General features: G+C 72.9%; 45 protein-coding genes (1 of these 45 only partly in view). 16 read left to right on the top strand and 29 right to left on the bottom strand.

The window, feature by feature from the left end; genetic code table 11:
• Positions 1 to 242: 242 nt before the first annotated feature.
• The 8 genes from Q5425_RS34215 to Q5425_RS34180 all read left to right on the top strand — a co-directional run bounded on the left by Q5425_RS34215 (position 243) and on the right by Q5425_RS34180 (position 8,662).
• Positions 243 to 494, top strand: a complete 252-nt coding sequence (locus Q5425_RS34215; protein WP_308676495.1) for an acyl carrier protein — start codon at positions 243 to 245, stop codon at positions 492 to 494.
• Between the two features lie 9 nt (positions 495 to 503).
• The gene (locus Q5425_RS34210) at positions 504 to 1,754 is read left to right on the top strand and encodes a beta-ketoacyl-[acyl-carrier-protein] synthase family protein (protein ID WP_308676494.1); all 1,251 of its coding nucleotides are present in this window, start codon (positions 504 to 506) and stop codon (positions 1,752 to 1,754) included.
• The gene (locus tag Q5425_RS34205; protein ID WP_308676493.1) at positions 1,751 to 2,860 is read left to right on the top strand and encodes a beta-ketoacyl synthase N-terminal-like domain-containing protein; all 1,110 of its coding nucleotides are present in this window, start codon (positions 1,751 to 1,753) and stop codon (positions 2,858 to 2,860) included. Before Q5425_RS34210 ends, Q5425_RS34205 begins: the two co-directional genes overlap by 4 nt.
• Positions 2,857 to 3,597 (top strand): 3-oxoacyl-[acyl-carrier-protein] reductase, encoded by a 741-nt coding sequence (gene fabG, locus Q5425_RS34200; protein ID WP_308676492.1) that lies wholly within the window; start codon positions 2,857 to 2,859, stop codon positions 3,595 to 3,597. The genes Q5425_RS34205 and fabG overlap by 4 nt, the downstream gene beginning before the upstream one ends.
• A 14-nt stretch (positions 3,598 to 3,611) precedes the next feature.
• Positions 3,612 to 4,988 carry an ATP-grasp domain-containing protein gene (locus Q5425_RS34195; protein WP_308676491.1) on the top strand — a complete coding sequence of 459 codons (1,377 nt, stop codon included), beginning with the start codon at positions 3,612 to 3,614 and terminating at the stop codon, positions 4,986 to 4,988.
• A 152-nt stretch (positions 4,989 to 5,140) separates the two neighbouring features.
• Positions 5,141 to 6,178, top strand: coding sequence for a 2,3-diaminopropionate biosynthesis protein SbnB (sbnB, locus tag Q5425_RS34190; protein WP_308676490.1), 1,038 nt, complete (start codon positions 5,141 to 5,143; stop codon positions 6,176 to 6,178).
• Between the two features lie 12 nt (positions 6,179 to 6,190).
• The gene (sbnA, locus tag Q5425_RS34185) at positions 6,191 to 7,180 is read left to right on the top strand and encodes a 2,3-diaminopropionate biosynthesis protein SbnA (RefSeq protein WP_308676489.1); all 990 of its coding nucleotides are present in this window, start codon (positions 6,191 to 6,193) and stop codon (positions 7,178 to 7,180) included.
• A gap of 162 nt (positions 7,181 to 7,342) precedes the next feature.
• Positions 7,343 to 8,662 (top strand): hypothetical protein, encoded by a 1,320-nt coding sequence (locus Q5425_RS34180; RefSeq protein ID WP_308676488.1) that lies wholly within the window; start codon positions 7,343 to 7,345, stop codon positions 8,660 to 8,662.
• Here the strand turns inward: Q5425_RS34180 and Q5425_RS34175 are convergent.
• The 11 genes from Q5425_RS34175 to Q5425_RS34125 form a co-directional block, all read right to left on the bottom strand.
• Positions 8,637 to 9,602 (bottom strand): ATP-binding cassette domain-containing protein, encoded by a 966-nt coding sequence (locus Q5425_RS34175; protein ID WP_308676487.1) that lies wholly within the window; start codon positions 9,600 to 9,602, stop codon positions 8,637 to 8,639. The genes Q5425_RS34180 and Q5425_RS34175 overlap by 26 nt on opposite strands.
• Complete coding sequence (locus tag Q5425_RS34170) at positions 9,602 to 9,805, bottom strand: MbtH family protein (protein WP_308676486.1); 204 nt, start codon at positions 9,803 to 9,805, stop codon at positions 9,602 to 9,604. The genes Q5425_RS34175 and Q5425_RS34170 overlap by 1 nt, the downstream gene beginning before the upstream one ends.
• Positions 9,806 to 9,889: 84 nt before the next feature.
• Positions 9,890 to 10,711 carry an ABC transporter permease gene (locus tag Q5425_RS34165; protein WP_308676485.1) on the bottom strand — a complete coding sequence of 274 codons (822 nt, stop codon included), beginning with the start codon at positions 10,709 to 10,711 and terminating at the stop codon, positions 9,890 to 9,892.
• The gene (locus Q5425_RS34160; protein ID WP_308676484.1) at positions 10,708 to 20,847 is read right to left on the bottom strand and encodes a non-ribosomal peptide synthetase; all 10,140 of its coding nucleotides are present in this window, start codon (positions 20,845 to 20,847) and stop codon (positions 10,708 to 10,710) included. The genes Q5425_RS34165 and Q5425_RS34160 overlap by 4 nt, the downstream gene beginning before the upstream one ends.
• Positions 20,847 to 21,824 carry a pyridoxal-phosphate dependent enzyme gene (locus tag Q5425_RS34155; protein WP_308676483.1) on the bottom strand — a complete coding sequence of 326 codons (978 nt, stop codon included), beginning with the start codon at positions 21,822 to 21,824 and terminating at the stop codon, positions 20,847 to 20,849. The genes Q5425_RS34160 and Q5425_RS34155 overlap by 1 nt, the downstream gene beginning before the upstream one ends.
• On the bottom strand, positions 21,815 to 23,035 hold the full coding sequence (locus Q5425_RS34150) for an acyl-CoA dehydrogenase family protein (RefSeq protein ID WP_308676482.1): 1,221 nt from the start codon (positions 23,033 to 23,035) through the stop codon (positions 21,815 to 21,817). The genes Q5425_RS34155 and Q5425_RS34150 overlap by 10 nt, the downstream gene beginning before the upstream one ends.
• Positions 23,032 to 23,655, bottom strand: coding sequence for a DUF2786 domain-containing protein (locus Q5425_RS34145; protein ID WP_308676481.1), 624 nt, complete (start codon positions 23,653 to 23,655; stop codon positions 23,032 to 23,034). Before Q5425_RS34145 ends, Q5425_RS34150 begins: the two co-directional genes overlap by 4 nt.
• Positions 23,656 to 23,658: 3 nt before the next feature.
• Positions 23,659 to 23,937 carry an acyl carrier protein gene (locus Q5425_RS34140; RefSeq protein WP_308676480.1) on the bottom strand — a complete coding sequence of 93 codons (279 nt, stop codon included), beginning with the start codon at positions 23,935 to 23,937 and terminating at the stop codon, positions 23,659 to 23,661.
• Positions 23,938 to 24,024: 87 nt separating this feature from the next.
• Positions 24,025 to 25,710 (bottom strand): NAD(P)/FAD-dependent oxidoreductase, encoded by a 1,686-nt coding sequence (locus Q5425_RS34135; protein ID WP_308676479.1) that lies wholly within the window; start codon positions 25,708 to 25,710, stop codon positions 24,025 to 24,027.
• A 105-nt stretch (positions 25,711 to 25,815) separates the two neighbouring features.
• A complete protein-coding gene (locus Q5425_RS34130) occupies positions 25,816 to 28,386 on the bottom strand; it encodes an FtsX-like permease family protein (RefSeq protein ID WP_308676478.1) in 2,571 nt (856 codons plus the stop codon).
• Positions 28,386 to 29,180 carry an ABC transporter ATP-binding protein gene (locus tag Q5425_RS34125; protein WP_308676477.1) on the bottom strand — a complete coding sequence of 265 codons (795 nt, stop codon included), beginning with the start codon at positions 29,178 to 29,180 and terminating at the stop codon, positions 28,386 to 28,388. The genes Q5425_RS34130 and Q5425_RS34125 overlap by 1 nt, the downstream gene beginning before the upstream one ends.
• 153 nt (positions 29,181 to 29,333) lie before the next feature.
• Between Q5425_RS34125 and Q5425_RS34120 the strand changes: the two genes are divergently transcribed.
• Complete coding sequence (locus Q5425_RS34120) at positions 29,334 to 30,611, top strand: sensor domain-containing protein (protein WP_308676476.1); 1,278 nt, start codon at positions 29,334 to 29,336, stop codon at positions 30,609 to 30,611.
• 15 nt (positions 30,612 to 30,626) lie between these two features.
• On the opposite strand, the gene Q5425_RS34115 is transcribed toward Q5425_RS34120, so the two are convergent.
• From Q5425_RS34115 to Q5425_RS34090, 6 genes are all read right to left on the bottom strand, one after another.
• Positions 30,627 to 31,271 carry a response regulator transcription factor gene (locus tag Q5425_RS34115; protein WP_308676683.1) on the bottom strand — a complete coding sequence of 215 codons (645 nt, stop codon included), beginning with the start codon at positions 31,269 to 31,271 and terminating at the stop codon, positions 30,627 to 30,629.
• Between the two features lie 51 nt (positions 31,272 to 31,322).
• On the bottom strand, positions 31,323 to 32,144 hold the full coding sequence (locus Q5425_RS34110) for a hypothetical protein (protein ID WP_308676475.1): 822 nt from the start codon (positions 32,142 to 32,144) through the stop codon (positions 31,323 to 31,325).
• Positions 32,145 to 32,147: 3 nt separating this feature from the next.
• The gene (locus Q5425_RS34105; protein ID WP_308676474.1) at positions 32,148 to 33,443 is read right to left on the bottom strand and encodes a type III PLP-dependent enzyme; all 1,296 of its coding nucleotides are present in this window, start codon (positions 33,441 to 33,443) and stop codon (positions 32,148 to 32,150) included.
• A gap of 10 nt (positions 33,444 to 33,453) precedes the next feature.
• Positions 33,454 to 34,380 (bottom strand): 3-oxoacyl-[acyl-carrier-protein] synthase III C-terminal domain-containing protein, encoded by a 927-nt coding sequence (locus tag Q5425_RS34100; protein WP_308676473.1) that lies wholly within the window; start codon positions 34,378 to 34,380, stop codon positions 33,454 to 33,456.
• A 215-nt stretch (positions 34,381 to 34,595) separates the two neighbouring features.
• Positions 34,596 to 37,712, bottom strand: a complete 3,117-nt coding sequence (locus tag Q5425_RS34095) for a BTAD domain-containing putative transcriptional regulator (RefSeq protein ID WP_308676472.1) — start codon at positions 37,710 to 37,712, stop codon at positions 34,596 to 34,598.
• Positions 37,713 to 37,902: 190 nt separating this feature from the next.
• Entirely contained in the window at positions 37,903 to 38,352 is a 450-nt protein-coding gene (locus Q5425_RS34090; RefSeq protein ID WP_308676471.1) for a MarR family transcriptional regulator, read from the bottom strand.
• A 64-nt stretch (positions 38,353 to 38,416) separates the two neighbouring features.
• Here Q5425_RS34090 and Q5425_RS34085 point away from each other — a divergent pair, with 64 nt between their 5' ends.
• On the top strand, positions 38,417 to 39,157 hold the full coding sequence (locus Q5425_RS34085) for an SDR family NAD(P)-dependent oxidoreductase (RefSeq protein ID WP_308676470.1): 741 nt from the start codon (positions 38,417 to 38,419) through the stop codon (positions 39,155 to 39,157).
• On the opposite strand, the gene Q5425_RS34080 is transcribed toward Q5425_RS34085, so the two are convergent.
• The 3 genes from Q5425_RS34080 to Q5425_RS34070 all read right to left on the bottom strand — a co-directional run bounded on the left by Q5425_RS34080 (position 39,126) and on the right by Q5425_RS34070 (position 41,009).
• Positions 39,126 to 39,287: a hypothetical protein gene (locus Q5425_RS34080; protein ID WP_308676469.1), complete on the bottom strand. Its 162-nt coding sequence runs from the start codon at positions 39,285 to 39,287 to the stop codon at positions 39,126 to 39,128. The genes Q5425_RS34085 and Q5425_RS34080 overlap by 32 nt on opposite strands.
• A gap of 123 nt (positions 39,288 to 39,410) precedes the next feature.
• Positions 39,411 to 40,205, bottom strand: coding sequence for an SDR family oxidoreductase (locus Q5425_RS34075; RefSeq protein WP_308676468.1), 795 nt, complete (start codon positions 40,203 to 40,205; stop codon positions 39,411 to 39,413).
• A 3-nt stretch (positions 40,206 to 40,208) separates the two neighbouring features.
• Entirely contained in the window at positions 40,209 to 41,009 is an 801-nt protein-coding gene (locus Q5425_RS34070) for an alpha/beta fold hydrolase (RefSeq protein WP_308676467.1), read from the bottom strand.
• A 142-nt stretch (positions 41,010 to 41,151) separates the two neighbouring features.
• Here Q5425_RS34070 and Q5425_RS34065 point away from each other — a divergent pair, with 142 nt between their 5' ends.
• Positions 41,152 to 42,180, top strand: coding sequence for a LysR family transcriptional regulator (locus Q5425_RS34065; RefSeq protein ID WP_308676466.1), 1,029 nt, complete (start codon positions 41,152 to 41,154; stop codon positions 42,178 to 42,180).
• On the opposite strand, the gene Q5425_RS34060 is transcribed toward Q5425_RS34065, so the two are convergent.
• Positions 42,164 to 44,896 carry a BTAD domain-containing putative transcriptional regulator gene (locus Q5425_RS34060; RefSeq protein ID WP_308676465.1) on the bottom strand — a complete coding sequence of 911 codons (2,733 nt, stop codon included), beginning with the start codon at positions 44,894 to 44,896 and terminating at the stop codon, positions 42,164 to 42,166. The genes Q5425_RS34065 and Q5425_RS34060 overlap by 17 nt on opposite strands.
• Positions 44,897 to 45,306: 410 nt before the next feature.
• Here Q5425_RS34060 and Q5425_RS34055 point away from each other — a divergent pair, with 410 nt between their 5' ends.
• Together Q5425_RS34055 and Q5425_RS34050 are read left to right on the top strand one after the other, a co-directional pair.
• On the top strand, positions 45,307 to 45,627 hold the full coding sequence (locus Q5425_RS34055; RefSeq protein WP_308676464.1) for a hypothetical protein: 321 nt from the start codon (positions 45,307 to 45,309) through the stop codon (positions 45,625 to 45,627).
• Positions 45,628 to 45,643: 16 nt separating this feature from the next.
• Complete coding sequence (locus Q5425_RS34050) at positions 45,644 to 46,018, top strand: peptidase inhibitor family I36 protein (protein WP_308676463.1); 375 nt, start codon at positions 45,644 to 45,646, stop codon at positions 46,016 to 46,018.
• A 52-nt stretch (positions 46,019 to 46,070) separates the two neighbouring features.
• Here the strand turns inward: Q5425_RS34050 and Q5425_RS34045 are convergent, their stop codons facing one another.
• The 5 genes from Q5425_RS34045 to Q5425_RS34025 are packed head-to-tail and all read right to left on the bottom strand — an operon-like array spanning position 46,071 to position 51,526.
• On the bottom strand, positions 46,071 to 46,991 hold the full coding sequence (locus Q5425_RS34045; RefSeq protein WP_308676462.1) for an NAD(P)-dependent oxidoreductase: 921 nt from the start codon (positions 46,989 to 46,991) through the stop codon (positions 46,071 to 46,073).
• Positions 46,988 to 48,529 (bottom strand): class I adenylate-forming enzyme family protein, encoded by a 1,542-nt coding sequence (locus tag Q5425_RS34040; RefSeq protein WP_308676461.1) that lies wholly within the window; start codon positions 48,527 to 48,529, stop codon positions 46,988 to 46,990. Before Q5425_RS34040 ends, Q5425_RS34045 begins: the two co-directional genes overlap by 4 nt.
• Positions 48,526 to 49,707 (bottom strand): cytochrome P450, encoded by a 1,182-nt coding sequence (locus Q5425_RS34035; protein WP_308676460.1) that lies wholly within the window; start codon positions 49,705 to 49,707, stop codon positions 48,526 to 48,528. Before Q5425_RS34035 ends, Q5425_RS34040 begins: the two co-directional genes overlap by 4 nt.
• Positions 49,704 to 50,456: a glycosyltransferase family 2 protein gene (locus Q5425_RS34030; RefSeq protein ID WP_308676459.1), complete on the bottom strand. Its 753-nt coding sequence runs from the start codon at positions 50,454 to 50,456 to the stop codon at positions 49,704 to 49,706. Before Q5425_RS34030 ends, Q5425_RS34035 begins: the two co-directional genes overlap by 4 nt.
• A gap of 59 nt (positions 50,457 to 50,515) precedes the next feature.
• Complete coding sequence (locus tag Q5425_RS34025; RefSeq protein ID WP_308676458.1) at positions 50,516 to 51,526, bottom strand: ketoacyl-ACP synthase III; 1,011 nt, start codon at positions 51,524 to 51,526, stop codon at positions 50,516 to 50,518.
• Positions 51,527 to 51,751: 225 nt separating this feature from the next.
• Between Q5425_RS34025 and Q5425_RS34020 the strand changes: the two genes are divergently transcribed.
• On the top strand, positions 51,752 to 52,954 hold the full coding sequence (locus Q5425_RS34020) for an IS110 family transposase (protein ID WP_308676457.1): 1,203 nt from the start codon (positions 51,752 to 51,754) through the stop codon (positions 52,952 to 52,954).
• 28 nt (positions 52,955 to 52,982) lie between these two features.
• Here Q5425_RS34020 and Q5425_RS34015 read toward each other — a convergent pair whose 3' ends face one another.
• The gene (locus Q5425_RS34015; RefSeq protein WP_308676456.1) at positions 52,983 to 54,230 is read right to left on the bottom strand and encodes a beta-ketoacyl-[acyl-carrier-protein] synthase family protein; all 1,248 of its coding nucleotides are present in this window, start codon (positions 54,228 to 54,230) and stop codon (positions 52,983 to 52,985) included.
• Positions 54,227 to 54,484, bottom strand: coding sequence for a phosphopantetheine-binding protein (locus Q5425_RS34010; RefSeq protein ID WP_308676455.1), 258 nt, complete (start codon positions 54,482 to 54,484; stop codon positions 54,227 to 54,229). Before Q5425_RS34010 ends, Q5425_RS34015 begins: the two co-directional genes overlap by 4 nt.
• Before the next feature lie 168 nt (positions 54,485 to 54,652).
• On the opposite strand from Q5425_RS34010, the gene Q5425_RS34005 reads away from it, so the two are divergent.
• A complete protein-coding gene (locus Q5425_RS34005) occupies positions 54,653 to 55,846 on the top strand; it encodes a helix-turn-helix domain-containing protein (protein WP_308676454.1) in 1,194 nt (397 codons plus the stop codon).
• 50 nt (positions 55,847 to 55,896) lie between these two features.
• Here the strand turns inward: Q5425_RS34005 and Q5425_RS34000 are convergent, their stop codons facing one another.
• Positions 55,897 to 57,279 carry an endo-1,4-beta-xylanase gene (locus Q5425_RS34000; RefSeq protein WP_308676453.1) on the bottom strand — a complete coding sequence of 461 codons (1,383 nt, stop codon included), beginning with the start codon at positions 57,277 to 57,279 and terminating at the stop codon, positions 55,897 to 55,899.
• A gap of 188 nt (positions 57,280 to 57,467) precedes the next feature.
• On the opposite strand from Q5425_RS34000, the gene Q5425_RS33995 reads away from it, so the two are divergent.
• Positions 57,468 to 57,671: the 5' end (the start) of a phospholipid carrier-dependent glycosyltransferase gene (locus Q5425_RS33995; RefSeq protein ID WP_308676452.1), read on the top strand. It continues 1,431 nt past the right edge of the window; 204 of the gene's 1,635 nt are visible here — the first part of the coding sequence; the start codon lies at positions 57,468 to 57,470; the stop codon falls past the right edge of the window.

Below are 57,671 nucleotides of genomic sequence, written 5' to 3'. Positions count from 1 at the left end.
ACGGCGCGACCACCGGCCGTCCCTGCGGTGCGTCTGCCGCCCTCTCCGCAATGGACACCCTCCGGGCTCATCCGCTCTCCTTCCGTGACCGCCGGGCATGATCTTGGCGCACCGGGATGACCAACGGCTGACGGTTCACCGACGCCCCGCCTTCGTCAGCGGTCGGTCAGAGTGCGGTCATCTCCGCTGGCTAGTTTCCGGGCCAGGCCGAAGTTCGTCCGAAAACCGGTACAGGAGTGGTCATGACAGCGGCAGTGTCCGAGCGCAGGGAACAGATCCGCGCGATCGTCCGCGAGCACCTCGAACTCGAAGACGGCGAGCTCACCGAGACGAGCAACTTCATCGAGGACCACGAAGCCGACTCGCTCACGCTGATGGACGTCCTCGCGGCGCTGGAGAAGGAGTTCGGCATCACGATCGACCAAGCGCAGTTCCGCCGGATGACCGACCTGGACAGCGCCTACGAGGTCGTCGCGGAATCCGCAGGCTGGTAAGGGAATCCGATGAGCGAACAGTCCACCGCACCCGGCAGACGGGTGGTGATCACCGGCTGCGGGGTGGTGTCCAGCCTCGGCACGGGCATCGACGAGTTCACGGCCGCGCTCCGCGCCGGGCGCAGCAACGTCCGGCCCATCAGCGTCTTCGACACGACCGGTTTCGAGCACAACAACGGCTGCGAGGTCATCGGGTTCGAGCCGGAACGCTGGATCCACAACGTCGACATCGACTCGCTCGGGCGCGCCAGCCGGTTCTCGACCGCCGCCGCCCGGCTCGCGGTGGCCGACTCCGGCATCGACCTCGACGCGCTGCGGGACGCGCGCTGCCTGCTGTCGGTCGGCACGACCGACGGCGAGTCGCACGAGCTCGACAGCATGGTCTCGCGGGAGATCGCGGGTGGACCGGAAGCGATGAGCCCGCGGCTGGCCCGGCGGACCTCGGCCGGCAGGCTCGCCACGTCCATCGCCCACGAACTGCGGCTGTCCAATGTGGAGGTCGGCAGCATCGCGACCGCCTGCTCGGCGGGCAACTACGCGATCGGCCACTCGTTCGACGCCATCCGGCTGGGGGAAGCGGACTTCGCGTTGTGCGGTGGCGCGGACGCCGTCTGCCGCAAGACGTTCACCTCCTTCTACCGGCTGCGCAGCATCGCCCCGGACTACTGCCGCCCGTTCGACAAGAACCGGCTGGGCATCCTGACCGGCGAGGGTGCCGGCATCCTGATGCTGGAGAGCCTCGAGTCGGCGACGGCCCGCGGCGCCCGGATCTACGGCGAAGTGCTCGGTTACGGCCTGTCCTGCGACGCCCACCACCCGGTGGCCCCGCACCAGGGCGGCATCGCCCGGTGCATGGAGCTGGCACTGGCGAACGCCGGCGTCAAGCCCGCCGAGGTCGACCTGATCTCCGCGCACGGCACCGGCACCCACGCCAACGACAAGACCGAAGCCGCGGCGATCCGCGAGCTCTTCGGCGACGACACGCCCCGCGTGGTGTCGATGAAGTCCATGCTCGGCCACTCGATGGGCGCGGCGAGCGCACTGGCCGCCATCGGCTGCTCGGTCGCCATCACCGAGGGGTTCATCCCGCCGACGATCAACCACGTCGAGACCGACCCCGAGTGCGCGGTCGACTGCGTGCCCAACGTGGCGGTCGAGGCGGACCTGCGGATCGTGCAGAACAACGGCTGGGCCTTCGGCGGCAACAACTCGGTCGTGCTGATCGGCCGCTACGACGGCCCCAGGGAGGCGGTGGCATGAGCACCGGCACGCTGAACCCGCCGGTCATCTCGGCCTGGACGGCGATCTCGCCGTTCGGCCACGACCGGGCGTCCTTCGCCGACGGCGTCCGCACCCGGACGTCACCGGTGTCCACCTTGGACCCGCAGCGCTGGTCGCGCGGCCCGGGCGAGACGGCCTGCACCGTGCCCGGCTTCGAGCCGCGGGAGTTCCTCGGCCCGAAGGGCACCCGGGCGATGAACCGGGTCAGCGGGCTCGCCGTCGCGGCGGCGAAGCACCTGCTCGCCGACATCGGCGCCGAGCCGGGTGCCGAGCGCGACGACCTCGGGTTCGTGCTGGGCACCACGACCGGCAGCGTGCAGAGCATGATGGACCTGACCCGCGCTTCGCTCACCGGCGACAAACCCGACCACGTCGAACCGGCCGCGGTCCCCGGCTGCGTGATGAACTGCGCCGCCGGGCAGGCCGCGATCTGGCACGGGCTCAAGGGTCCGAACGCGACGATCGCCGCGGGCCGGACCACCGGCCCGCACGCCTTCAACTACGCCCGCCGGCTGCTGCGGACCGGCCGGGCCACCCGGGTGCTCTGCGGCGCCGCCGAGGAGTACTCCCCCGCCAGGGCGTGGGTCGAGCACCACCGCCGCGGCGGTGGCGACCCGGTCGTCCTCGGCGAAGGCTGCGCGATGTTCCTCCTCGAACCCGCGGACCTGCGGCCGCCCGGCCGCCGGGTGCTCGGCACCCTGGAGGGGTTCGAATCCCGGGTCTGCCTGGACGACGACCTCGCCGGCACGGTCTCCGTCGCGGTGCGCGCGCTGCTGTCGGCCGCCGGCGTCGCTCCCGAGCAGGTCTGGGCCGCGACCGGCAGCGGGTTCACCGATCACCGCGGCGAACCGGTCGAGGCGGTGGCGCTGCGGGAGCTGTTCGGCGACGCGGCCGTCGACCGGGTGCCGTCGGCGGACCTCCTCGGTGACACGGCTTCGGCGAGCGCGATGTTCCAGCTCGCCGCCGTCCTCAGCGTCGCCGAATCCGCCGAACGGGCCGGCGCCGACCACACGGTCGTCACCACCTGCGACGACGACGGTTCGGTGGCGTGCACGCTGCTGCGGCTCGGCGAGCCCGTCGCATGAGTGCCCCGAAAGTCGCGCTGGTCAGCGGCGGGTCCCGGGGCATCGGCCGCGCGGTGGTGCTGAGCCTCGCCGAAAGCGGCCACGACGTCGCCTTCTGCTACCGCGCGGACGAGCAGTCCGCCGACGTGCTCGCCAAGGAGGTGCACGACCTCGGCCGGCGGGCGGTCGCGACCAAGGTCGACGTCACCGACCGCGAAGCGGCCGGTGAGTGGGTGGCCCGGACGGCCGCCGACCTCGGCGTCCCGGACGCCGTGGTGACGTCGGCGGGCATCACCCGCGACGGCGCGTTCGTGACGATGACCGAGGACCGCTGGACGGACGTGCTGCGGACCAACCTCGACGGCGTCTACAACGTCTGCCAGCCGGCGGTGTTCCTCATGCTCAAGCAGCGCCGCGGCAGCGTGGTCGCGCTGTCGTCGGTGTCCGGGGTGCACGGGAACCCGACCCAGGTCAACTACTCGGCGTCCAAGAGCGGGGTCATCGGCTTCACCAAGGCACTCGCCAAGGAAGTCGGCCGGTTCGGCATCCGGGTCAACTCGGTCGCGCCGGGCCTGATCGAAACCGACATGACCGCCCAGATGACGGACAAGGCCCGCGAGAAGCTGCGCGCGGCCGTCCCGCTGGGCCGGTTCGGCACGGCCGAGGAGGTTGCCGACCTGGTGTCCTACCTGGTCTCCGACCGGGCCGCCTACATCACCGGAAGCGTATTCGAGATCGACGGCGGCCTGGTCGTCTGAGGGGAAGGTCCGCCATGGACACCGATAGCCCGAATTTCATCGCGCGGCTCAAGACGGCGGCGCTCGGCTCGGCCGAGCACCCGCTGGTCTTCCTCGGCAACTTCGAGGTCGAGGAGCTGTGGGCCGCCGACGAGCTCGGCCTGCCGCGGGTGTCGGCCGCGGGCAGCACCGCGGTGGTCAACAGCATGGACGAGTTCGCACTGCTGCTGGGCGGCAAGGGCGACCACGTCGTGCTGAAGCACGCACCCGACCCGGGCTACCACCGCTACCTGCTCGACCTCGGCTTCGAACTGCCGGAAGTGCACGTCGTGGCGGACCCGGACCCGGCGCGCAACGTCAGCCAGGACGCGCTCGCCGATCCGGCGCTCGTCGCGGCGCTCGCCGAGCTGGCGACCGACGGCGCGCACCTGCTGCCGCACGGCGCGTCGGCCGTCGAAGAAGAACTGTCGGCCCGCACCGGCGTTCCGCTGGCCACCCCGCCCGCCGCGCTCTGCAAGTCCGTCAACAGCAAGGTCTACAGCAGGCGCCTGGCCGACGAGCTCGGGCTGCGGCAGCCGCCCGGCTGGATCTGCGACACGCCCGCCCAGCTGGCCGAGGCGGTGCCGGAGGCGGCCAAGGTGCTGGCCGACGGCGGCACGGTGGTGGTGAAGGAAGCGTTCGGCGTGTCGGGCAAGGGCATCGCCGTCGTCACCAGCGAGCAGCGGCTGCTGCGCCTGCAGCGGATGATCGAGCGCTCCGCCCAGCGGGCCGGCCGCGACCGGATCGCGCTGGTCACCGAGACGTGGGTCGACAAGCACGCCGACCTGAACTACCAGTTCACCGTGGCCCGGGACGGTTCGGTGCGGTTCGACTTCGTCAAGGAGGCCATCACCGACAACGGTGTCCACAAGGGACACCGGATGCCCGCCCGGCTCGACGAGGCCCAGCACGCGGTGATCCGGCACGCGGCGGACGCGCTGGGCGCCCGGCTGGCCGGGGACGGCTACTACGGCGTGGTCGGCGTCGACGCGCTGGTCGAACCGGACGGCGGGATCTTCCCGGTGCTGGAGATCAACGCCCGCAACAACATGTCGACCTACCAGGTGCCGCTGCAGGAACGGTTCGTGCCCGAGGGCGCCGTCGCGATGGCGCGGCACTACCCGGTGCGCCTCACCGCTCCCCTGCCGTTCGCGCGGCTGCGGGAGACGCTCGGCGACCTGCTGTTCGCCGGCTCCGGGAGCGGGCTGCTGGTCAACAACTTCGCCACGGTCAACGCCGGCGCCGGGCTCGCGGCCGCGGGCGAGGCGTTCGCCGGCCGGCTCTACGGCGTGCTCATCGGCCCGTCGGCGGAGCTGCTCGACGAACTGGACCGCAAGATCTCCGAGCGCCTCGCCACCCTCACCGCGGACTGACCCGCCGGGGCAGCCCTCACTGCCCCGGGCCAAGCGCCCCAATGTGGCGTTCGGTGCGTCCAACGCACCGAACGCCACATTGGGTGCGCTGGACGCAACCAACGCCACATTGGGGCGCTTTCGCCCACCCATCGCCTCAGGAGGCTTCCCGCATGAGCAGCAGCACGTCCGGCCCGGAGTTCGCCGTGATCTCCGGGGCGCAGGTCCACGACGTCCTCGACGGGCAAGAGAAGCTCGTCATCGATCTCATCGAGTCGGCCTACCGCCTGCACGGCGAGGGTGACACGGTGAACCCGCCGTCCTACTTCCTGCGCTTCCCCGACCGGCCGTCCTCGCGGATCATCGCCCTGCCGGCGTCGGTCGGCGGGGACATCGCGGTCGACGGCCTCAAGTGGATCTCGAGCTTCCCGGAGAACGTCGCGAGCGGGCTGCCGCGGGCTTCGGCGATCCTCGTCCTCAACGACCCGCGGACCGGGTATCCGCTGGCCTGCCTGGAAAGCTCCATCATCAGCGCCACCCGCACCGCCGCGTCGGCCGCGCTCGCCGCCGACCGGCTGACGCGGGACCGGCCCCGGCCCGCCCGCCTCGGCATCGTCGGCACCGGCCTGATCGCCCGGTACGTCCACGCGTACCTGGCCGCCGCCGGCTGGAGCTTCGACGACGTCGGCGTGTTCGACCTGAACCCGGCGCACGCCGAGGGGTTCAGCGGCTACCTGAGCGCGTCGGGACAGCCGTCGGTCACCGTCCACGAGTCCGCGGAAGACCTGATCCGCGGCAGCGACCTGGTCGTGTTCGCGACGGTCGCCGGCGAGCCGCACGTCCACGACCCGGCGTGGTTCGAGCACAACCCGCTGGTCCTGCACGTCTCGCTGCGCGACCTGGCGCCGGAGGTGATCCTGTCGGCGACCAACGTCGTCGACGACGTCGAGCACTGCCTGAAGGCGAACACGTCGGTGCACCTGGCCGAGCAGCAGACCGGTGACCGCGACTTCCTGTCCGGGACCCTGCACGACGTGATGACCGGCAAGGTCGTCCTGCCGAAGGACCGGCCGCTGGTCTTCTCGCCGTTCGGGCTCGGGGTGCTCGACCTCGCCGTCGGCAAGCACATCTACGACCAGCTGCGTGCTTCCGGCGACCTGCGGACCGTGGACGGGTTCTTCTTCGAACTCGACCGGTACGGCAAGCGGTAACGGGAGGACTTCGTGCCGATCATCACCGCCCCGCAGGACTTCAACACCGACGACCTGTTCGTCGACCTCCGCCGGTTCGCCGGCCGCCCGCTCTTCCTCAAGTGCGAGGGCTTCAACTTCGCCGGGTCGATCAAGATCAAGGCCGCCCGCTCGATGGTCGCCGCGGCCGAGCGCCGCGGCGACCTGCGGCCCGGCTCGACGCTCGTGGAGAGCTCCTCCGGCAACCTCGGGGTGGCGCTGAGCCTCGTCGCCGCCAGCTCCGGGTACCGGTTCGTCTGCGTGACCGACTCGCGGTGCACGCTCGGGGCCCGGCAGCTGATGGAGACGCTCGGGGCGGAGGTCCGCATCGTCACCGAGCCGCACCCGGAGCACGGCTTGCTGGGTGCGCGCATCGAGCTCGTCAAGCGGCTGTGCGCCGAGCACGGCCACGTGTGGCTCAACCAGTACGAAAACCCCGGGAACTGGCGCGCCCACTACGAAACGACCGGTCCGCAGATCGCCGAGGGGTTTCCCGACGCCGGCGTCGTCTTCATCGGCGCGGGCACCACCGGGACGCTCATGGGGTGTGCCCGCTACCTGCGGGAGCACCGGCCCGGCACCCGGGTGGTCGCGATCGACACGGTCGGCTCGGTCACCTTCGGCACACCGCCGGCGCGCCGGATGATCCCCGGGCTGGGCACCGGGATCCGGCCGCCGCTGCTCGATCTGTCCTATGTGGACGACGTCGTGCACGTGGCCGAAGCGGACACCGTGCGCGCCTGCCGGGCCCTCACCGGGGAGGGGTTCTGCTTCGGCGGGTCGACCGGCACCGTCGTGAGCGGCGCCCTGACGTGGCTGGCCGAGCACGACCACGAAGCACTCGGCCCGGCCGTGGCGATCGCGCCCGACCTCGGCGACCGGTACCTCGACACCGTCTACCACGACCAGTGGGTGGCCGACCTCTACGGCGAAGAGCTGCTCGAAGACGACGCCGCGAGCCGGCTCGCCGGGCCCGTCCGATGACCGGGCCCGGCGCTGTGATCCACCACACACGGCCTAGCACCACCGCGGATCCGGGTCTCACACCCCGTGAACGCGCCGTCACGGTCCAGTAGACTCGACGACATGCGCGGATAGGAACGCACCGCCAACGCCGCCTCGCCATCGGGTCGAACGGGGACTTTCGTGAAGCCTTCGCTCGCCGTTCGCACCTCCTGCTGGTCCGCCGGCCACCCCAGCGCGGTCATCGTGCTGTGGCTGGCCTTCGTCGCCGTGGTCGAGCTGCCCGCGCTCACCGGCGGGCACCGGCTCGGCGACGGCTCCCTCTCCGACCCGGACGTGGCGGCCAACTGGTGGCCGCTGGTCGCCGCGCCGATCGCGGTGCTCGTGAGCGCCCCGTTCTCCCGGTTGCTGCTGCTGGTCTCCGCACTGTTCCTCAGCGTGGTCACGGCCGCGGCGGCGGCGATACTGGACACGGTTTCCGAGACCGTCCCGATGTCGCCGCTCGCCGGCACCGCGGCGCTGCTGGTCGTCATCACGGTGGCGGTCCAGCACATGCTGTTCGCCCTCTGCCGGAGCCGGGAAGCGGTGGCGAGCGGCAACGACGCGACGCGGACCGCCCAGATCGTCGCGAGCACGGCCGGCAACGCCGCGCTGATCTCCGGCGGCAGCCTCGCCGTCTCGCTGGCCGCGGTCGCGGTCGTCGGCGCGGCCGCGGCGGCGCCGCTGGCCACCGCCGCGCTCGTGGTGGTGCTGGTGGTGACGGTCGCCGCGCTCAGCCTGCTGCCCGCGCTCACCGATCGTGTGCTGGCCTCGGCGAGGCCGCTGCCACCGCCGTCCTCGGCGCTCAAGATCAGCGACCTCCCCCGGTTCGTGCGGCCGGCCGCCATCGCGGTCGGCGTGCTCACGCTCGGCGTCGCCGCGGTCTACGGGTCGCTGCGGGTGTTCTTCCCCGCCTGCGCGGGCTGCCGGCCCCTCGCCGAAGACCTGGACGGCTGCGGGGTGACAACGCTGCTGGTGGTCCTGGGCGCGGCCACGCTCGTCGCCTACCGGCGCCCGGTGGTGGCGCTGGCGACGTTCCTGCTGAACGGCCTCGCCGGGCTCGCCGGGCTCGGGATGCTGGCGGTCCTGGTCGATCCGATGCCGCGGTGGGCACCCATGGTCCTGGTGATCGCCCTGCTCGTGCCGGCGAACCACCTGCAGGTCTACCTGCTGCACCGGCTGCGGAGCGAGACCCTCGCCGGGATGTCCCGGCGGAACACCGTCGCACACGCGTGCCGCCGGGCCTGGTCGGCTTCCGGCGGCGCGCTGGTGGTGACGGTGGTGATGTGGCTGGTCTGGGGACTGACCGAAGGCGGGGACGTCCGCGAGTTCGCGCTGGCGACCGCGGTGATCCTCGTCGTCGACACGACGATCGTCCGGTTCCTGCTGCTGCCCCGGCTGGCCGTCCTCGGGGGACGGACCAGCTGGTGGCGGCCGGTCAGGTGGCCGAAGGACGTCCGGTGAGGTCGAGGAACACCTCGTCGAGCGTCGGACGGCGCAACGCGAAGTCGGTGTACTCGACGCCGGCGTCACGCAGGGCGGCGGCCGCGGCCGCGATGCCCCCGGCGGTTTCGGGCAGCTCGACCGCGATGCTCCGCTTGCGTTCGTCGACGGTCACCGACGAGCCCGAAACGCCGGACAGCGCCGACACCGCGGGCTCGAGCCACTTGGGGTCGGCGACGGCGACCTCGAGCCGCTCCGCGCCGATCTTGCGCTTCAGCTCGTCGGCGGTGCCCTCGGCGATCACCCGGCCGTGGTCGATCACGACGATGTGGTCGGCGAGGTAGTCCGCCTCCTCGAGGTACTGCGTGGTGAGCAAGACCGTCACGCCCTCGTCGACCAGGCCCCGCACGATCCCCCACAGCGTGCTGCGGCTGGCCGGGTCGAGGCCGGTCGTCGGCTCGTCGAGGAACAGCACCGACGGGTGGCCGATCAGGCAGGTCGCCAGGTCGAGCCGCCGCCGCATGCCGCCCGAGTACGTGCCGACCGCCCGGTCGGCGGCCGCGGTCAGGTCGAAGCGCTCGAGCAGCTCGGTGGCCCGCTCCCGAGCCCCGCGCCGCCCGAGGTGCAGCAGCGTGCCGAGCAGCTGGAGGTTCTGCCGCCCGGTGAGCAGTTCGTCGACCGCGGCGTACTGGCCGACGAGGCCGATCCGCCGCTGCACCTGTTTCGCCTGCGTGGCCACGTCGAACCCGGCGACCCGCGCGGTGCCGCCGTCGGGACGCAGCAGCGTCGCCAGGACCCGGACCGTCGTGGTCTTGCCCGCGCCGTTGGGGCCGAGCAGGCCCAGCACCGACCCCGCGGGCACCCGCAGGTCGATGCCGGCCAGGGCCTGGTGGTCACCGAATCCCTTGCGCAGCCCGGAAACCTCGATGGCCGCTTCGCGGTCGAGCGCGTCGCTCGCCATCAGCCGGCGTCCCGCAGGCTCTTCGGGCGCAGGTCGGTCCAGGTGGCCTCGACGTGGGCGAGCGCGTCCGCGCGGGAACTCTCCCCCAGCGTGACCTGCCACCCCGGCGGCACCGCGGCGAACACCGGCCAGATGCTGCGCTCTTCCTCGTCGTTGACCAGGACGAGGAACCGGCCGTTCTCATCGTCGAAAGGACTCGTCACTTCACATCTCCGTCTGTCGGGCCTGGTGGCTTGCTGTCATGGTGTTCGGACCGGCTGACGGCACGCTGACCGCCACCTGACCCGCTACTTGATGGTGCGGTACTTGCGGAAGCTCAAGGTGCCCGCGACGACCAGGGTGACGATCAGGGTGATCGCCACGACCACGCCCGGGTGCTGGGTCGGGAACCCGCCGGTCTCCTCGACCGGGGTGCCCCACATCCGGCGCACCGCGGTGGTCACCGAGCTGACCGGGTTCCACTCCGCGACCGGCCGCAGCCACGCCGGCAGGCGGTCGATCGACATGAAGGCGTTGGACAGGAAGGAAAGCCCGAGCGAGGCCACCGCGCCGATACCGTCGATCGCCTCCGGGTTCCGCAGCGACAGCCCCAGCAGGATGCCGACCCAGATCATCGCGTAGAGGAACACGACGAGCAGGGCGAAACCCCCGAGCAGCGGCAGCACGCCGCCGTGCACGCGGCCCCCGACGAGCAGGCCGGACGCCACGGTGATCACGAGCGCGATCAGGCCGACCACGAGGTCACCGAGGGAGTGCCCGATCAGCACGGCGGGCCGGGTGATCGGCAGCGAGCGGAACCGGTCGGTCAGGCCGCCGTTGAGGTCGGTGGCCACGGCGATGGCGGTGGGCGCGATGCCGGCCAGGCCGACCTGCATCAGCGCCGCGGGGAACAGGAACTCCGGATAGCTGCCGCCACCCGGCACGATCACCGCGTCCTTGAACACGTAACCGATCGCCAGCATGGTGATCAGCGGGTTCAGGGTGATCGCCAGCAGGCGGCCGGGCACGTTGCGCAGGTGGGTGAGGCGGCGCCCGGCGAGCGCCAGCACTTCGACCACGGTGTCGCCCACCGCGGACCGACGGCTCCCGGCCGCGGAAATCACACTCATTCGTCCTCCTTGGAAGAGCCGTCCAGTTCGGCGGCGACGATCCGGCCGATTTCGGCCTGGGCTTGCGCGTGCATCATGAATTCGTGCCCGCAGTCGATGCGGTGTGTTTCGATCGCCCCGTCGACGTGCGGCGCCCACCGCGCGGGCCGCTCGGCGAGGTCGTCCTCGGTGAGGCCGTCGGCCGCCAGGAACAGCAGCAGCCGTCCCGAGAACCGGGTGGGTTCGAACCGGACCGCGAGTTCGCCGTTGTTGCTCATCACGTCGAGCACGCGGGACATGCGCTCCTCCCCGATCCCGGCGAGGCGTGACCCGCCGTGGCGCAGGACGTCGATGACGTCCGCCGCGGACAGGTCCGCACCGGCGAACTCGCCGGCGTCGTGGCCGAGGTGCTCCAGGAAACTGACGAGCAGCTCGCGGCGGGTCGGCGGGGCCTGGCCCGCCGCCTCGACCGGGAAGCTGTCCAGCACGCACAGGGTCTCGACCCGCTCCCCCGCTTCCTGCAGCTGCACGGCGATCTCGTGGGCCAGCAGCCCGCCGAACGACCAGCCGAGCAGGTGGTACGGGCCCGAGGGCTGGATCGCGCGGATCCGGGCGGCGTACTCCTCGGCGACGTCCTCGACGCTGACCGGCAGCTCGCCGTCCCCGCCGATGTTGGGCGACTGCAGCCCGTACATCGGGCGGCCCGGGTCGAGGTGCTGGACGAGCCCCAGGTACGGCAGGCTCAGCCCGAGTCCCGCGTGCACGCAGAACAGCGGTTCGCGGTCGCCGGTCGGCCGGATCGGCAGCACCGGCGCGAACGGGTCGAGCACGTCGCCGCCGTCGCCGCCGTCACCGTCACCCACGCCGGCCAGCGCGGCCAGGCGCTCGACGGTCCCGTGCGTCATGACGTCCGCCACGGTGAACCGCAGACCCGCGTTGCGGGCCAGCGCGACCAGCCGCACCGAGAGCAGGCTGTTGCCGCCCGAGGCGAAGAAGTCCGCGTCCACGTCGACCGTGGCCAGGCCGAGCGTCTCGGCGAACGCCAGCCGCAGGACCTCTTCGGCCGGCGTCTGCCCTTCCGCGCGAGTTTTCGCCTTCGGGGCGGGCAGCTTCGCGTGGTCGAGCTCGCCCGCCGCGGTGAGGGGCACGGCGTCGAGCTCGACGATCGCCGACGGCACCGCGAAGTCCGGCAGCTCCCGCGCCAGGTGCTCGCGCAGGTCCGGTACGTCCCCGCGGGCGACGACGTAGGCGACGATCCGGTCGTCGCGGACCACGACTTCCGCCGCCGCGACCCCGGCACCCCGCAGCAGGGCGGTCTCGACCTCGACCGGCCGGACGGCGAACCCGCGCGCCCGCACGGTTCCGGCCACCAGTTCCAGGCCGCCGTCGAGCCGGCGGCGGACCAGGTCGCCGGTGGGGTACATCCGCGACCCCGGCCGGAAGGGGTCCGCGACGAACCGGGCCGCGGTGCGGCCGGGCTCCCCCGCGTAACCGCGGGCGAGCGCGGGGCCGGCGAACCAGAGCTCGCCGTGCGCCCCCGGCGGGACCGGCTGGAGCGTCTCGTCGAGCACGTACGCGCTCATCGCGCGAGCCGGGCCGGGCAGCTGGGCCGCCCCGCCGGGCTCCGTCCGGCCGAGCAGGCTGCCGTAGTGCGTGTGCACCTCCGCTCCGGCGCGGTAGAGCCGGTCCGTGAGCGGAGCGGCGAGCGGCGCACCGGTGACGATCAGCCGGAGCCCGGCGAGGGCGTGCTCGTGCCGGGCCGCCAGCGCGACGACCATGTCCCGCGTGGCGACGAGCACCGCGGGCAGTTCGCCTTCGAGCAGTTCCGCGAGCGCGGCGGCATCCCCGGTCTCGGCCTCGACGAGGTGGACGGAACCACCGCCGGCCAGCGCCGCGAGCACGGCGGGAACGGCATCGGGCCGAGCGGGGACGACGACCCGCCGCCCGGCCGGAATCGACTCCCGCAGTGCGGCGACCGACTCCGCCAGCGCGCGGCGGGAGAGGATCGTGCCGTCCGGCAGGTGGGCAGCGGCGTTTCCGGGGGCTACCGGCGCAGTGCCGGGGTGGCTGGGGGCTCGCCCGGAAGTCACCGGCTCACCGCCCGGGCGACCGGCCTCGCGCCGGGAAACCACCGGCTCGCCCTCCGAACGACCGGCCTCGGCCCCGGAGGCCGCCAGGCCGGCCGAGCGACCGTCCTCGATCGTCACACCGGACTGTGGGTCAACCAAGCGGTACGCGGCTCCGGCCTGCAAAGCGGCGAGGACGTGGACCACCCGGTCCACCGCCGAAGCCGTCCCGATCGACACCGTCCGCTCCGGGCCCGCCCCGCCGGCAACCAGCTCGCGGGCCGCTTCGGTCACGCGGCGGCGCAGCTGGGCGTGGCTGAGGTGACCGCCTTGCCAGACCAGCGCCGGTCCGCGGCTGCCCCGCAGCGCCGGCAGCTCCGCCGGAACCCCAGCGTCCGCCGGGCCGGACACACCCTGCTCGGCCGGGGCCGACAGCTCGATCCGGCTCAGCGGGCGGTCCGGGTCGGCCGCGACCGCGGACAGCAGCCGGTTCAGCCGCTCGGCCAGCAGGCCCGCCGTCTCCGGGGTGAACAGGTCGGCGCAGTACTCGATGCTGCCCTCCATCCCGGCCTCGCCGGGGCGCTCGCCGAGCTGGAACGTCAGGTCGAACTTGAACTTCGCGCCGGTCGCGGGCAACACCTCCGGCCGCACCTGCAGGCCGCCGATCTCGAACCGCGGATCCGGGACCTCGTAGAACGACAACATCACCTGGAACAGCGGCTGCCGCGACAGCGACCGCGCGGGCCGGGCCATCTCGAGCAGCAGCTCGAAGGGCAGGTCCTGGTGCGCGTACGCCTCGAGGTCCGTGTCGCGCACCCGGGCGACGAGCTCGGCGAACGTCGGGTTGCGGCCGGTGTCGGTGCGCAGGACCAGGGTGTTCACGAAGAACCCGACGAGGTCGTTCGTGACCTCCTCCGACCGGCCCGCGACGAGGCTGCCCAGCGGGATGTCCGTGCCGGCGCCGTGCTTGGTCAGCAGCGCGGCCACCGCCGCCTGCACCACCATGAAGACGCTGGCCCCGGACCGGCGGGCCACCGCGGTCAGTGCTTGGTGAACGGCCGGCGGCACCTCGAAGCCGACCGAGCCGCCGCGGAAGGCGGTGGCGGCCCGGCGCGGCAGGTCCGCGGGCAGCAGCAGCTCGTCGGGCACGCCGTCGAGCGCGTCGCGCCAGTACTGCCACTGCCGGTCGGCCGTGCTGCCTGCGGCCTGCCGGTCGTCGAGCAGCTCACGCTGCCAGACCGCGTAATCGGCGTACTGGGCGGGCAGTTCCGCCCAGCCGGGCGCGGCTCCCCGCACCCTCGCGTCGTAGGCGGTGGCCAGGTCGCGGGCCAGCACGTCCACGGACCAGCCGTCGCCGGCGATGTGGTGCAGGACCAGCAGCAGCACGTGCTCGGCCGTGTCCTCGACGCGGTACAGGGCCGCACGCAGCGGACGGTCGGCGGCGAGGTCGAAGGCGCGGCTCGCCGCGGCCTCCAGCGTCGCGGTCAGCTCGGCCTCGGCGACCGTCGCCGTCGCGAGCGGCTCGCCCGGAGCGTGCGGGAGCACCCGCTGGAACGGCACCCCGTCGACGTCGGGGAAGACCGTGCGCAGGATCTCGTGCCGCTCGACGACGTCGCCGAGCGCGGCCGCCAGCGCCGCCGGATCGAGCTCCCCGCCGAGCCGGACGGCCAGGGGGATGTTGTACCCGGCGCTTTCGAGCCGGTTCAGGAACCACATCCGGGTCTGGGCGTGGGACAGCGGAATGCGCTCCGGCCGCTCGAGCTTCCGGAAGCCGGCACCCGCCTGGCCCGCGGAGACGAGCCGGCCGGCGAGCCTGCTGACGGTCCGCGCTTCGAAGAGGTCGCGGATCGACAGCTCGGCGGCCAACGCGGACCGGACCCGGCTCACGACGGAGTTCGCCAGCAGGGAATGGCCGCCGATGACGAAGAAGTCGTCGTCGATGCCGACCTCCGGCACGCCGAGCACGTCGGCCCAGATCTCGCACAGCGCGGCCTCGACCGGGGTGCGCGGGCCGCGGACGCCGGCGCCGGTGTGCTGTTCCGGGGCGGGCAGCGCCTTGCGGTCGATCTTGCCGTGCGCGGTGAGCGGGAAGCGGTCGAGGACGAGGTAGGCACCCGGGACCATGTACGCCGGCAGCTGCGCGGTCACGTGCTCGCGCAGCTCCTCGGCGGTGACGGCACCGGAGACGTACGCGACGAGCCGCCGGTCGTTGCCCGTGCCGTGGACCGTGACGACCGCTTCCCCGACACCCGCGTGCGCGGCGAGGCAGGCTTCGATTTCGCCGAGCTCGATGCGGTGCCCGCGGATCTTCACCTGGAAGTCGCGGCGCTCCACGAACTCCAGCTGACCGTCCGGGCGCACCCGGACCCGGTCGCCGGTGCGGTACATCCGCATACCCGGACCACCGAAGGGATCCGCGACGAACACCGCCGCCGTGCGGGCGGGATCACCGACGTAACCCCGGCCCACCACCAGGCCGCCGACGAACAGCTCGCCCACCGTGCCGGCCGGCACCGGACGCAGCTCGTCGCTCAGCACGTACAAGCGGGAATTGCGCACCGCGCGGCCGATCGGGACCCGGCCGCCCGGCACCTCGGCCGCCGACCGGATGACCGCGTGCGTCACGTCGTCCGAACACTCCGTCGGGCCGTAGGCGTTCACCAGCGGCACGCCGGGGAAGCGCTCGAACCACCGCACGCACAGGTCCGCCGGCAGCGCCTCCCCGGTCACCACCAGCCAGCGCAGCCCCGTGACGTCGACGTCCGCCTGCTCGGCCAGGTCCCAGGAATCCAGCGTCGCCCGCAGCAACGACGGCACGACCTCCAGCACCGAAACGCCCTCGGCCCGGATCAACCCGAACAGCGCGTCCGGATCGGCGGCCACCACCCGCGAGACCACGCGGACCCGGCCGCCGACCAGCAACGGCGCCAGCATCTGCCACACCGAGACGTCGAAGGTGACCGGGGCGTTCTGCACCACCACATCCGACGGCTCCAAGCCCAGGTCCTCGACCTTCGCCAGCAGGTGGTTGACCATCCCGCGGCGGTGCACCATCGCCCCCTTCGGACGGCCCGTCGAACCGGACGTGAAAATCACGTAACCCAGGTCCAGACCCGCATCACCACGGGAAACCGGCGCCCACTCCCGGTCCTCGGCGTCGTCCAGGACGACGACCTCGACGCCGCCACCGGCCGCGGCCACCACCTCGGCCGCCAAGTCCGCGAAGCCCGCGCCGATCACCACCGAACCCGCGCCCGAGTCCACCAGCAGCCCGGCCAAGCGGGTCACCGGCAACGTCGGGTCCAAGGGCAGGTAGGCCGACCCGGACCACAGCACGCCCAGCACGGCCGACACGAACCCGACGCCGGGGTCGGCCAGGATCCCGACCACGCCACCACCCAGCCGCCGCGACAACGCACTCGCGCGACCGGCCAGAGACCCGTACGAAACCCACGCGCCGCCGTCGGCCACCGCCGCCGCTTCCGGCGTCGCCAACGCGAAGCCGCACACCCGGGCCACAACATCGGCGCCCACCACGCCGGTGGTACCGGCACCGCGCTCCAGCTCGCTCGCCGGCACGACGTCGATCCCGCCCAGGACCACCGACGGATCGGCGACGGCGGTGTCGAGCAGGTGCCGGAACACGCCGGTGAGCAGGCCGATGCGGCCGGCGTCGAACGCCTCGGGTGCGTAGTCGAAGCGGAAGGCCAGTTCGCTGCCCGGGTTCACCACCAGGCTCAGCGGGTAGTGGCGGGAGTCCTCCGTGACGGCGTCGAGCACGCGCACGTCGCCGCCCAGGACCACCTCGGTCCCCTGGTCGTCCGCGGGCACGTTCTCGAACACGATCGCGGTGTCGAACAGCTCGCCCGTGCCGGCGAGGCCGGGCACGTCGTTCTGCACCTCGGCGAGCCCGACGTGCTGGTAGGCCGACATCCTGGCCTGCTGATCGCGCAGGGAGACCAGGAGTTCGCCGAGGGTGCTCGCCGGGTCGAGGTCGGCCCGCACCGGCACCGTGTTGATGAACATGCCGACCATCGTCTCCACGCCCGGCAGCTCCGCCGGGCGCCCGGAGGTGACCGACCCGAACACGACGTCCCGCCGTCCCGTGAGCCTGCCGACCATGATCGCCCAGCAGGCCTGCACGACGGTGTTCAAGGTCAGCTCGTGCCGCCGGGCCCACGCCACCAGTTCGGCGGTCTCGTCCCGGGACAGCACCACCTCGGCCGATTCCGGCACCGCCTTCAGGTGGCCGTCGATCTCCGGCGCCACCTTCGTGGGCTCGGCGAGCCCGTCGAGGACCTCGCGCCACGCCTGCCGGGCTTCCTGCTCGTCCTGGCGGCCGAGCCAGGCGAGGTAGTTCCGGAACGGGGTCACCTCCGGCAGCGCCGCCGCGGGGCCTTCGGTGTACAACGTGGCCAGCTCGCGGATGAGGATCGGCACCGACCAGCCGTCGGTGGCGATGTGGTGGGCGGTCCAGAGGAAGCGGTGGCGCCCGGGGGCGACCTTGATCAGCGTGAACCGGACCAGCGGCGGGTGCGCGAGGTCGAACCGGCGCTCCCGGTCCTCGGCCGCCAGCCGGCCCAGCCGCTCCTCGCGCTCGGCCGCCGGCAGCGTGGACAGGTCGAGCTCGGTCCAGGGCAGGCCGACCTCGGCGGCGATCAGCTGCACGGCTTCGCCGCCCCGGCGGTGCCGGAAGTAGGCGCGCAGGGTCGCGTAGCGGCGCAGGAGTGCGGCACACGCGTCGCGCAGCGCGTTGACGTCCAGCGCGCCGGCGAGGTCCGCGGTCGCCTGGACGGTGTAGACGTCGACGCCGTCCGGGTCGAACTCGGAGTGGAACAGCAGGCCCTGCTGCAGCGCCGACAGCGGCAGGGCGTCCTCGATGCGGCCGCCCTCCGGTGCCAGCTCCCGCAGTTCGGCTTCGGTCAGTTCGACCAGCGGTCCGGCCGCGACGGCGGCCGCTTCGACGTCGGCGCCCGGCTCGCGGAGGCCGACCTGCTCGGCGATGGCGGCCGGCGTCCGCCGCTCCAGGATGTCGCGCGGGGTGAGCTCGATACCGGCCGTCCGGGCCCGGCCCGCCACCTGGATCGCGCTGATGCTGTCGCCGCCGAGGGCGAAGAAGTTGTCGTCGATGTACACCCGCGGCACGGACAGCACTTCGGCGAGGATGTCGCAGACGACCGTCTCGACGGTGTTGCGGGGGCGGCGCCCGACGACCTCGGCCCGGAAGTCCGGGGCGGGCAGCGCGGCGCGGTCGACCTTGCCGTGTTCGGTGAGCGGCAGCTCGTCGAGCACGACCAGTGCCGAGGGGACCATGTAGTCCGGCAGCAGCTGCTGGGCGGTGCTGCGCACGTCACCGGCGTCGATCGGGCCTTCACCTTCGACGCCGATCAGGTAGCCGGCGAGGCGCTTGCCGCCGTCGGCGTCGGTGAGCACCCGCACGACGGCGTCCAGGACACCGGGCACGGACCGCAGGACGCTCTCGATCTCGCCGAGCTCGATGCGGTGCCCGCGGATCTTCACCTGGAAGTCGCGGCGCTCCACGAACTCCAGCTGACCGTCCGGGCGCATCCGGACCCGGTCGCCGGTGCGGTACATCCGCTTTCCGGCTCCACCGAACGGATCCGCGACGAACACCGCCGCCGTCCGCGCCGGATCGCCCACGTAACCACGGCCGACGACCAGACCACCGACGAACAGTTCACCGATCGCCCCCGCGGGCACCGGCCGCAGCTCGTCGCCGAGCACGTACAACCGGGAATTCCGCACCGCGTGGCCGATCGGCACCACCTCGGCGCCCGACCGGATCACCGCGTGCGTCACGTCGTCCGAACACTCCGTCGGGCCGTAGGCGTTCACCAGCGGCACGTCCGGGAACCGCGCGAACCACCGCACGCACAGGTCCGGCGGCAGCGCCTCCCCGGTCACCACGAGCCAGCGCAGCCCCGAAACATCGGCGGACCGCCCGGCGAGGTCCCAGGAGTCCAGCGCCGCCCGCAGCAACGACGGCACGACCTCCAGCACCGAAACGCCCTCGGCCCGGATCAACCCGAACAACGCGTCCGGGTCGGCCGCGATCGCCCGGGACACCACCCGGACCCGGGCGCCGACCAGCAACGGCGCCAGCATCTGCCAGACCGAGACGTCGAACGTGACCGGAGCGTTCTGCACCACCACGTCCGCGGGCTCCAGGTCGAGGTCTTCCACCTTCGCCAGCAGGTGGTTCACCATCCCCCGGCGGTGCACCATCGCCCCCTTCGGGCGACCGGTCGAGCCCGACGTGAAGATCACGTAGCCGAGGTCCAGACCGGCGTCGCCCCGGGAAACCGGGGCCCATTCCTCGTCTTCGGCGGCGTCCAGCACGACGATCCCGGCGGCACCGCCGGCCGCGGCCACCACCTCGGCCGCCCGGTCCTCGTAGCCGGGGCCCACGACCACGCGCGAGGCACCCGAGTCCACCAGCAGCCCGGCCAGCCGGGCCACCGGCATCCCCGCGTCCAGCGGCACGAACGCCGAACCCGACCACAGCACGCCCAGCACGGCCGAGACGAACCCGGCGCCGGGGTCGGCCAGGACGCCCACCACACCGCGGGCCGGAAGCCGGCGCGACAGGGCGCTCGCCCGGCCGGCGAGGGACCCGTACGAAACCTGCTCCCCGCCGTCGGCCACCGCGGCCGCCTCCGGCGATGCCTGCGCGATGTCGCAGATCCGCGACACCACGTCGGCCCCCACCGGCCCGGTCGCCCCGATCCCGGCCGCCAGCAGTTCACCCAGCTCGTCCGCCGACACGACGTCGACCGCGCCGAGCACCGCCGACGAGTCGGCCTCGGCGAGGCGGCCGACGAACCCGGCGAGCCGCTCCAGGTGCGTGGCGACGCCGTCGGCGTCGTAGAGGTCGGGGTTGCCGTTCAGGTGGATTTCGATGATGTCTTCGGTCACGTCGAGCACGGTCAGCGACAGGTCGTTGGTGATCCCGGTCGACAGGTTCATCACGCGCGTGTGGCAGTCGCCGAGCCGCAGGCCGGGCTCGGGCGGGAGCACGTTGACGAACGGGCCGCCGAACGGGCGGCGCTCGTCGCTGCGCACGCCGATGTCCCGGCGGATCTGGTTCACGTGGTAGCGCTGGTGCTTCAGCGTCGCGGCGAGCTCGCCCGAGGCCTGGGTCAGCAGCTCGGCGATCGTCATCTGCGGCTCGACGAGCATCCGCAGCGGCAGGTAGTTCGCCACCATGCCCGGGGTCGCCCGCGAGCGGACGCCCGCGCGCGCCGCGACCGGGACGGTCAGCAGCAGGTCCTTGATGCCCGAAAGCCGTTGCGTGTAGGCCGCCATCGCGGCGATGAAGAACGTCGGCAGCGTCACCTTCGCCGCCGCGGCCGCTTCGCGCACCGCTTTCGCCGTCTCCGGGGGCAGGTTCATGGTGCGCCGCAGGAAACCGCGGGCCGGCGCCGGTTCCTTGCCGGACAGGCTGACCAGGTCGGGCGTGGTGTCGAAGTGCCGTCCCCAGAACGCCTTGTCCCGCAGCCGGTGCGGGGAGTCCTGGTAGGCGAGGTCGGCGTCCAGCAGCAGCCGGAACGGCGGCAGCGCGCGGCCGCCCGGGTCCTCCCCCGCCAGCAGCGCGTTGTAGAGCTCGCCGAGCCGTCGGTGGCAGATCGCCGCGCTGACCCCGTCGCCGATGAGGTGGTGCGTGGTGAGGTACCAGAAGTGCCGCTGCTCGCCGACCTTGATCAGGGCGCCGCGGAAGAGCGGGAAGTCCGAAAGCGAGAAGGGGTGCCGCATGTCTTCGTGCATCCAGTCGAGCGCAGCGGCCTCCGGATCGGCTTCCCCGCTCAGATCGGGGTACCGGATCGGAAGCTCGGTCAGCGGCTCGATGAGCTGCCGCGGCTCGCCCTCGACCTCGACGAACCGGGCCCGGAAGCACTCGGCTTCGTCGGCCAGCGCCCGCAGGGCCGCCCGGAGCACGTCGACGTCCAGCGGGCCGGTGATGTCCAGGTAGTCCGCCATCGCGTAGGCGAGGCCACCCCCGGACAGCTGCTCGTCGTACCAGACGTCGGTCTGTGCGGTGGACAGGGGCAGGAATGCGTCGACCGCGGTCATCAGGGCACCTCGAAGAGTGTTTTGGCGTAACGGGAATCGGGTTCGGCACCGTCGAGCAGCGCTTCCGGGCCGTAGTTGTCCTTGACCCACTGGTCCTGGTAGATCGTGTCCAGGTAGCGGTCACCGAGGTCGGGCGAGACCACCACCGCCGTGGGCTCGGGCCCGCCCGCGTCGTTGTCCGCCAGCCAGCCGAGCGCGCCCGCCAGCACCATGCCGGCGCCGCCCCCGAGCAGGAAGCCGCGCTGCGCGAGCCGGCGGCACTCGCGGATCGCGGCCGCCTCGTCGACCCGCACGAGATCGTCCACGAGGGACATGTCGATGACCGGGAACCGCACGCTGGTGCGCAGGGCCGAGCTGCGGCGGGCGGCCCGCGGGCCGGGGCCGACGCACTCGACGGCCACGATCCGCACCTGCGGCCGCACCTGGCGCAGGTAGCGGGCGCACCCGGTGAGGGTGCCCGCCGAGCCGACCCCGACGAAGAGCACGTCCAGATCCGGCACGGTGCGCAGGATGTCCGGGCCGGTCGAGCGGAAGTGGGCCATCCAGTTGCCCGCGTTCACGTACTGGTCCAGCCAGGTGTAACCGTCGTTCTCCGCGCACAGGCGGCGGACGAGCCGCAGCCCGGCGGCCGGGTCGGGGGCGACCAGCACCTCCGCGCCGAGGTTCTGCATCAGCTGCCGGGTGAGCAGCGTGCTGCGCGGGTCGGTCACGCAGACGAACTTGTACCCGCGGCTGGCCGCGACCAGGCTCAGCGCCACGCCGAGGTTGCCCGACGACGTTTCGACGATGGTCGAGCCCGGGCGCAGCACCCCCGCCCGCTCGGCCAGCGCCACCATCTCCAGCGCGGGCTTGAGCTTGCTCGACCGCGCGAAGTTGAAGCCCTCGCACTTCATCAGGACCCGCCGGCCCACGACGTGGCGGAGGTCGGCGTACAGGTCCGTGACGTCGAACTCCTCCGGCTTCGTGATCACCCGCACGACGAACCTCCGGTCGATGATCCCGCGGCGTGCGCGGGAAAGGGGTCGCCCCGGCCGACCTTGCCGGCCACCAGGCCCTGGAAGACGGTGAGCTTCTGGATGTTGCCGGCGCCTTCCATGAACTCGACGCCGCGCGCGTCGCGGACGAGCTTGTCCAGCACCGGGTGGTCCCAGCGGGCCCGCGGCCCGAAGAAGCGGCACGCCTCGAGCGTGGCCTCCTCGGCCAGCCGGCACGCTTCGGCCTTGGCCGCCGAGGCGAGGTGGCCGCGGGAGCCGTCGGCGTCGACCTCGATGGCGGACAGGTGCACCAGGTGGCGCACGCCGTCGATGCGGCGCCCCAGCTCGTCGAGCCGGTCGCGCCCGGTTTTGTCCAGCCCGCCGAGCCCGGCCGGCACGTAGTCGTGGGCGGCCGCGGCGATGCCGACGGCGATCGCGGCGACGCCCGGCCGCAGCCGGTTGAACGTCTGCACGCACGCCCACATGCCCCGCCGGGCGGGCGACCGGTCCCGGCCGAGCACCCGTTCGGGGGGCACCGCCACGCCGTCCAGCGTCAGCTCGCAGATCCGCGCGGCACGCAGGCCCAGCGACTCGAGCGGTTCGGCGTGGAACCCCGGGTCGGTCGTGTCCACCAGGACCGCGGTCACGCCCAGCGGCCCGGGGCCGGTGCGGGCGAACACGACCCCCAGCGCGGCCCGGGCGGCGTTGCCGACGTACTTCTTGCGGCCGTCGAGCCGGTGCGGCCCGCCGTCCGGCGAGGTCTTCAGCGCCGTCTCCAGCGCGGTGGCGTCGGAACCCCGGTCCGGCTCGGTCAGCGCGAAGAACGTCCAGGTGGGCCGCTCCAGGAGCCGGCCGTAGAACCACTCCTTCTGCTCCCGGTCGGCCAGCACGTCGACGAGCACGCCGGACATCGACGCGCCCGGGCTGGCGAGCATCAGGCCGGCGTCGCCGCGGGCGAGCTCTTCGAGCACCACCGCCCGCTCGATCGCCGTCATGCCGTGGAAGCGGTGCCCACCGAGGCGCAGGCCCGCCCCGCCGTACTCCGCCGGCACGAGCATGGCGGCGAGGGCGCGGACGCCGCCCAGGTCGAGGTGCTCGCCGACGGCGTCGGGGTCGGTGTCGAGGCCGGCGCCCGCGCCGCGGAACTCCGCGCCCCACTCGCGGGCCGCGTCCCGCAGCGTTACGAGCCGTTCGTCCAGCACGGTCGCCGTCACGCCACGACCTCCGGGGTGTAGGCCCCGGCGAGCAGCTCGGAGACGTCCGCGACCTCGCCCGCGCCGCCCCGGACGAACCCCGCGGCACCGAGCAGGCGCAGCAGGACGCGGTCGGTGTCGGTGAGCCGCCGGTGCAGGTAGGAAAGCGCGTCCGGCGGCGGGGCCGAAGCGTGCGCGGTCAGGAACGCCCGCACCTCGAGCTGGCCGGTCAGCGCCTCGGCGACGGCGCCCTGGACCATCTGACGGCGCAGCAGCGTCGTGTCGCCACTGCGCCGGCCGCCCAGGTAGGCCAGCCCCGTGTCGAGCAGGGCACCGGACAGGCCCAGCCGCAGCCACACCGACCCGGTCGCCAGGATCGGGTCGGGGTGGCTCGCGGGCCGGTTCGTCCGCACCAGGACCACGGAGCCGCCCGGCAGCTCCGCCGTCCGGACCACGAGCACGTCGCCATCGCGTTCCGCGGGCCCGGCCGGCAGGACCGCCGCACCGCCGGCCCCGAACACCGGCGCCCCGGCCGGCAGGGCCGCGTGCAGCACCGCCAGTGCCGGGGCCAGCCCGTCCGCCCGGGCGATGTCGTGGCACCGCAGCCAGGTCGCCGTGAGCGGCGGCGAGATCGTGGTCATCGCTCAGGCGGCCATTTCTGCCGAAACGAACCGGGCCAGCGACCCGACCGACTCGAAGTGGCTCATTTCGAGGTTCTCCGCGTCGAATTCGATGCCCAGCGCCTCTTCCAGCTGCATCAGCAGCTCCAGCACGCCGGTGGAGTCGAGACCGGCGTCCGAGAGCCGGGTCTCCGGGCCGATGTCGGTCACCTCCGCCTCCAGCACCGATTCGAGTGCGGCACAGATTCCCGCGACGACGCGGTCGTCCAGCACCTCCGTCGAGGCAGCCACGGTTTCCGTCACTTCACTCACCATTCCCTTCGTAAAAAGACAGCGTCCATTGCCACGGGCCCGGGATCGGACCTCGAGTTCTTTGCGGAAATTGCGTTCCTACCCCGCGACGACCCGGTCGAGCAGGGCGAGGCCGCGGGCCTCACGCCGCCGCAGCCCCCGCGAGGTGCGCAGCGGGTCCCAGCCGGGCGGGCGTTCCGGCAGGAGATCGGGGTTGCCGAGCACGGCGGCGCGGCCCCCGGCGAGGACCGGCCGGCCGAGGATCGCCGACGCGCACCGCGCGCCCGCGGTGGCGACCCCGACGATGCCGCCGCCGTTGAGGATGCTCTGGCCGGCGAGGTAGAGCCCCTCGACGTCGGTCACGATGCCCGGGCGTTGCCCGAGCTTGCCCCAGGCTTGCAGGCCGTACGCGGTTCCCCCGGTCGAAAGCGTGTAGCGCTCCTGGGTCAGCGGCGTCGACGTTTCGACGTGCACGAGGTGCTTGCGGAACGGCCCGATCGCGGCTTCGGCCAGGTCCAGCATCTGCTCGGTCAGCCGTTCCTTCGCCCCGAGGTAGGCGGCCTCGCGCCGGTACCGGGCCCCGTGCGTGGGGCCGTCGGTGAGTCCCCAGTGGGCGTAACCGGGCGGGCAGGCCGTCATGATCTGGAAGTTCGTGTGCCCGGGCGGGCAGGCCGCACCCGGCACGGGGTCCTTGAGGGAAGCGAAGGAGAGGAACGCGAACGGCAGTTCGTCCAGCCGGCCCGACTCCAGCCGCGCGTAGGCCGCGTCGACGTCTTCGCCGGGCCAATACCAGATGTTCGCATTGGGCAGTGCCAGTTCCCGGTCGAGCGCCACGTAGCAGACGGCCGAAGGCAGGCGCATCTTCGCCGACTCGGCCCGGGCGACCGCCGAGTCCGCCAGGTTCACCCGGCCGTCGCACAGTTCCAGGACCGTGCGCCGGTAGTCCGCATTGGACACGACGACCGGCGCGCGGTGCGTGCTGCCGTCCGCCAGCTCGACGCCGGTCACCCGGCCGCGGTCGATCAGGATCCGGCTGACCCGCGCGCGGGTCAGCAGCGTGCCGCCGTGCGACTCCAGCAGTTCCACGAGCGAAGCCGCGATCACCTGCCCGCCGCCCTCCGGGTAGTAGGCGCCGCGGAGGTAGTCGTCGAGCATCATCGCGTGCGCGACGACGAGCGTGCCGGCCGGAGCGGACCCGTAGTTCCCGGACTGGGCCGCCAGCACGGTGCGCGCCCGGGCCGACAGGCCACAGTGGTCGAACAGCTGCGCCAGCGTCCGGCGGCTCCAGCGCAGCATCACGGCCGGGACCTTCCCGCCGGGTTCCGCCGCGAAAACGGATTCCCGGCAGGCCTGCCCGATGCTCGCGCACACCTCGGTGTAGCGCGTGATGCCCTCGGCTTCCCCGGGCAGCGCCGCCCGGAGCCGCTCGGCGTACCGGTCCCACCCGGTCGGCACGTCCACGGTGACGCTGGGCAGCACGATCCGGTCGAACCCGTCGGGGTCCATCGGGTGGAACCGGACGCGGTCGCCGAGGCCGAGTCCCGAGAGGATCGTCGGCAGCAGGCCGTCCGGCCCGCAGTCGCCGAGGTAGTGCACCCCCACGTCGAACTGGTAGGCGCGGCGGCGGCGGAACACGTGGCTGTTGCCGCCGGCGACGTCGTGCTGTTCGAGCACGAGCACGCGCATCCCGCTCGCCACCAGGTACCCGGCGCACACGAGCCCGCCGATCCCGGAGCCCACGACGATGGCGTCCCAGCGCTCGGCGGCCTTCTCTTCGGTGTCCACGCCGCGACGTTATGCCGGGGCGGTGACCTCGGGCTGACCGCGCGCTGACGATCTGGGGGAGAGCCGTCAGCGCGTCACTGGGGTGTCCGGCCGGCCCGAGGTCACCTATTCAGGGGCGAGCGTCGAAGGTGACGGCCTGGTGCGCAGCGTGAACCACGTCGGCGCACAGGTGGCCACCACCGTCAGCACGACGGCCAGCCCGAGTATCACAAGATATATCCACAGTGGACCGGACGGGAAGGGGCTGTCCGAGACGGCCGCGCTGAACGGGACCAGCATCGAACCGGCGACCAGCGTGCCGAGGAAGACCCCGATGGCGGCGACGATCCCCGCTTCCATGGCCATCATGCGCAGCACCTGGCCCCTGGTCGACCCGATCAGCCGCTGCAGCCCGAACTCCCGCCGCCGGTCCGCCGTCGCCATCACCAGCGTGTTCACCATGGAAATCGCGGCGTACACGAGGAGCAGCCCGACGATGAGGTAGTTGACCCAGGCGTTGGCCTGCACCTCCGCCAGGAAGGCCTTGGTCAGCGCCTCCCGGCCGGCCACCTGCACGCCGTCCACGTCCCCGACCCGGCCGCGCAGCGACGCGAGCAGGTCGGCCTCCCCGGTGCCGGGTCGGGCCATGACGAGGATCCGGTCGGCCGCACCCGCGGCCGTGTGCGGTGCGAGCGTGTCGGCCGGCATCAGCGCCGAGGCGGAGGCGGCCGTGGTCCGCAGCGTCGCGACGACGTCCAGGGTGGCCCGGGACCCGTCGCCCAGCCGCATCACGATCTTGGCGCCCACGCCGACGCCCAGCCGTTGCGCGAGGTCCGCGGGCAGGGCGATCGTGTCGCCGTGCAGGGCGTCGAGCTTGCCGCTCTCGACGATGCTCCCCCACGCCGTCGCCACGCCGTCCGCGGTGACGCCGGTGAGGTCCACGCCGTCCTCGTCCTGGGTCGCGTCCGAGGGCTTTTCGTTGTACCCCTTGCTCGTCACGAACGCCGTGGCGCCGGCGACCCCGGGGGTCTGCTGCACCTGCGCGATCAGGTTCGGCGGCAGGTCGCCGGTCGCGGACGTCACCACGGCGTCGGCCAGCAGCGAGTCGGAGTACTGCTTCTCCGCGACCGCCACCTCGGTGGTCTGGAAGTACAGCATGAAGATCGCGAGACCGGTGGCGAGCATGATCGGGGTGACCGCACCGGCCATCGGCATCCAGCGGGCCCGCGCGTTCAGCGAGGCCAGGTAGCCGGGCAGGCCGCCGAGCGCGCGGATCGGCCGGCGCAGCACGCCGACCAGCAGCTTGGTGAGCCCGGGGGCGAACAGCGCGACAGCGGTCGCCACCAGCGTGACGGCCGGGCCCGCCGTGCTCGCCGCGAGCGGGCCGTCGACGACGGTGATGGTCAGGTAGGCCAGCGCCACCGCGCCGATGAGGCTCGAGACCCCCAGCCACAGCCGCGTCGGGGTCAGCCAGCGCGTGGGGATCGCCGTCTCCCGCATCGCTTCGACCGGGCGCGTGCGGCCCGCGTACCGGGCGGCGACGAACGCGGCACCCCACGCCGAGCCCAGGCCGATGAGCGCCGCGGCGACGATCGGGTAGAAGCCCTGCTCGAACTTCAGGACCGGCTGGATCACCCCGAACCCGGTCAGCCGGCCGAAGAGCCAGTCGCCGAGCAGCACGCCGGGGAAGATCGCCAGCGCGGTGCCGAGCGCGCCGATGATCATCGCTTCCCCGGTGATCATCCGGCTCAGCTGGCGCGGGGTCGCGCCGATCGCCCGCAGCATGGCCACCTCGCGGCGGCGCTGCTGCACCGAAAGCGTGAGGGTGCTCGCGACGACGAACATCGCGACCTGCGCCGCGAGACCGCCGAACACGCCCGCGAGGATGATCAGCAGCTCGCCGTCGCCCGCCGCCTTGGCGAACTCGGCGGAACCACGGGCGTCGCCGGTCAGCGTCACCGCGTTCTGGTTGCGCACCGCCGCGGCGATCTGCCCGTTGACGGCGCCGAGGTCGGCACCCGGCGCGAGCTGGACGCCGAAAGCGTCGACCTGCCCGGCGGCGGATCGCAGCCCGCCCGCCTCGGCGGGTGAGAAGAACACCGCGTCGGTCGCCATCCGGCGGCCGGCGTCGGCGATGCCGGTGACCTGGTAGGAGCGGACTCCCCCGCGGACGGCGATGTCGGTCTTCCCGCCGGCGTGCGCGCCGATCCGGGCGGCGGTGGCGGAGTCCAGCACGACTTCGCCTTCGCGCACCGGGGCCGCGCCCTCGGTCAGCCGGTAGGGCGCCAGCTCCGCGGAAGCCCAGCTGTGGCCGGTCTGCGTGCCGGGCACGGACGGGCCGCCTTCGTCGCCGAGCACTTCGGCGTGGAAGGAGACGTCGGGGACCACGTGGGCGACCCCGGGAATCCCGCTGATCGTGCCCGCGAGGCCTTCGTCCAGCCGGACGCGCTCGGACAGCGTCGCGGTCTCGTGGTAGGCGTCCTCGCCGGAGCCGACGGTGGGCAGGTCGTAGGACTGGTTGCCGGCCACCACGATCGGGGCGGCGGCCAGCCGCTGCGGCGGGATCACGGTCCGGATGCCGGTCTCCATCAGGCCGCCGCAGGCGAGCATGACGGCGGTGCCGACGAACACCGAGACCAGGGTGGCGATGAAACCGCCGGTGCGGTAGCGCAGGGTGCGCAGGACGAGGGCCAGCATCAGCGCGTCAACTCGCTCAGCCAGGGGCCTTCCTGCGGCCGCTGCTCGGTGCGCGCGACGAGGTTGGTCATCCGCCGGGCGACCTCTTCGGGGTTAGGCTGCCGCAGCTCGTCGACGACCCGGCCGTCGGCGAGGAACAGCACGCGGTCGGCGTAGGAGGCGGCGACCGGGTCGTGGGTGACCATCACGATGGTCTGCCGGGAAACGCTCTTCGCCTCCCGCAGCAGGGAAAGGACTTCCTGGGCCGACCGCGTGTCCAGCGCCCCGGTCGGCTCGTCGGCGAAGATGACCTCGGGGTGGGTGACCAGTGCCCGGGCGATCGCCACGCGCTGCTGCTGCCCGCCGGAGAGCTCCGCGGGCCGGTGGTGGCGCCGCTGGCCGAGCCCGACCTGTTCGATGACCCGGCGCACGAGGTCGGGTTCCGCTCGCCGTCCCGCCAGCCGCAGCGGCAGCGTCACGTTCTGCTCGACGTCGAGCGCGGGCAGCAGGTTGAAGGCCTGGAAGACGAACCCGATCCGGTCGCGCCGCAACCGGGTCAGCTCGACCTCACGCATCTGGCTGAGATCCGTGCCGCCCAGCAGGACCGTGCCGGACGTCGGCTTGTCCAGGCCGGCCGCGCAGTGCAGCAGCGTGCTCTTGCCCGAACCCGACGGCCCCATCACGGCGGTGAACGTGCCACCGGCGAAGCCCGCCGTCACGTTGTCCAGGGCCAGGACCTGAGCTCGGTCCTTGCCGTACGCCTTGCGTACGGACAGCAGCCGCACGACTTCGACCGTGTCGTCTTGCTGGTACATCTGCGGCTCCCCTGGCGTGCCTTCGCGTCCTTCGATCCGTTACCGCGACCACGTTATTGAGGTGCGGCCCGGTTTCCGAGGGTGCTAGGGAGCGGAACTTTGCGGGGGTTAGCACTACCGCGGGAAACGGGCCTGCCTGCGCATAATGGCTGCATGACTAGCGGAAGCCCGGTCGCCACCATGACGCGGTCGCTGCTGCGCGACGGCGGGCGGGCGACAGTGCGCGGCGGCGCGCTCGCCGTGGTGGCGGTGACCGAACTCGTGGTGTTCGTCGTCGTGGTCACCGCCGGCTCGCTGATCGGCGTGGGCGTGGGCCTGTTCATGCTGCCCCCGGCCGTGCTGCTGATGCGGTACCTGACCGATCAGGTCCGCGCGTCGGCCGAAGCGTGGTCGGGCGTGCGGATCAATTCCCCGTACCTGCCGGAACCGGCCGGGAGCTCGGCGCTGCGCCGCTGCCACCACCTGCTCGGCGACCGGGCGAACTGGCGCGACGCGCTGTGGCTGCTGGTCGACAGCTCCGTGGGCATCCTGCTCACCCTCACCCCGCTCGCCCTGGTCGCGCACGGCCTGCGCGGACTGGCGATGCCGTTCCTCGTCGGGTCCGACGCGGCCGAGTGGCTCGGCAGCTGGTACGTCGTGATCCCGGTGGAGGACCCGACGACGGCCTGGTTCGCCGCCATCCTCGGCCTGGCGCACTTCCCGCTCGCGCTGTGGAGCGCGCCGCACCTCCTGCGCCTGCACGCGAAGCTCGCGGCGACCCTGCTGTCGCCGACCGAGGTGACCCGGCTGACGAACCGCGTGCAGCACCTGTCGGAAAGCCGCGACGACGCCGTGGGCTCCCAGGCGACCGAGCTGCGCCGCATCGAACGCGACCTGCACGACGGCGCACAGACCCACCTCGTCGCGATGGGGATGACGCTCGACGCCGCCATGCGCGTGCTCGATTCCCACCCCGAGGCCGCGCGGTCCTTGATGGACGAGGCGAAGAACAGCTCGGCCAGGGCGTTGCAGCAGCTGCGCGACCTGGTCCGCGGCATCCAGCCGCCGGTGCTGGTGGACCGCGGCATCGCGGACGCGATCCGCACGCTGGCGATCGAAAACCCGCTGCGCATCGAGACGACGATCGACCTGCCCGGCCGGCCGTCCCTGGCGGTCGAGACCGCCGCGTACTTCTCGGTGTCCGAAGTGCTGAACAACGCGATGAAGCACTCCGGCGCGCAAAGCGGCGCGATCAACGTCCACTACGAGTCCGGCCGCCTGGTCATCAACGTCAGCGACAACGGCCGCGGCGGCGCGAACACCGAGCACGGAACGGGCCTGCGCGGCATCGAAAAGCGGCTCGCGCCGCTGGACGGCTTCGTCACGATCCTCAGCCCGCTCGGCGGGCCGACCATGGTGACCATCGAAATCCCCTGCGGCCTCGAGCCCTGAGCGGTTCCCCCGGCCTCAGTGCTTCAGGTAGGCCAGCACCGCGAGCACCCGCCGGTTGGCGTCCTCGGACTGCGGCAGGTTCAGCTTGGCGAGGATGTTGTTGATGTGCTTGGAAACGGCCTTCTCCGAAACCACCAGCTCGCCGGCGATGTTGCTGTTGGAGCGGCCTTCGGCCATCAGCTTGAGGACCTCGCGCTCCCGGGCGGTCAGCCGCTCCAGCCGGTCGTCGCGCGTGTTGTGCGTGAGCAGGCGGGTCACGACGTCCGGGTCCATCACCGTGCCGCCGAGGGCGACCTGGCGGACGGCGTCCACGAACTGGTCGCCGTGGAACACGCGGTCCTTGAGCAGGTAGCCGACCGAGCCTTCGCCGTCGGCGAGGAGTTCGTCGGCGTACAGCCGTTCCACGTACTGCGAAAGGACGAGCACCGGGAAGCCCCGGATCTGCCGCCGGGCTTCGATCGCGGCGCGGAGTCCCTCGTCGGTGAACGACGGCGGCAGCCGGATGTCGACGATCGCGATGTCGGGCCGCTCGCGCAGCATCGCTTCCAGCAGGTCCGGCCCGTTGTCCACGGCCGCGCAAACCTGGAATTCGTGCGCCTCCAGCAGCCGCACCAGACCGTCCCTGAGCAGGAACTGGTCTTCACCGATGACCACGCGCACTTGTCCGTCCCCCGCTTCGAGCCCGACCACGACGACCATCATAGGGCCGCGTCAGTCGGACTCGGCGACCACGCAGACGCCCAGCGCGCGGTGGCGCGGGTCGTAGTCGGCCAGCAGGACGGCGCCGGTCGCCGTGCCGTCCGCGAGCGGTGCCCACAGCCCTGTGCACGGGAACCCCGCCGGGGCCACGATCGCGCCCGGCCGGGAACCGGTGCGGGCGAGCCCGCTGCCGATGACGACGGTGTCCGGTGACCCGAACCCGGCCACGGTGGCCGGCACGGCGTCCGGTGCCACGTCGGGGAGGTAACCGACGCTGACCGCCCGGCCGCCGCCGGCTTCGAACAGCAGAGCCGTTGCGGCGTCACCGATGCGCTCCGGCGTGTCGTACGGGGTGACGCCCTGGTCCGTGATCAGGACCAGCACGCGCCGGAAACCGTGGCGCCGCACGTAGGAACCGGCGATCTTCAGTGCGCTGAACGGGGCCAGGCCGCCCTGCCCGGACACGGAAAACCCGAGCGGCCCGCCGGGCAGCACCGCGGTGAGGTTCACCGGCGCCGACAGCCGCGGGTCGAACTCGGGCGCCGCGTGGGCGACGATCGCGAGGTCGATCCGCTCGCCGGACAGCTGCCCGGCGAGCAGCTCGCGAGCCATCGCCAGAAACGGGTTGCCGCGCGCCCGCGTCACCCGGGAAGGCCGGAAACCGATCTCGTGCCCGCGGCTGAGGTCGGCGAAGTACCGGTGCAGCTCGGGGACGTCGATTTCCCGGTCGCCCGGGCCGAATTCACGCCGGATGGCCAGCGCCAGGCGCAGCGGCAACGGCTGCAGACCCGGCAACGGCGCGGTGGCAAGGGGAATCGCGGCGGCACGGTACATCGTTCAGCGCTCCGCGCCCACGGCCAGCGGCGGGGCGAACTCGTGCAGGTGCTGGCGGCGCAGCAGGTCCGCGGGCTCGTCCCGCTCGCTGACGCGGTAGTCGCGTCCACCGTGGACGATGACCTCGGCCGGGTAGCCGTGGCTGAGGAACAGCACGGGCGACGCCGTCGGGCCGTAGGCCCCGGAGCGCGTGACGCCGATCAGGTCGCCGGCGCGGACCGACGGCAGGGCGGCCTTCTTGGCGAGCACGTCGTTGGGCGTGCACAGCGGCCCGGTCACCTGCCAGATTTCGGTGGCGGGCTCGTCGATGCGGTTGAGCAGCCGGACCGGGAAGTCGCGCTTGACGTAGGACCCGATGCCGACGGCCGCCATGTGGTGGTTGGTGCCGCCGTCGGCGACGGCGAAGTTCTGCCCCAGCGACGTCTTGGTGTAGCGGACGCGCACGACGTAGGTCCCGGCGGTGGCGGCCAGGTACCGGCCGAGTTCCATGACGAGCCGCGTCGCGGGGTGCCGCTGCGCGAACTCGTCGATCACCGGGTTGAGCATCGAGGCGAGCAGGTCGGCGTCGAGGTCCTTCTCGCCGTCGAAGTAGGCGACCCCGAGGCCGCCGCCGACGTCGACCATCTCGAGCGGGAACCCGATCCGGCGCGAGACGCGCTCGGCGAGTTCGAAGATGCGCCGCGTGTTCTCGACGATCGGCTCCTCGTCGAGGATCCGCGTTCCCATGTAGACCTGCACGCCCATCAGCCGCAGGTGCGGGTGCCGGTCCACGAGGCCGTCCGACGCGAGCAGCTGCTCTTCGTCGATGCCGAACTGGCGCGGCTTGCCGCCCATGGTGAGGCCCGAGCCCTTGACCGCGAAGCTCGGGTTCACGCGCAGCGCGACCCGCGCTTCGACGCCCCGGTCCCGCGCGAGGTCGTCGAGGAGCCGGAGCTCGCCGAACGACTCGCAGACGACGGTGTAGACGCCTTCGTCCAGGCAGGCGGCCAGTTCCGCGGCGCTCTTGCCGGGGCCGAGGAAGATGATGTCCTCGCCGGCGACGCCGGCCCGCCGGGCGGTGATCAGCTCGGCCATCGACGACACCTCGGCCCGCGCGCCGTGCGCGTGCAGCAGCGCGCAGACGGAGATGTTCGGATTGGACTTCAGCGAGTAGAAGATCTCCAGCCGCGGGTGGAACTTCTCCCGCAGCCCGGTCAGCCGGTCACCCAGCTCGTTCCCGTCGTAGACGAAGAGCGGGGTGCCGTGACGCTCCGCGAGTTCGGCGATGCCGATCCCCTGGATTTCGAATTCGACACTCATGCAGCGCTCCTCATTTCCGGAAGACCATGGCGGAGAACGTCGACCCCAGGCCGACGGAGATCATCAGGTAGTACGCCCCGGGTGCCAGCAGCCCCAGACCGTTCGCGGTGTGGTAGTTGAGAAAAGGGTCGGCGCAGAAGCAGTGCCCGGTCGTCCCGACGTTGTCGAGGAAGATCTTGGCGCGCGGGATGCCCAGCGCGCCGCTCGCGCGGACCCAGGAGATCTTGTTGACGTTGTGCGGCAGCACGAGGTCGATGTCGTCGACGGTCAGCCCGGCCGCCGCGACGGCCTCGCGCGCGACGTCCGCGACCGTACCGGGGTAGATCTGCCGGAACTGCGCGGCCTGCTCGTCGTCGAGGATGACTTCGCCGCCCGGGCCGCCGAGCGTGGCGGTGGCGTAGCCGAGCAGGGTGTCCTGCTCGTCGCCCGGTCCGACGAGGACGGCCGCCGTGGCCTCCCCCATGATCGCGACGTCGGGGATGACCTGCGCGGAATGGGTGAACGCCTTTTCGCCGGTGAGGATCAGCGCGAGCGCGTCGGGATCACCGTCGGCGGCCAGCAGCGTGCCGCACAGGTCGACCGCGAGCAGCCCGGAGGCGCAGGCGTGGTCGGTGAGGGTGAACAGGGTCGCGTGGCCGAGCCCGAGCGTCTCCCGCACGTCGACCATGGGATCGACGGGGTAGGGGTTCGCGCCGGGCATGGTCTTGGCGCGGACGACGTAGCGGACGCGCTCTTCCTGCCCGACGAGGGAATCGAGCTTGCTGACGGCGCCCAGCACCATGTCCGCTTCGGACTCGCTCGACCGGCAGACCTCGGACAGGCCGTACATCCGGCGGAAGCGGCGCACCTGCGTCGCCGAGAGGGCCAGCTCCTCCTGCAGCGACTCGATCGAAACGGTCGTCGGCACGTAGGTCGACACCGCCACCAGCGAGGTCATCGCGCCATCAACTCCCATCGGGGTTCGCCACCGGTTCCCGGTCCCGGAGAAGGATTGCGGCGCACGCTGACGGGGCACTGACGACCTGCTGACCCGGCCTGGGGGGCCGTTCCGGAACCCGCGGGCCGGCCCACACCCTCACCCGAGCGACGACCCGCCGACGGGCACCCGGAGTCTCCGCTGGCGCGTCAGCTTCCGCGGGCCGGCCCACACCCTCAAACCTGAGCGTCGACCCGCCGGCGGGCACCCGAAGTTTCCGCCAGCGCGGCCAACGCGTCGGCCTCCGCGACCTCGTCCTCCAGACCGCGAGCCAGCTCCACCGCTCGTTCGTGGTGGGCCGCCGCCTCGGTGTGGTGGCCGAGGGCGGTGTGCACCCGGCCCAGCGCGGTGGTGGCGATGCGTTCCCACCACCGGTCGCCGGCCTCCTGGGCCAGGGCGACGGCCTGGCGGAGGCAGTTCGTCGCCTCCGGCAGGTCGCCGTGGGCGTGGCGGATGATGCCGAGGCCGGTCAACGCCATGCTTTCGCCCCAGCGGTCCCCCGCGGCCCTGGCGTACGCCAGGCCGTGTTCGAGGTGGTGCCGGGCGTGCCGGGGCGAGGCCGAAAAGCCGAGCCCGATGGCGGCGAGCGCCTCGCCCCAGCGGTCGCCCGCCTCGCGGGCGAGGGCCAGTCCCCGGCGGAAGTCCGCGGCGCTCTCGGCCCGGCGGCCGGCGTGGTGGTGCAGGTCGCCGAGGCCGACGAGCGCGCGGGCTTCGCCGCACCGGTCGCCGGCCGCGCGGTACAGCCGGACCGCGCGGCGGTGGTGGGCCAGCGCTTCGCCGTGGCTGCCGCCGCGGGCGTGGATGAAGCCGAGGTGGTTGTGGGTCTTGGCCTGGCCCCAGCCGTCGCCGTTCGCGAGGTCGAGCGCGAGGGCGCGGTGGTGCTGGCCGACCGCCTCCGCGAAGTCGCCGCTGCGCCAGTGGGCGAGCCCCAGGTTCTTGCGCAGCTCCGCCTCCGCGACCGGCTCGTCCAGCGTCCGGACCACGCGCAGGGCGAGCCGGTGGGTCCGGATCCAGTCGTGCACGTGCCCGCGGACGAAGTAGAACCGCCACAACGTCTGGACCAGCTGCCAGCAGTGCCGCGGCCGGTCCCGCGCGGCCGCCGCGGCGACCGCGGCGAGGTTCGCGCGCTCGGCCTCCAGCCAGGCGAGTGCCTCGGCTTCGGTGCCGAAGCGCGGTCCGCACGACGGCGGCGATCCGGCCGGCGGGAACCGTTTCCTCGTCGGCTCCAGCACGTCGGCCGCTCGCCCCGCGACGTGCAGGTAGTAGTCGAACATCCGGTTCGCCGCCGCTTCCCGGGGCTCGGCGGGGCCGGCGAGGCCGGTGGCGCGGGCGTGATCGCGGATGAGGTCGTGGAACCGGTAGCGCCCGAGCGCGGGCTGGGCCAGCAGGTGGACGTCGACGAGTTCCTCGAGCAGCGACTCGGTCTCGCGCAGGTCCCGGCCGGCGATCGCCGCGGCGGCGAAGGCGTCGACGTCGGTGCCCGGGAATTCGCCGAGCAACCGGAACAGCCGCTGCTGCGGTGCGGTGAGCTGGCGGTAGGAGAGGGTGAACGCCGCACCGACGCTGCGGTCTCCGGTGCTCAGCTCGGCCAGCCGCCGGTGCTCGTCGCACAGCAGGCCGGCCAGGTGCTTCACCGTCCACATCGGACGATCGCGCAGCCGGGCGGCGGCGATGCGCAGCGCCAGCGGCAGGTAGCCGCACAGCCGCGCGAGCTCGCCGAGCGCCGGATCCCGCCCGGTGCGCTCCGCACCGGCGACCCGGGTGAGCAGCTGCGCGGCTTCGGCCGGGGCCAGGACGTCCAGCGACAGCGTGGTGACGGCGTCGATGCTGGTCAGCCGGCCCCGGCTGGTGATCAGCACGAGCGAGCCCGGGCCGCCGGGCAGCAGCGGCCGGACCTGGGCGGCGTCGGCCGCGTCGTCGAGCACCACCAGCGCGTTGCGGCCCACCAGCAGGGACCGCCAGAGCGCGGCGCGCTGGTCGAGCTGCTCGGGAATCCGGGCCCCGTCCACGCCGAGCTGGCGCAGCAGCGAGTCCAGCGCGGCCTCGGGCGCCAGCGGGCCGTCCGGGCCGTGGGCGTGCAGGTCGGCGAACAGCTGCCCGTCCGGGAACCGGTCGGCGAAGCGGTAGCCGAGGTGGACGGCCAGCGCGGTCTTGCCGACCCCCGCCATCCCGCAGATGCCGTACACCGCGGCCCGGCCGGCGGCCCCGATAAGCCGGACGGTCTCGCCCACGCGGCCGACGAAGTGCTCGACGTCGCGCGGGAGGAAGTTGCTGCTGCTGCCGAACGGCCGGGCCGCGGCCGGCACCTCCTGGCGCAGGACGTGCAGCCGGGCCGCGCGGATCTCCGGCCCGGGTTCGATGCCGAGTTCGGTCGTCAGCCGCGCGTGCAGGTCGTCGAACAGCGCGAGCGCGGCGGCCTGCCTGCCGCTGCCGGCCAGGGCGACCATGAGCCGGGCGTGCAGCCCTTCGTGCATCGGTTCGGCCTCGCGCATGCTCTCCAGCTGCGCGACGACCTCTTCGTGCCGGCCGAGCGAGATCCCCGCGTCGGCGTGGGCGAGCGCGGCCGACAGCCGCCGCCGCGAAAGCGCGGCCACGGCGGCGTGGTGGTGCAGGACGTCGTGGCCGGCCAGCACCGGCCCGCGCCAGCAGGCCATCGCCTCCCCCAGCGCGCGGAAGACACCCTCGCGGTCTTCGGCCGCCTTCGCGGCGCTGGCTTCGTCGAGCCGGGCGTCGAAGCGGAGGACGTCGAGCTGGTCGGGCCCGCCCTCGAGCCGGTAGCCGCCGCGCCCGGTGGCCGCCAGTCGCAAGTGCGGGTGCAGCAGCGCGCGCACCCGGCGCACGGAGCTGCCGATCAGGTCGAGGTGCGAGCGAGGCGGCCGGCCGTTCCAGAGAACGTCGACGATGTCGTCCACGGCGACCGGCCGGTTCGGCTGCAGGGCCAGCAGGCCGAGCAGCCGCGCCCACCGGGTGTCCCCGGGGTGCTGCTGGGCACCACGGGCCTCGACGAGCAGCGGCCCGAGAACACCGACCCGCGTGGCGGCCTCGGCCGGCTCCCCCGGCCCCGGTTCGAGCGCGGCGACCAGCTGCCGGAGCGAAGCCTTCCGCGGGTTCCGCGTCCGGCCCTGTTCGAGGTAGCGCACGGCCCGAACGCTGACGCCGGCCCGCCGCGCGAGTTCGGCCTGCGTGATGCCCAGCTCGGCGCGACGCCGCCGCAGCAGCGCCGAGAACGGTTCGGACCCCGCCGCCGGGACGGCGTGATCGGTGTGCGGATGGCCTCCCCTGCCGGTGTCCACCTGTCCGATTCTGCCAGCGCCGGGCCGCCGGTGCCGGTGGTTCCGGCGGGCTTCGCCGCGGGCGGACAGCGGCTTCGAGGGTCGGCACTCGTGGGCCCGGACGGCGCGTTCACGCCGCTGACCAGCTCCGATGTCGCCGGCCCGGCCGGGCACAGGGGCGGTGAAGCGGCAATCTGCCTCCGCTTCGGCGTCAGGCGGACGGTTCCCCGAAGGCCTTGAGCAGCAGCCGGTGCAGGGTGTCCTGCTCGCGTGGGGTCAGCCGGGCGAGCAGCTCGCCGGTGACCGCGGCCGAAACCTCCTCGACCGTGCCGACCGTGGCGCGGCCGTCCTCGGTGAGGGTCAGCACGTGCCGGCGGCGGTCCTCGGTGTCGCGCTCCCGCGACACCCAGCCCGCGGCCTCGAGCCGGTCGAGCACCTTGACCAGGTCGCTGCGGTCCAGGCCGAGCCGGTCGGCGACGCGCTGCTGGGCCAGCGGTCCGTACTCGCCGATGCAGACCAGGACGTAGTAGTCGCGCAGGGCGACCCCGCGCCCGGCCAGCGCCGCGTCGATCCGGCCGACACCGCTGCGGTGCAGCTGCCCCATCACGTAGGTGGGCCAGCGCAGCAGCGCCCGGGGACGGTCGGACGGGGAAGCGGCCATGCCCGCGATCCTAGCGACGGACTGCGGGTTGCTTCAATTGTAGGCGTTCCCTACAGTATGAATCATGAAAGAATCTGCCATCGCGCTCGTCACGGGCGCGAGCCGCCCGCAAGGCCTCGGCTTCGCCGTCGCCCGCGAGCTCGCCCTCCGCGGCCACCACGTCGTCCTCGCCGGACGCAACCTCGACCGGACACGCGCACTGGTCGCGCAGCTCGCCGGCGAAGGTCTTTCCGCCGACGGGGTCCGCCTCGACGTCACCGCTCCGGACGACGTCTCGGCCTGCGCCGGATTCCTCCGCACCAGAGCCGGCCGGCTCGACGTCCTGGTGAACAACGCCGCCGCCATGCCCGACTTCGCCACGACGTCCCTGCTCGACGCCGACCTGACCGAAGCCCGCACCGCCTACGACGTGGACGTCCTCGGCACCTGGGCGCTCGTGCGGGCCTGCCTGCCGTTGCTGCGGGCCGCCCCCGCCGCCCGGATCGTCAACGTCTCCAGCGGCGCCGCCGCCCAGATCGACGCCGGGGCCGGCCTGACCGGAGGCGTCCGGTCACCGGGCTATTCGCTGGCCAAGTACGCCCTCAACGCGTTCACCGCGACCCTCGCCGCCGAACTGCGCGGCACCGGGATTCTGGTCAACGCGGTCGACCCGGGCTCGGTCGCCACCCACCCCGAGCGCGGCGACGACGCCGGCGACCGCTCCCCCGCGGAAGCGGCCCTCGACATCGTCCGGGCGGCGACCCTGCCCGCCGGCGGCCCCACCGGCGCCCTGCTCAGTGCCGTCGCCCCAGCGCTTCGCGCTTGACGAACCCGATCACCCCGGTCGCGACGAAGAGCACCGCGCCCACGATGATCAGCCAGAACAGCCCCTTGACGACGATCCCGAGCACGACCAGGACGGCCCAGATGACGAGCAGGGCAACGAGGATTCCCATGGCGGTTCCCTTCTGAACGGTCAGCACGGAGATACCCCGCGCGCCGGGTGCCTACTCGCCAAGGCCCCCTTCCGTGGAGACGCCCGGGACAAACCGGTCCATTGTGGACATTCTGCGCACCGATCAGTGGGTTTCCGCGGCGTAGCCGCCGTCGATGGCGAAGGTGGCGCCGGTGATGTTGCCCGCCACCCGGTCGCTCGCCAGGAACGCCACCAGGTTCGCGACCTCCGCGGGCCGGGTGAAGCGGCCGGTCACGGCGTGGGCCGCCGCCTCGCCGGCGACCGCGTCCGGGTTCGCGCCCGTGGTCGCGGCCAGGGTTTCGGCCACTCCGCCGGCGCCGAGCCACAGGTCCGTCGCCACCGGGCCGGGGTTGATCGTGTTGGCGCGGATGCCGCGGGAGCCGAACTCCTTCGACACCGACTTCGTGAAGTTGACCAGCGCCGCCTTCGCCGCGCTGTAGTCGATGACGCCGGGGTCGGGCAGGACCGCGTTGACCGAGGCGACCGTGACGATGCTGCCCCGGCCCGCGGTCACCATCGTCGGCAGCACGGCCCGCGTGGCCCGGACCGCGCTCAGCAGGTTCAGCGTCACCGAGCGCGTCCACTCGTCGTCGGTGACCAGCAGGAACCCGTTCGGCCGCGGGGTGACGGCGCCGACGTTGTTGACCAGGACGTCGATGCGCCCGAACTCGGCCAAGGCGAGTTCCGCCAGCCGGCCCGGACCGTCGGCGGTGCCGAGGTCCACGGCGAGTGCGTGCGCCTTCCCCGCCCGGACGAGGGCTTCCAGGTCCGGTCCCGGGACGCGCGCGCCGGCCACGACGTGCGCGCCCTCGGCGACGAGAGCGGCGGTGACGGCCAGGCCGATGCCCCGGCTGGCTCCGGTGACGACGGCGACCGCGCCGCCCAATCCGAGCTCCACGGCCTAGATCCCCTGCTCGTGCAGCCAGCCGAGCACGGCATCGGCGACGTCGCGCCAGCCGTGGTCGATGGTGAGCGAATGCCCGCGGCCCTCGAACTGCTTCAGCTCGGTGACCGCGGCGGAATCCCGGTACTGCTTGAACGTCGAGCGCGTGACCACGTCCGGGACGGTGTGGTCCGCGGTCCCGGAGACGAGCAGGAGCGGGCCGCGGTCCGCCCGGTGGGTGTCGACCCGGGCCTGGGAGTGCAGCACGAAGTTCGCGGCCGCGGCCTGGAACAGCGGCCGGGCCGGCGACGGGATCGTCCAGCGCCGATGCAGCTCCGCCGACTCCTCGTCGGTCAGCGCGTTGCCGAAGCCGAACCGGAACTCCTTCTCGCTCAGCGACACGGACCGGTGGAGGTTCGCGGGGTTGCCCAGTGCCGGCAGGCCCGCGCGCAGCTGCGCCAGCGGCAGCGGCAGGACACCCTTGATCTGGGCGGGGTCGATCGCGACGCCGGCCAGGCCGATCCCCTGTCCCAGCAGCTTCTCGGTGATCAGGCCGCCGAACGAGTGGCCGATGAGCACCGGCGGCCGGCCGAGGCCCTCGATGATCGACGCGAAGTGGCCGGTGGCGTCGTCGATGCCGATGTCCGCGACGGCTTCGGGGTGCTGCCGGGCCAGCTCGACGGACTCGGGCTCGTGCGGCCAGCCGGGCGCGACGGGCGCGTACCCGGCCGCCCGGAAGTGGTCGAGCCAGGGGTTCCACGAGGTGGCGTGCAGCCACAGACCGTGGATGAACACGACGGGGGTGCCCGGGTCGGCCATCGATCCTCCAGTTGTCCCGGTTGGTCCCCGAAGCCAACCCGACCGCGGCCACGGCGTCCAAGACCCGTTGCGCCCGGATCGATAGCCGGGGTGGCATCGTTGGCGGCGCACTGCCTCCACCCCCTTCGCGCGGAAGGCCCGCATGGACCTCGACCTCAGGCTGGTGCGGTACTTCGTCACCGTCGCCGACGAACTCCACTTCGGACGCGCGGCCGCCAAGCTGTTCATCAGCCAGCCGGCGTTGTCCAAGCAGATCCGCAAGCTCGAGGCCGACGTCGGCGGCGCCCTGCTGGTGCGCGACAGCCGCCACGTCGCCCTGACCCGTCGCGGCGACCGGTTCCTGCAGCTGGCCCGGCAGTTGCTGGCCACCGCGGACCAGATGCTGCGCGAACCCGCCCCGCACCACTTGCGGATCGCCCACATCTTCGAGCTCGACACGAGCCGGGTGGTGGCCGACGCGTTCCACGCCGCCCACCCCGGCATCCAGCTCGTCCAGAGCCAGATGGACAGCGCCCGCCAGCTGACGGCGCTGCTGAACGACCACCTCGACGTCGCGATCGTCCGCGTGACGAGCGCGCTGAAGGCCGCCCACCCGGCCGGCTGGCAGCACGCGCTGCTGCGGCTGGAGCCGTTCCGGCTGGTCGGCCGTCCCGGCGACCCCCGCCGGGCCTCGGCGTCGGTGCACGAGCGGCCCCTCGAGGTCTTCGCGGACGCGCCGGGCTCGGCGCTGTACAACGTGCACGGCCGGTACTTGAGCTCGCTGGAGCAGCACACCGGCCTCGCCCTGCGCTGGCTGGGCAACCCGGGCACGTTCGACACGTGCCACGCGGCCGTGGCCCGGGCGACCGGGAGCGCGTACCTGCTCGAGTTCGACAGCTACGCCCGGCGCTACGCCGACCTCGGCGTGCCGACCCACCGGCCGCAGGAACTGCAGCCGGTCTACCCGTGGTCGCTGGCGTGGCGGGAGGGGGCGGAACCGGAAGCGGTCCAGGCGTTCCTGGCGATCGCCCACGAGACCGCCGGGCGGCGCCACTGGCTCCACCCGGACCGGGCCGGCGGTGCACCGCTGTGGGCACCACCGGAAGACCTCGCCGTCGCCGGCGTGACCGAAAGCGCCGTGACCGAGGCCGAACGCCAGAACCGCGACGACGCTCCTACACGTCATCCCTGAGGGCGGCCAGCCGCTCCTGGACCCGGGCGTGGCGGAACTGGTACACGCCACCGGTCTGGCGCAGGACTCCGCGGCGGTGCGCGTCGTCGAGGAAGTGCATCAGCCGCCACGGCAGGCGGCCCGTGGCCGCGAGCCACACGTGGTGGACGAAGTAGTTGCCCCACGCCCGGGTCACCAGGACCGACAGGCCGATGCCCACGCCGAAACACACGCCGACCACGATCGGCAGCACCGGGCTCGTCGCCGCCGGGAACACCTGGCCGCCCGCGATGGCGGCCGCCACTCCGTAGCAGACCGCCGCCACGCCGCGGGCCATGAAGAAGCCGAACGCCGCCCCCGCCAGGCCGGCGGCGATGGCCAGTGCCACGTCGTAACGGCCGCCCAGTACCGGGAGGAAGCGCGTCTGGGCGGTGAACGCGAACGCCATCCCGTCGAACAGCCCCACTGACACCATGAACGAAACGGACAACGCGATCGCGCCCGTGCGTTCGTTGCGCAGGATCGTCCCCGGGCTCGACACGCGGCTCGCGTCGACCGGTTCCGCCAGCCACACGTGCACCGCGAACACCAGGCCGAACACCAGCGCCAGGAACACGACCAGGCCGGTGGCCAGCGACCAGCCCAGGCCGAGCAGGACACCCACCACCGCACCGATCGCGAAGCGGCCGGCGAACTTCCGGGCGGCCCCGGCGAAACGCAGCTCGGTGCGCAACGGCTCCGGCGGCCGCCCGAAGCGGTGGGTCAGGTAGGCCGCGCCCCCGAATGACAGGCCGTAGACGGCCGCCAGCGCCGGGCCGTCGTCGAGCCAGCCGGTCGCGACGAAGAACACCGCGATCAGCACGCCGACCAGGCCCGACCGGGTCGTGGCGGGCACCGCGCGGTACAGCTGCCACCAGGCCAGGTCGCGGCTGCGCGTCCGTTCGAGGTGGCGGGCCAGGAAGCCCAGCCAGCGCGTGGCCTGCTCCGCGGTGTACCGCCCGGTCGGGCTCGTCTTCGGGTTCCGCCCGGGCGGCTGCGGCACCTGTGCGTAGGCGTTCGGGACGAACGAGTCGAGCAGCTGCCCTTCGAGGGTTCCGGCGTCTTCGGCGCCGAGCAGTTCGGCGGGATCGGCGCCGGCCCGGCCGTAGCCGATCCGTGCGAGGTCGACCATCAACGGCGTCCGCAGCACCCGGGCCAGTGCCGCGCCGGGATCCCGGCGCAGCCGGTCGGCCACCGGGCGCCAGCGGTCGCCACCGGCGGCTTCCCGCGCGGTCAGGTAGGTGATCGCCTCCTGCCGGTCCACGGGTTCCAGCCGCACCACGGTGGCGGCGTTCAGCACCGGGCCGGACTCGCGCACCACCTGCTCGTATTCGGCGGAGCGGCAGGTCAGCACGAGCGAGCGGCCCGCGGACATGGTCTGGTCCAGCGCGTCGAGCGCCGCGACGCGCAGGTCGGCCGGCATCTCGTCGAGGCCGTCGAGGACGGGCACGACGTGGCCGCCGAGGACGAGCCGGGTGGGGGCGCCGGTCCCGTACTCCCGGGCGTTGAGCAGGGCCGGGTGGTTCTCGGCGAGCCGGCTCGCCAGCCACCGGTCGAGGTGGTCCCGCCGCGGGTCCCACGAGGCCAGCGACAACAGGACCGGCACCGGGGTGTCCGGGGCGCGGGTGCGCAGCAGCTCCAGCGTCAGCATCAGGGCGAGCACCGACTTGCCGGAGCCGGGATCGCCGAGGACGACCAGCTGCCGCACGGGCAACCCGGTGAACGCCTCCGCGATGTCGTCGAGGTCGCCCCGCAGCCGCGGCTTTCCCGGGCGCGCGGCCGCCGACCAGCGCAGCATGATCGGCTGCGGCCGGTGCAGCGAACGCAGCTCGGCTTCGGCGCGCCACTGCCACGTGACGGCTTCGGCCAGTTCGGTGACGGCGCGGTCGAACCGGTGGTGCGGCGCCGGTCCGGGGTCCGGGTCGGTGGGCTCGGTGGGCTCGGTGGGCTCGGTGGGCTCGGTGGGCGCCGCCTCGGCCAGGATCTGCTCGTGGAGCCGCCGCAGGTCGGGATTCGGATCGACGCCCAGCTCGTCGGCCAGCCGACGGCGAAGGGCGTGGAACAGCGTCGAGGCCTCGGCGTAGCGCCCTTCTTTGGCGAGAGCGCGCATCAGGAGCAGGTGCGACAGCTCGCGCGTCGGGTGCTCGCCGCAGAACTCGGTCAGCTCGCGGACGACCTCCGCCGTTTCGCCCAGCCGGAGCCGCCATTCGGCACACAGTTCCACGGCGTCGGCGCGCTGTTCGTCGAGCAGCGCGGCCCGGCCGGCCAGCGTGGTCGTGCGCAGCCCGTCGAGCGCCGGGCCGCGCCAGAGGGCGAGCGCGGTGCGGATTTCTTCGACGGCGTCGACGAGTTTCGCCTGCCCGGCGAGTCCTCGCGCGGCCGCGACGTGACGCCGGAAGCGAAGGGAGTCGAGCTCGTCGGCGTCGATCTGCAGGCGGTACCCGGGGCCGTCGGTGACGATCATGCCGCCGGTCTCGCCGAGCCGGCCCCGCAGCGCGGAGACGCAGTTGCGCACCTGCTTCACCGCCGTCGCCGGCGGCTCGTCCTCCCAGAGCGCGTCGATCATCCGCTCCACCGGGACGACCGAGCCGGGGTTGAGCAGAAGGGCGGCGAGCGCCCGTTGCTGGCGCGGGCTCGCCAGATGGACCCGGCTCCCGTACGCCTGCACCTCCAGCGTTCCGAGAATCCGGAACCTCATCGCATCCCCCTCGACCGCAAGGCTAGCGCCCGGGCTCCGGAACGCGCAGGTGAAGCGGCGAATGCCGGCGCGAGGACGAAACGAGGACGGCCTCCGGAACCCTAGGGGCACGGCGGAAGAGGGGGATTGCCGGGGCGACCCGGTGGCGGGCGCGTCATTGGGGGTCGCGCCCTCCACCGGGACCGCTCCCGACCCGCGGGAGTCTCGGCGCGGCACCGGCAAAAGTGCCGCTGACATCATGGCTTCCGGCGTTTCACGCCCCACGGAAACTCCTGGTCAGGGCCGCCCCCGTCGCTGCCTCTCCCGGCCCGGTCGGGTGCCGGTTCCGGTCCGGTTGCCCGCATTACTGTCGGTGTCTCGCGGGGTCGCCGCACCGGCGGTGGTCCCGCGGCAACGGGAGGGGAACACCCATGGGGAACCGATGGAAGACCATCCTGCCGGGCGCGCTCGTGCTCGCCGGGGCGGCGAGCGGGATCTGCTGGAGCGTCGCGCCGGTGAGCGCCGGCGCGGCGACGGCAACGGTGGCCGCGGAATGCACGACGTACCGCCCCGCCGACGGCAAGTCGGTCGGCGTGTCCTGCAAGTCCGGCCGGTACCACGTGATCGGAACCGCGTGCAACGAGCGCGGCTGCACCACGATCGGCGGCCCGGTCGTCGACGCCCCGAGGATTTCGTGGGCTTACGCGGGCAGCGGCTACTTCAGCGGCAACATCGCGGTGGGAATCGACTGAGCGAGGGGGAAAGACTGTGAAGATCGCCCGCAAGATCGCTGCCCCGTTCGTCGCCACGGCGTTACTGGCGGCGTCGTTCGTCGCCGCGCCGGCCACGGCGAGCGCGGATGCGAACTGCCCGTACCTCTACCTCTGCGTGTGGGACGGGTTCAACTACAACGGGGCCAAGCTCCAGTTCATCAGGTGCGGCTGGGAAAACATCGGCGCCATGGGCTGGAGCGACCGGATCAAGTCGTTCAAGAACAACCAGTCGCCCGGCGCGACCACCGTGTTCAACAACTGGAACGCCGACACCCGGCACTGGGAGGTGCTCGACACGTCCCGGGCGCCGGAGTTCATCCCGGTGGTGAACTTCCCGATCCGGACCACCGACGGCATCCACGTGTGCTGACGCCGGTCTCGTGGCAGGTGCGGCGGAAACCCAGCGCCGCACCTGCCACACCTCACGACGGCGGGAACGGCGGCGGGACCGGCGGCGGGAACACCGTCGGTACCGGCTCGAAGCCGAGCCGGTCGATCGCCGCGGTGAGGTCCAGGGTGCGTTCCACGGCGAACTGGCTGATGACGTACCGGTTCAGCCGTCCGCGCGGGAACACGCGAGCGAGCGGGGACAGCAGGCCGGCCGGCACGTACGCCGGTCGCGCCGGGACGCCCGCCGAGGCCAGCAGGCCGCGCACGGCCCAGTCGATCGTCACCGGGGCGCGGTCGGCGATGTTGAACACCCCCGACCGCACCGTTTCGGTGGCCGCGGCGAGCAGGCAGGCACGGGCCAGGCTGTCCACCGCGGTCATGCTGACCAGGACCCGGCCGGTGCCGGGGACCAGCAACCGGTTCCCCCGCACGTTTTCCAGCAGCCGCGGCAGGAGGGTCGGGTCGCCGGCGCCGTGGACGGCGTGGGGCCGCAGGACGATCGCCTCGCGCGCGATGACCAGCACGAGCTGTTCGGCCGCGGCCTTGGCGGCCGCGTACGCGTTGAGGTAGCGGCTCACCGGGGCTTCGTGCTCCTTCGCGCGCACAGTCGGCCGGTACGGGTCGTACACGCTGGCACTGCTGACGTGGACGATGCGGGCCCCGGGGAACGACGCCAGCACGTGGTGGGTGCCGAGCAGGTTGGTCCGCCACACCTCGCGGGCCACGCCGGTGTCGGTCGCGGCCGCCGCGCAGTGCACCACCGCGTCGACGTCGGGCGGGTCGGCGAGCTTGGCCGCCGTGATGTCCCACGCGCGGTACGCGGCCCCGCCGACGTGCCGGGCGTCCGCCGCCGCGCGCCTGCCGAAGGCCGTCACCGGCCAGCCCGCCGCCGCGGCGGCCCGGCAGACCGCGCCGCCGACGAACCCGGTCGCGCCGGTCACCGCGAGCCTCACGGCCTCCTCGCGGTCATCAGCTCGCGCAGGCGTCCCCGGTCGAGCTTGCGGGACCGGCCCGAGCGCGGCAGTTCCGCCAGGACGACGATGCGATCGGGCACGGCTTCGGCGTCGATGAGCGCCGGCAGCTGCCGGCGCAGCCGCCGGACGAGGCGGGCCGGGTCCACCGACGGCTCGGGCACGACCGCGAGCACCACGGTCTCGTCCTCGGTCACCGGATCGGGGGTCCCGACCATCGCCGCCTCCCGGACGCCCGCCAGCAGCGCGATCGACGGCTCGTACAGGCCGGGGTAGATGTTGTAGGTGCCCCGGATGAGCATGTCCTTCTTGCGGCCCGTCATGACGATCCGGCCGTCGCCGTCCAGCCGGGCCAGGTCGCCGGTGGCCAGTTCGGTCAGCGGTGGCGCACCGAGGTAGCCGAGGCAGGCGTTGGGTGCCGACACCAGCAGTTCGCCGTCGGCGGCGATCCGGGCGGTCACCCCGGGCGACGGCGTTCCGAGCAGATCACCTGGCAGCCCCCGCTCGAGGTGCGCCAGCTTGTCCTGCGCGCGGGCGACGGCGAGCGGGATCGCCTCGGTCATCGCGTAGATCGAGAGCACTTCGCCGCCGGGCACCGCGGCCATCGCCTGCCGCAGCACGGCGGCTGCCGCGGGCGCCGACCCCAGCACCAGCCGGCGGACGTGCCCGGGCCACCGCGGGAGGACGGCGAACACCTCGGCCAGGTGCACCGGCACCCCGTAGGCGTGGGTCACCCGGCGAGCCACGAGGTCCTGCGCGAAGCGTTCCGGCGGTGCGGACGGCTTCGGCAGCGACAGCCGGGCCCCGCCCAGCAAGGCGGGCAGGCCGGCCATGATGCCGTCGGCGTGCAGCACGTCCCCGGGCGCGAACGGCAGGTGCTCCCCCAGCATCGTCACCGCCGAGGTGAGCGACCGCAGCGAGTGCACGACGCCCTTCGGCTGCTCGGTCGTGCCCGAGGTGAACACGATCAGCGCGGGTGCGTCCCCGTCCCGGTCCGGGGCCGGGCCCGCCGCCGGGGCGCGGCCGAGGAGGTCCTTCAGCGACCACGCCGAGCGCGGCACGCCCGGCAGCCGGCGTCCGATGTGGACGTGCCGGATGTTCCGATCGCCGATCGGCTGCCGCAGATCCGGCACCGGCCAGCCGCGGCGCCGGCAGTAGGTGCGGGCCGGCCCGACCACGCTGGCGGTGTAGAACAGCGACTCCGCGATCAGCCAGCGCGGGCGGTAGGCCCGCAGCCGCGCCGACACCAGGGCCGGGCCGACGGCTGTGTCCGCCGAGATGAGTACGGCGCCCGCCTGCAGCGCCCCGAGGAACAGGCTGATGGCGGTGGCCGAGTTCCGGACGGCGAACAGCACGCCGTCCCCGGGCTTCAGTCCCCCGGCCCGCAGCCCGGCGCCCACCGCGAGCGCGCGGCGGCGCAGTTCGCCGAAGGTCGTCGTCGTGCCGTCCGGGTCGATGACGGCCACCTCGCCGGGCCGCCTGGCCGCTTCGGTCAGGAATCGGGTCACAAAATCGGTCATGCGCGGCTGACCTCCAGTCGCCGGTAGGCGGGGAAGAGCACCCCGGGTTCGGCCCGGCGTGCGGTGATCCGCAGCGGCGCGCTGTCGAACAGCGTGCCGAGAACGGCGTGGATCTCGGCCATGGCCAGCGGGTAGCCGAGGCAGAAGTGCGGGCCCGCCCCGAACCACAGCCGCCGCAGCTCCGGCGGGTGCGCGCGGCCGAGGTCGAACCCGCCGTGCGCCTTGGCGCAGTTGAGGGTCGACAAAACGATCCGGTCGCCGGCACGCACCCCGACCCCGCCGATCCGCCCGGACCGGACCGCGTTGCGCAGGATGATCGGCGCGGGGGTGATCAGGCGGGCCGTCTCGTTGATCGCGGCCGCCACGAGTTCTTGGTCACCGTGCCGGTGGGCCTCGGCGACGCGGGCCAGCTCCCCGTGGTCGTGCAGCACCGCCACCATCCGGGGCAGCAGGCTGGTGATCGTCTCGGTGCCCGCGATCAGGAACGCCGACGCGAGCCCGCGCGCCTCGGCTTCGGTCAGGCCGAAGCTGCGCATCCGGCCGACCGCGGTGTTCTCGTCACCCTTTTCCCAGGCGAGCGAGGTGGTGGTGCCGAGGTCCGCGACGATCGCGCGGGCCCGGGCGATCTGCCGGTCGGTCAGGCTGAGCCTGCCCAGCTTGACCAAGCCGATGATCTCGGTGGCCTGCCCGGTCATCCGCAGGTACGCCGCCTCCCGCTCCGCCGTGGACCCCGTCACGGTGAACCCGACCAGCGCGCTGGTCACGGCCCCGGCCACGATCTTCGTCGTGCGCACGACGTCCACCGGACGGCCACTGCGCAGGGCCTCGGCCGTCCGGGCCAGTGGCTCCGTGCACGCGGTTTCGATCAGCCGCCGGACGTAGGCGGGCGTGAAGAACTCGGCGAGCTTGCGCCGCATCGCCCGGTGGTCCGGGCCGTCCATGTTGACCAGCATCGAGGAGCCGAAGACCGGGGTCCACAGGTCCGCCTCGGTGCCGCCGCCGCTGCGGAACGTCCCGGTGTCGGTCAGCACTTCCCGGGCCGCCGCCGCCTCGTTCACGACGACCCCGAGCCCGGGTACCCGCACCACGGGACCGAGCCGGCCGAGGACGCGGACCACCGGGTACGCGAGCGGGTGCGCCGCCAGTTGCAGCCGCAGCTCGTGCGCGCCCGCCCTCATCGCACGTCCACCGTTTCACCGCGGTAGCCGTGGCGGGTGTACCAGGCGAAGGTGTTGCGGATGCCCCACGCCTTCGTCCGCCGCTGCGACCAGTACACGACCATGTCCCGCCGCCGCCCGTAGGCGCGGGTGACACACCGGACGCGGTTCACCAGGGTGCGGTCTTCGTGGTCTTCCTCGATGCACGTCCGGGGATAACCGCCGCACCGCTCGTACAGGCTCGCGGTGATGGCGGTGTTCCCGCCCGCGCACAACAGGTACGGCCCGAGGTACGCCGGCCCCCGGTTGGCGCGGCGGAACCGTGCGGCGTACCCGCCGAACGCCACCAGGAACGCCAGCACGGCCCGCTCCGCCCTCGGCACGGCGAAGTCGTCGGTGCGCGCCTTGAACCGGCCCCCGACCAGTTCCAGCCCGGAGGCGAAGCCCCGCAGGACGGCTTCCGTCCACTGTGGAGCGACGAGGCAGTCGGCGTCGGTGCGGGCCAGGTGGGTGGCCCCGTTCGCGATGGCCTGGCGCATGCCGGTGTCACAGGCGGCTCCGGTGCCCTTCTGCGGTTCGCCGATCACCCGCACGTCCATCTCGGGGTGCGCGGCGGCGAACGAGCGGACCACCTCGGCGGTCGCGTCGGTGCTCGCGTTGTCCACCACCAGCACGGTGAAGTCGCGGTGGCGCTGAGCGGCGAGCGACCGCAGCGGCCCCTCGATCCACTTTTCCTCGTTGTACGCGGGGATGATTACCCACAGCGACAACCGGGGCTTCGCCCCGGGCCGGGGGCTTCGCCACCCGGACCCCCGAAAAGCGGGCCGCGTCATGACGGCAGCTCCGCGAACACAGTGCCGACGCTCACGCCGCCGGCCAGCCCGATGAACGCGACCTTGTCGCCGGGACCGCACCGGCCCGATTCCAGCGCCAGGCTCAGCTGCAGCGGCAGGCTGCACGAGGCGACGTTGCCGTGGTCGGCGATCGTCACGACGAGCCGGTCCTCGGGCACTCCGCTGCACTCGAGGAACACCCGCAGGTGCGGCAGGCCGACCTGGTGCACGCAGTAGAGCGCGAAGTCGTCCCGGCCGAGCCCGGTGCGGGCCAGCGCGGCGTCCAGCTGCGGCCGGATGCCGCGCACGACGGACTCCATCAGGGTGCGGCCGTCGCCCCGGATGTAGCCGTCGGCGACCGGGTCGCGGGAGTTCGCGCCGCCGTGCCCCGGGATCGAACTGACGTCCCAGCAGGACGAGTCCGCCGAGAAGTCCCGGTAGAAGATGCCGGGCCCGGGCGAGGACTCCAGCAACATCGCCGCACCGGCGTCGGAAAGGGTGTAGCCGGCGAGGGAGTCCACAAACTGCGCGCGGTCCGCGACCGACCACCGGACCACCCGGGAGCCGGTTTCGCCCGTGCAGACCAGGATGCGGCGGTACTGCCCGCCGAGGATGAGCGCCTCCGCGACCTGCATCCCGTTGAGGAAGCTGTTGCAGGCGTTCTTGACGTCGAACACCGGGCAGGACGCGCCGAGCTTGGCCGCGACGACGTGCGCCGTGGCCGGCTCGATGAGGTCCTGCGAGGCCGACGCGAACACGATCAGGTCCACCTCGTGGGCGCCCAGGCCCGCCTCGGACAGCAGTTTCGCGGCCGCGGCCACGGCGAGGTCGGAGGCCAGCTCACCGTCGGCGGCCCGGTGCCGCGTCCGGATCCCGCTGAGTTTGGCGATGGCACCCGGGTGGGGCGTGAAGCCGGGGCTCTCGCGGTCGATGCGTTCCTCGATCTCCCGGTCCGCGACCAGGGCCGCGGGCAGGTGGGCGGAAACACCGCCGATCGCCACGTGCATGGCACTGTCCTACCTTTCTCGTTGGGTCTGTACTGGTCATTCGTAGGATCGGTGGGCCCTGGAGCTCAGGTATGGCTTGCATGGTCACGCCGGTGGTGAAGGCTGAAAGGACTTGGCCGCCTGAGTTCCCGTGACGGCACGACCGCTGATGGGGATATGCGATGTGATCGCTGTGTAGGACAGTGTCGGCGTGGTCGTCTGTGGGTGACGTGGTGAGCTCGAGCGATGGAGGTGGTCGTGCCCCGGATCTGGGCCGGCGTGGACATCGGCAAGGAACACCATCACTGCGTGGTGATCAACGACAACGGTGAGCGGTTGCTGTCGCGGCGTGTCCGCAATGACGAGACCGAGCTGCTGGCCCTGATGGCCGACGTTCTCGCGATCGACGCCGACGCGCTGTGGGCGATCGATCTGAACTGTGGTGGTGCTGCGTTGCTGATCGGGTTGTTGGTCAACCATGACCAGCAGCTGGTCTACATCACCGGGCTGAAAGTCCACCGCGCCGCCGGAACCTACCGGGGTGAAGGCAAAACCGACGCCAAGGATGCGTTCGTCATCGCCGATCAGGCCCGGATCCGCCGTGATCTCGGGCCGCTGCGGGCCGGAGACGAGATCGCCGTCGACTTGCGGACCCTGACCAACCGGCGCACTGACCTGGTCTGCGACCGTACCCGGGCGATCAACCGGATCCGCCACCAGTTGCTGGAGTACTTCCCCGCGCTGGAACGCAGCCTTGACCTGTCCCGCAAAGGACATCTGCTGCTGCTCACCGGCTACCAGACCCCCGACGCGATCCGCGGGCTGGGCGAGCAGCGCCTGGCCCAGTGGCTGCGCCACCGCAAGGCCCGCAACGCCGACACCGTCGCGCACCTGGCGATCCAAGCCGCCGACGCGCAGCACACCACGTTGCCCGGGCAGCAGCTCGCCGCGGCGATGGTCGAGCGGCTGGCCAAGGGGGTGATCGCCCTCAACGCCGAAATCGCGGAGATCGACGCGATGATCGAAGAGCGGTTTCGCCGGCACCGTCACGCCGAAGTGATGCTCACCCTGCCTGGGTTCGGGCCGACTCTTGCTGCGGAGTTCCTCGCCGCCGCCGGTGGCGAGATGACTGCGTTTGGCTCGGCGGACCGTCTCGCCGGCTACGCCGGGCTCGCGCCCGTGCCCCGCGACTCCGGTCGTGTTCACGGCAACCTGCGACGCCCTCGCCGCTACCACCGGGGCCTGCTCAGGTCCTGCTACCTCGCCGCCATGGCCAGCCTGCCGGCCTGCCCCATCTCCAAGGCCTACTACCAACGCAAACGAGCCGAGGGAAAACGACACGAACAGGCACTGCTCTGCCTCGCCCGCCGACGCCTCAACGTCTTGTGGGCCATGCTCCGCGATGGCTCCCGCTACCACGCTTCACCCCCGATCCCGGCGGCTGCGTGACTTGACAATCCCCATGGGGAAGTCCTTTCTAGACACCGGTGAACGCCAGCGTCACGTTGTGCCCGCCGAAGCCGAACGAGTTGCTGATCGCCGCCGTGAGCGGGACTCGGCGGGGGTCGCCGGCCACGACGTCGAGGCCGATCCGGTCGTCGAGCGCGTCGAGGTTGGCCGTGGGCGGCACCAGACCGTCCCGGACCGACAGCACGGTCGCGATCGCCTCCACCGCGCCGGATCCGCCGAGCAGGTGACCCAGCGCGCCCTTCGGCGCGGTGACCACCGGGCCGTCGCCGAGGACGCGCCGGATGGTGGCGCTCTCGGTCAGGTCGCCGAGCGGGGTGGCCGTCGCGTGCGCGTTCACGTGGCCGATGTCCCCGGCACCGAGCCCCGCGCGGCGCAGGGCGGTGGTGATGGCGGTGCCCTGCCCGGCGCCGTCCGGGTCCGGCGCGGTGATGTGGTGGGCGTCGTTGCTCATGCCCGCACCGGCCAGCCTGCCGTACGCCTTCGCGCCGCGCGCCGCGGCGAAGCCCGCCCGCTCCAGCACGAGGATGCCGGCGCCCTCCCCCAGCACGAAGCCGTCCCGGCCCGCGTCGAACGGGCGGGAAGCCGTCTCGGGACTGGTGTTGCGGGTGCTCATCGAACGCGCCCGCGTGAAGCCCGCCATGATGGCCGGGGTGATGCAGGCGTCGGTCCCGCCCGCGACCACGACGTCGGCGTCCCCCGCCAGGATCATCCGCCAGGCCCACGCGATCGCCTCGGCCCCGGACGCGCACGCCGACATCGGGGCGTGCACCCCGGCCCTGGCCCGGAGCGCGAGGCCGACCAGCGCGGCCGGCCCGTTGGGCATGACCATCGGGATCAGCTGCGGCGACACCGCGCGCAACCCCCGCTCCCGCAAGGCGTCGTGCTGGGCGACCAGCGTCGTCGCGCCGCCGATCCCGGTGCCGATCACCACGCCGCAGCGGACGGGGTCCACCGTGTCGCCGTCCAGGCCCGCGTCCCGGCACGCCTGCCGGGCCGCGATCACGGCCAGCTGCTCGGCCCGGTCCATCCGCCTGAGCTCGACGTGGTCCAGTTCCCCGTCGGGTTCGACGGCCAGCCGCGCGGCGATGCGCACCGGGAACCGGTGTTCCCGGGCCCAGTCGTCGTCCAGTGCCGACGCTCCGCCGCGGCCGGCGAGCAGCCCCGCCCAGGTGGCGGGCACGTCGCCGCCCAGCGGCGTGGTCGCGCCGACACCGGTGACGACGACCTCGATGTCGGTGCGCGGCAGCGTGGTCACGCCGCGGCGCGCAGGTAGTCGGCGACGTCGCCGAAGGTCTGCAGCCGGTGCAGGCCGTCCTCCGGGATCGTCAGGCCGTAGCTGAGCTCGATCTCGTCGGTCAGCTCGACCATCGCCAGCGAGTCGATGTCCAGCTCGTCGCGCAGCGAAAGGCCGGTCAGCGGGCGTTCGGCGGACATCGCCACGGGGTCGGTGCCGGACACCTTCTCGATCAGCTGGGCCAGGGTGCGCTCGATGTCGTCTGAAGGGCTCACGAGTTACCTCTCACGGTGGGTGGAGCGGAGATACCGGGAGGCTGGCAACGGGCGCTGACCGACAGCTGACGGCCGACCGCGCGCACGGCCCGTTCCGGGGCCGGCTGTGCGTCGCGCACAACCGGTTCGCGGCAACTGCCCAGCCGGCCGAAGCGCTATCGTCGGCTGATGCCGGGGCAACCGCACGCCGTCAGGAAGGTCATCCGGGAGGTGGCCACCGCCGTCCTCGCCGAGCTGCCGGCCTTCGCCGACCGGCTCGTCGAGCGGGGTGCCGTCGAGGAAAAGACGTTCTACGGGCGCGGTGACTGGATGGCGCCGTCGGACATGCGGCAGTCCTTCATGGACAACGCCCGCAGCGCGCTGCTGCTCATGGGCGGGGAGGACGAAGGGCGGGACTGGATGGCGGCCCCGCTGGCCACCGGTCGCCGCCGCGCCGAACAGGGCGTCCCCCTGGAAGCGGTGCTGCACCTGTTCCGGCTGGGCACCGAACTGCTGTGGGACATGCTGCTCGCCGCGGCTCGCCGCCGGTCACCGGACGAGCTGGCGGACTTCGTCGACGGCGTGATGGTGCTGTGGCAGGCGACCGACCGCGTCTCGATGGCGATGGTCGAGGGGTACCGGTCGCGGGAGATCCAGCTGCAGACGCGGGCGAACCGGCGCCGGGAACGGCTGCTCGGGGTGCTCGTCGAGGGCCGGGGCGTCGACCCCGCCGTGGCCGCGGACGCCGAAGCCGGCCTGGGGTTGCCCGTGCACGGGCGGTACGTCGTGGTGCTGGTCGTCTGCGACCTGGCGGCCGAGGAGATGGCCCCGGTGCCCGAACTGGCGGCGGCGGGCGTGCGCGTGGCCGTGGCGCCGTACCGGGACCGGGTCGTCTGGCTGCTGGAACTGGGCGGCGTCGCCCCCGGCCGGCTGGCCGCCCTGCTGACGCCGCACCTGCACCACCGCGCGGGCATGTCCGGCGAGGTCGCCGGCCTGGCCGAGATCGGAATCGCCTACCGGCTGGCCGAACTCGCCCTGCAGACCCAGCCGCCGGACGCGCCGGGCCTGGCCGTGCTCGACGACCGGCTGCCCGAGGCGCTGGTGGCCGCCAGCCCGCGGCTGGCCCAGCGGCTGGCGGCGAAGGTACTGGGCCGCGTCCTGGACCTCGACGACGAAGAACGTCAAGTGCTCCTGGAGACGCTGCGGGCGTGGTTCCGCGCGGGCCGCTCCGCCACCCGCGCCGGCGAACTGCTGTACTGCCACCGGAACACGGTCCTCAACCGGTTGCGCAAGCTGGAGCAGCTCACCGGCGCCTCGCTGGAAGACGACCGCCACCAGCTGTGCTGCCGCCTGGCCCTGATGGCCCCCCGGGAAACGCCGTGAAGGCCACCTCGAGGAGGTCCGGCTCCCTCAAGGTGGCCTTCACCGGCCAGCTAGCTGCAGCTGACGCTGGGCCAGTTCCAGTTCCCGTTGGCCATGATGGTGACACCGAAGTTGTTGCCACTGCCGTTGGGGGTCCCGACCATCACCTGGCTGCTGGGCCAGGTGGCGCTGACGTTCCAGGTCGAACTGATCCGCGCCGGGCTGGGCACGTTCATCGTGACCGTCCACGAAGACGAGCCGCTGACCGAGACGTTCAGGTTGTACCGGTCACCCCAGGACTGCCCGGCCGAAAGGCTGGCGGTGCAGCTGCCCCCGCCCGGGGTCGTGGGCGTGGTCGGGGTGGTGGGTGTCGTCGGGGTCGTGGGACCCGTCGGGGTGGTCGTGGGTGTCGTCGTCGTGCCGCCGGCGTTGAGGGCGTTCAGCACCGAGTTGTAAGCGGCCTTCTTGTTGCCGTTGCCGTCGAACAGCAGCGGGCTTTCGCTGGACCGCCAGGAGTCGCTGTCCCGCACGCCCCACACGGTGATGCCGACGCAGCGCGCGACGTTCATGCACGCCTGGGTCAGCGCCGAGTACTGCGAGGTGTTCGAGTTCGTGACGTCGACCTCGGTGAGCGCCACGTCGACGCCGAGCGCCGCGAAGCTGGAGATCGTCTGCTGGAAGTTGCCCGGCACCGAACTGCCGCCGGTGAAGTGGGCCTGGAGGCCGACGCAGTCGATCGGCACGCCGCGGGACTTGAAGTCCTGCACCATGCGGTACACACCCTGCGTCTTGCCGTAGCTCCAGTTGTCGATGTTGTAGTCGTTGTAGCAGAGCTTGGTCGACGGGTCGGCCGCGCGCGCGGTCCGGAACGCGACCTCGATCCAGTCGTTGCCGGTGCTCTGCAGGTTCGACGACCGGCGGCTGCCGTCCTCGTTGAAGGCCTCGTTGACCACGTCCCAGTAGGCGAGTTTGCCCTGGTAGTGCGCCATCACCTTCTGGATGTGGTTGATCATGGCGTTGCGCAGGTTGCTGCCGCCCATGTTCTGCATCCAGCCGGGTTGCTGCGCGTGCCAGGCCAGCGTGTGCCCGCGGACGCGCGAGCCGTGGCTGACCGCCCAGTTGTAGATCTGGTCGCCCGCCGAGAAGTTGAACTGGTTCTGGTTGGGCTCGGTCGCGTCCGGCTTCATCTCGTTCTCGGCCGTCACCATGTTGAACTCGCGCGCCGCGATGGTGGTGTAGGCCGAGTTGCTCAGCCGCCCACCGGCGATCGCGGTCCCGAAGTACCGGCCGGACTGCGCGGCCGCGGCCCCGAGTGTGCTGGCCGCGGCGTCCGCGCCGGGCGCCGTGACCAGGACCGTCGCGGTCGCGGCGACGGTCGCCACGCCCGCCAGCACCCGGGTGGCCGTCGACCGCCACCAGCGCCTGCGGCGCAGGTCCGACGAAATTCCCGCCATTCGTGGTCTCCTTCGATGAAGTTGCCCCCACTGCCAGCAGCAGAGCACGCCACCGGAACGCCACGCAAAAAGTTTCGATAGACTTTCGAACGGTGAAAATTACCTGCCGCCCGCCACCACCGGGGAAACCGGCCGGCCGGTCGACCGGCCCCGGCTCAACCACCGCACCGGCCGGACGTCCCGAGGACGTGAGCACCGACGCGCTCCGGGCGGGTGCACACCACCCCGGCCGCCGGTGGCTGTTCGCGCTCGCCGTGGTCGCGCTGCTCGCGCAGATGGCGGTCGTGATGATCACGGCGGCGGTGGAGCAGACCCCGACCATCGACGAGCCCGTCTACGTCGGCACGGCGGTCCACGCCCTGGACCGGCACAGCCTGCGGTACAACCCCGAG

This window comes from Amycolatopsis sp. A133 (assembly GCF_031082405.1).
In the GTDB taxonomy this organism is placed as follows: Bacteria; Actinomycetota; Actinomycetes; order Mycobacteriales; family Pseudonocardiaceae; genus Amycolatopsis.
The sequence above is the reverse complement of the archived record's forward strand: the minus strand, read 5'-3'. Positions and strand labels throughout refer to the sequence as shown.

Excerpts from the sequence above, each read along its gene's own strand:
- Q5425_RS34215 (WP_308676495.1), top strand. The coding sequence starts at position 243 with ATGACAGCGGCAGTGTCCGAGCGCAGGGAACAGATCCGCGCGATCGTC.
- Q5425_RS34210 (WP_308676494.1), top strand. The coding sequence starts at position 504 with ATGAGCGAACAGTCCACCGCACCCGGCAGACGGGTGGTGATCACCGGC.
- Q5425_RS34205 (WP_308676493.1), top strand. The coding sequence starts at position 1,751 with ATGAGCACCGGCACGCTGAACCCGCCGGTCATCTCGGCCTGGACGGCG.
- fabG (WP_308676492.1), top strand. The coding sequence starts at position 2,857 with ATGAGTGCCCCGAAAGTCGCGCTGGTCAGCGGCGGGTCCCGGGGCATC.
- Q5425_RS34195 (WP_308676491.1), top strand. The coding sequence starts at position 3,612 with ATGGACACCGATAGCCCGAATTTCATCGCGCGGCTCAAGACGGCGGCG.
- sbnB (WP_308676490.1), top strand. The coding sequence starts at position 5,141 with ATGAGCAGCAGCACGTCCGGCCCGGAGTTCGCCGTGATCTCCGGGGCG.
- Q5425_RS34175 (WP_308676487.1), bottom strand. The coding sequence starts at position 9,602 with ATGGCGAGCGACGCGCTCGACCGCGAAGCGGCCATCGAGGTTTCCGGG.
- Q5425_RS34165 (WP_308676485.1), bottom strand. The coding sequence starts at position 10,711 with ATGAGTGTGATTTCCGCGGCCGGGAGCCGTCGGTCCGCGGTGGGCGAC.
- Q5425_RS34160 (WP_308676484.1), bottom strand. The coding sequence starts at position 20,847 with ATGACCGCGGTCGACGCATTCCTGCCCCTGTCCACCGCACAGACCGAC.
- Q5425_RS34145 (WP_308676481.1), bottom strand. The coding sequence starts at position 23,655 with ATGACCACGATCTCGCCGCCGCTCACGGCGACCTGGCTGCGGTGCCAC.
- Q5425_RS34130 (WP_308676478.1), bottom strand. The coding sequence starts at position 28,386 with ATGCTGGCCCTCGTCCTGCGCACCCTGCGCTACCGCACCGGCGGTTTC.
- Q5425_RS34125 (WP_308676477.1), bottom strand. The coding sequence starts at position 29,180 with ATGTACCAGCAAGACGACACGGTCGAAGTCGTGCGGCTGCTGTCCGTA.
- Q5425_RS34120 (WP_308676476.1), top strand. The coding sequence starts at position 29,334 with ATGACTAGCGGAAGCCCGGTCGCCACCATGACGCGGTCGCTGCTGCGC.
- Q5425_RS34110 (WP_308676475.1), bottom strand. The coding sequence starts at position 32,144 with ATGTACCGTGCCGCCGCGATTCCCCTTGCCACCGCGCCGTTGCCGGGT.
- Q5425_RS34105 (WP_308676474.1), bottom strand. The coding sequence starts at position 33,443 with ATGAGTGTCGAATTCGAAATCCAGGGGATCGGCATCGCCGAACTCGCG.
- Q5425_RS34100 (WP_308676473.1), bottom strand. The coding sequence starts at position 34,380 with ATGACCTCGCTGGTGGCGGTGTCGACCTACGTGCCGACGACCGTTTCG.
- Q5425_RS34090 (WP_308676471.1), bottom strand. The coding sequence starts at position 38,352 with ATGGCCGCTTCCCCGTCCGACCGTCCCCGGGCGCTGCTGCGCTGGCCC.
- Q5425_RS34085 (WP_308676470.1), top strand. The coding sequence starts at position 38,417 with ATGAAAGAATCTGCCATCGCGCTCGTCACGGGCGCGAGCCGCCCGCAA.
- Q5425_RS34080 (WP_308676469.1), bottom strand. The coding sequence starts at position 39,287 with ATGGGAATCCTCGTTGCCCTGCTCGTCATCTGGGCCGTCCTGGTCGTG.
- Q5425_RS34070 (WP_308676467.1), bottom strand. The coding sequence starts at position 41,009 with ATGGCCGACCCGGGCACCCCCGTCGTGTTCATCCACGGTCTGTGGCTG.
- Q5425_RS34065 (WP_308676466.1), top strand. The coding sequence starts at position 41,152 with ATGGACCTCGACCTCAGGCTGGTGCGGTACTTCGTCACCGTCGCCGAC.
- Q5425_RS34060 (WP_308676465.1), bottom strand. The coding sequence starts at position 44,896 with ATGAGGTTCCGGATTCTCGGAACGCTGGAGGTGCAGGCGTACGGGAGC.
- Q5425_RS34055 (WP_308676464.1), top strand. The coding sequence starts at position 45,307 with ATGGGGAACCGATGGAAGACCATCCTGCCGGGCGCGCTCGTGCTCGCC.
- Q5425_RS34040 (WP_308676461.1), bottom strand. The coding sequence starts at position 48,529 with ATGACCGATTTTGTGACCCGATTCCTGACCGAAGCGGCCAGGCGGCCC.
- Q5425_RS34035 (WP_308676460.1), bottom strand. The coding sequence starts at position 49,707 with ATGAGGGCGGGCGCGCACGAGCTGCGGCTGCAACTGGCGGCGCACCCG.
- Q5425_RS34025 (WP_308676458.1), bottom strand. The coding sequence starts at position 51,526 with ATGCACGTGGCGATCGGCGGTGTTTCCGCCCACCTGCCCGCGGCCCTG.
- Q5425_RS34020 (WP_308676457.1), top strand. The coding sequence starts at position 51,752 with ATGGAGGTGGTCGTGCCCCGGATCTGGGCCGGCGTGGACATCGGCAAG.
- Q5425_RS34005 (WP_308676454.1), top strand. The coding sequence starts at position 54,653 with ATGCCGGGGCAACCGCACGCCGTCAGGAAGGTCATCCGGGAGGTGGCC.
- Q5425_RS34000 (WP_308676453.1), bottom strand. The coding sequence starts at position 57,279 with ATGGCGGGAATTTCGTCGGACCTGCGCCGCAGGCGCTGGTGGCGGTCG.